The sequence below is a fragment of the Variovorax xiamenensis genome (genome assembly GCF_050916385.1).
Lineage (GTDB): Bacteria > Pseudomonadota > Gammaproteobacteria > Burkholderiales > Burkholderiaceae_C > Variovorax.
In genome coordinates, this window is the sequence record NZ_CP139038.1 from 1985319 (window position 1) to 2042989 (window position 57671).

Annotated in this window: 50 protein-coding genes (2 of these 50 cut by a window edge); 22 read left to right on the top strand and 28 right to left on the bottom strand. The window is 66.3% G+C overall.

Annotated features, from left to right (window positions below; genetic code table 11):
- From rpoE to SFB74_RS08750, 14 genes are all read left to right on the top strand, one after another.
- A protein-coding gene (rpoE, locus tag SFB74_RS08685; RefSeq protein WP_432730389.1) for an RNA polymerase sigma factor RpoE crosses the window boundary here: on the top strand, positions 1-581 show its 3' portion. 91 nt of this gene lie to the left of the window's left edge; 581 of the gene's 672 nt are visible here — the last part of the coding sequence; its start codon lies off the left edge, out of view; it ends in the stop codon at positions 579-581.
- 16 nt (positions 582-597) lie between these two features.
- On the top strand, positions 598-1269 hold the full coding sequence (locus SFB74_RS08690; protein WP_432730391.1) for a sigma-E factor negative regulatory protein: 672 nt from the start codon (positions 598-600) through the stop codon (positions 1267-1269).
- A gap of 28 nt (positions 1270-1297) precedes the next feature.
- Positions 1298-2380: a MucB/RseB C-terminal domain-containing protein gene (locus tag SFB74_RS08695; protein WP_432730392.1), complete on the top strand. Its 1083-nt coding sequence runs from the start codon at positions 1298-1300 to the stop codon at positions 2378-2380.
- A gap of 93 nt (positions 2381-2473) precedes the next feature.
- A complete protein-coding gene (locus SFB74_RS08700) occupies positions 2474-3955 on the top strand; it encodes a DegQ family serine endoprotease (protein ID WP_432730393.1) in 1482 nt (493 codons plus the stop codon).
- 522 nt (positions 3956-4477) lie between these two features.
- A complete protein-coding gene (lepA, locus tag SFB74_RS08705; protein WP_432730394.1) occupies positions 4478-6289 on the top strand; it encodes a translation elongation factor 4 in 1812 nt (603 codons plus the stop codon).
- A gap of 7 nt (positions 6290-6296) precedes the next feature.
- Positions 6297-7262, top strand: coding sequence for a signal peptidase I (gene lepB, locus SFB74_RS08710; protein WP_432730395.1), 966 nt, complete (start codon positions 6297-6299; stop codon positions 7260-7262).
- Between the two features lie 41 nt (positions 7263-7303).
- The gene (locus tag SFB74_RS08715; protein WP_432730396.1) at positions 7304-7672 is read left to right on the top strand and encodes a DUF4845 domain-containing protein; all 369 of its coding nucleotides are present in this window, start codon (positions 7304-7306) and stop codon (positions 7670-7672) included.
- 17 nt (positions 7673-7689) lie between these two features.
- Positions 7690-8376, top strand: coding sequence for a ribonuclease III (gene rnc / locus SFB74_RS08720; protein ID WP_432730397.1), 687 nt, complete (start codon positions 7690-7692; stop codon positions 8374-8376).
- 7 nt (positions 8377-8383) lie between these two features.
- Positions 8384-9358, top strand: a complete 975-nt coding sequence (gene era, locus SFB74_RS08725) for a GTPase Era (protein ID WP_432730398.1) — start codon at positions 8384-8386, stop codon at positions 9356-9358.
- A gap of 133 nt (positions 9359-9491) precedes the next feature.
- Positions 9492-10262, top strand: coding sequence for a DNA repair protein RecO (gene recO / locus SFB74_RS08730; protein ID WP_432730399.1), 771 nt, complete (start codon positions 9492-9494; stop codon positions 10260-10262).
- On the top strand, positions 10259-11059 hold the full coding sequence (locus tag SFB74_RS08735; protein WP_432730400.1) for a pyridoxine 5'-phosphate synthase: 801 nt from the start codon (positions 10259-10261) through the stop codon (positions 11057-11059). Before recO ends, SFB74_RS08735 begins: the two co-directional genes overlap by 4 nt.
- A gap of 13 nt (positions 11060-11072) precedes the next feature.
- On the top strand, positions 11073-11465 hold the full coding sequence (acpS, locus tag SFB74_RS08740) for a holo-ACP synthase (RefSeq protein WP_093205005.1): 393 nt from the start codon (positions 11073-11075) through the stop codon (positions 11463-11465).
- Entirely contained in the window at positions 11462-12556 is a 1095-nt protein-coding gene (gene nagZ, locus SFB74_RS08745; protein WP_432730401.1) for a beta-N-acetylhexosaminidase, read from the top strand. Before acpS ends, nagZ begins: the two co-directional genes overlap by 4 nt.
- A gap of 52 nt (positions 12557-12608) precedes the next feature.
- Positions 12609-13916 (top strand): galactosyl transferase GMA12/MNN10 family protein, encoded by a 1308-nt coding sequence (locus SFB74_RS08750; protein WP_432730403.1) that lies wholly within the window; start codon positions 12609-12611, stop codon positions 13914-13916.
- 15 nt (positions 13917-13931) lie between these two features.
- Here the strand turns inward: SFB74_RS08750 and SFB74_RS08755 are convergent, their stop codons facing one another.
- The 6 genes from SFB74_RS08755 to SFB74_RS08780 all read right to left on the bottom strand — a co-directional run bounded on the left by SFB74_RS08755 (position 13932) and on the right by SFB74_RS08780 (position 20735).
- A complete protein-coding gene (locus SFB74_RS08755) occupies positions 13932-15881 on the bottom strand; it encodes a glycosyltransferase (protein ID WP_432730404.1) in 1950 nt (649 codons plus the stop codon).
- Between the two features lie 25 nt (positions 15882-15906).
- Entirely contained in the window at positions 15907-16533 is a 627-nt protein-coding gene (locus SFB74_RS08760) for a hypothetical protein (protein ID WP_432730405.1), read from the bottom strand.
- A gap of 72 nt (positions 16534-16605) precedes the next feature.
- Positions 16606-17142, bottom strand: a complete 537-nt coding sequence (locus SFB74_RS08765) for a YgjP-like metallopeptidase domain-containing protein (RefSeq protein ID WP_432730407.1) — start codon at positions 17140-17142, stop codon at positions 16606-16608.
- Positions 17139-18416, bottom strand: coding sequence for an Hsp70 family protein (locus tag SFB74_RS08770; protein WP_432730408.1), 1278 nt, complete (start codon positions 18414-18416; stop codon positions 17139-17141). The genes SFB74_RS08765 and SFB74_RS08770 overlap by 4 nt, the downstream gene beginning before the upstream one ends.
- A 2-nt stretch (positions 18417-18418) precedes the next feature.
- Positions 18419-19966: a lysine--tRNA ligase gene (gene lysS, locus SFB74_RS08775; protein ID WP_432730411.1), complete on the bottom strand. Its 1548-nt coding sequence runs from the start codon at positions 19964-19966 to the stop codon at positions 18419-18421.
- A 124-nt stretch (positions 19967-20090) separates the two neighbouring features.
- Complete coding sequence (locus tag SFB74_RS08780; RefSeq protein ID WP_432730412.1) at positions 20091-20735, bottom strand: LON peptidase substrate-binding domain-containing protein; 645 nt, start codon at positions 20733-20735, stop codon at positions 20091-20093.
- Between the two features lie 49 nt (positions 20736-20784).
- Here SFB74_RS08780 and SFB74_RS08785 point away from each other — a divergent pair, with 49 nt between their 5' ends.
- Complete coding sequence (locus tag SFB74_RS08785; protein ID WP_093204985.1) at positions 20785-21345, top strand: YggT family protein; 561 nt, start codon at positions 20785-20787, stop codon at positions 21343-21345.
- Positions 21346-21422: 77 nt separating this feature from the next.
- On the opposite strand, the gene accD is transcribed toward SFB74_RS08785, so the two are convergent.
- From accD to SFB74_RS08845, 12 genes are all read right to left on the bottom strand, one after another.
- Entirely contained in the window at positions 21423-22295 is an 873-nt protein-coding gene (gene accD, locus SFB74_RS08790; protein WP_019654097.1) for an acetyl-CoA carboxylase, carboxyltransferase subunit beta, read from the bottom strand.
- Between the two features lie 24 nt (positions 22296-22319).
- Positions 22320-23165 carry a tryptophan synthase subunit alpha gene (gene trpA / locus SFB74_RS08795; RefSeq protein ID WP_432730413.1) on the bottom strand — a complete coding sequence of 282 codons (846 nt, stop codon included), beginning with the start codon at positions 23163-23165 and terminating at the stop codon, positions 22320-22322.
- Complete coding sequence (gene trpB / locus SFB74_RS08800; RefSeq protein WP_432730414.1) at positions 23165-24451, bottom strand: tryptophan synthase subunit beta; 1287 nt, start codon at positions 24449-24451, stop codon at positions 23165-23167. The genes trpA and trpB overlap by 1 nt, the downstream gene beginning before the upstream one ends.
- Before the next feature lie 48 nt (positions 24452-24499).
- A complete protein-coding gene (locus tag SFB74_RS08805; RefSeq protein ID WP_432730415.1) occupies positions 24500-25201 on the bottom strand; it encodes a phosphoribosylanthranilate isomerase in 702 nt (233 codons plus the stop codon).
- Positions 25198-26010 carry a tRNA pseudouridine(38-40) synthase TruA gene (gene truA / locus SFB74_RS08810; protein WP_432730416.1) on the bottom strand — a complete coding sequence of 271 codons (813 nt, stop codon included), beginning with the start codon at positions 26008-26010 and terminating at the stop codon, positions 25198-25200. Before truA ends, SFB74_RS08805 begins: the two co-directional genes overlap by 4 nt.
- 40 nt (positions 26011-26050) lie before the next feature.
- Positions 26051-28927, bottom strand: a complete 2877-nt coding sequence (locus SFB74_RS08815) for a FimV/HubP family polar landmark protein (RefSeq protein WP_432730418.1) — start codon at positions 28925-28927, stop codon at positions 26051-26053.
- Between the two features lie 169 nt (positions 28928-29096).
- Positions 29097-30266, bottom strand: a complete 1170-nt coding sequence (asd, locus tag SFB74_RS08820) for an aspartate-semialdehyde dehydrogenase (protein WP_432730419.1) — start codon at positions 30264-30266, stop codon at positions 29097-29099.
- Positions 30267-30355: 89 nt separating this feature from the next.
- Positions 30356-31444 carry a 3-isopropylmalate dehydrogenase gene (leuB, locus tag SFB74_RS08825; RefSeq protein WP_432730420.1) on the bottom strand — a complete coding sequence of 363 codons (1089 nt, stop codon included), beginning with the start codon at positions 31442-31444 and terminating at the stop codon, positions 30356-30358.
- A gap of 43 nt (positions 31445-31487) precedes the next feature.
- A complete protein-coding gene (leuD, locus tag SFB74_RS08830) occupies positions 31488-32138 on the bottom strand; it encodes a 3-isopropylmalate dehydratase small subunit (protein ID WP_019654089.1) in 651 nt (216 codons plus the stop codon).
- A gap of 20 nt (positions 32139-32158) precedes the next feature.
- On the bottom strand, positions 32159-33580 hold the full coding sequence (gene leuC / locus SFB74_RS08835; protein ID WP_432730421.1) for a 3-isopropylmalate dehydratase large subunit: 1422 nt from the start codon (positions 33578-33580) through the stop codon (positions 32159-32161).
- Positions 33581-33628: 48 nt separating this feature from the next.
- Positions 33629-34573, bottom strand: coding sequence for a LysR substrate-binding domain-containing protein (locus tag SFB74_RS08840; protein ID WP_432730423.1), 945 nt, complete (start codon positions 34571-34573; stop codon positions 33629-33631).
- 119 nt (positions 34574-34692) lie between these two features.
- Positions 34693-35541 carry a helix-turn-helix transcriptional regulator gene (locus tag SFB74_RS08845; protein ID WP_432730424.1) on the bottom strand — a complete coding sequence of 283 codons (849 nt, stop codon included), beginning with the start codon at positions 35539-35541 and terminating at the stop codon, positions 34693-34695.
- A gap of 172 nt (positions 35542-35713) precedes the next feature.
- On the opposite strand from SFB74_RS08845, the gene SFB74_RS08850 reads away from it, so the two are divergent.
- Entirely contained in the window at positions 35714-39043 is a 3330-nt protein-coding gene (locus SFB74_RS08850; protein ID WP_432730425.1) for an autotransporter outer membrane beta-barrel domain-containing protein, read from the top strand.
- Between the two features lie 10 nt (positions 39044-39053).
- On the opposite strand, the gene SFB74_RS08855 is transcribed toward SFB74_RS08850, so the two are convergent.
- The 8 genes from SFB74_RS08855 to SFB74_RS08890 all read right to left on the bottom strand — a co-directional run bounded on the left by SFB74_RS08855 (position 39054) and on the right by SFB74_RS08890 (position 46311).
- The gene (locus SFB74_RS08855; protein WP_432730426.1) at positions 39054-40136 is read right to left on the bottom strand and encodes a purine-nucleoside phosphorylase; all 1083 of its coding nucleotides are present in this window, start codon (positions 40134-40136) and stop codon (positions 39054-39056) included.
- Positions 40137-40244: 108 nt separating this feature from the next.
- Positions 40245-41555: a citrate synthase gene (gene gltA, locus SFB74_RS08860; RefSeq protein ID WP_093198516.1), complete on the bottom strand. Its 1311-nt coding sequence runs from the start codon at positions 41553-41555 to the stop codon at positions 40245-40247.
- A 24-nt stretch (positions 41556-41579) separates the two neighbouring features.
- Entirely contained in the window at positions 41580-41894 is a 315-nt protein-coding gene (locus SFB74_RS08865) for a succinate dehydrogenase assembly factor 2 (protein WP_093198518.1), read from the bottom strand.
- Positions 41895-41925: 31 nt separating this feature from the next.
- Positions 41926-42627: a succinate dehydrogenase iron-sulfur subunit gene (locus SFB74_RS08870; protein ID WP_081270662.1), complete on the bottom strand. Its 702-nt coding sequence runs from the start codon at positions 42625-42627 to the stop codon at positions 41926-41928.
- Between the two features lie 49 nt (positions 42628-42676).
- The gene (sdhA, locus tag SFB74_RS08875; protein WP_432730428.1) at positions 42677-44485 is read right to left on the bottom strand and encodes a succinate dehydrogenase flavoprotein subunit; all 1809 of its coding nucleotides are present in this window, start codon (positions 44483-44485) and stop codon (positions 42677-42679) included.
- Positions 44486-44491: 6 nt separating this feature from the next.
- Positions 44492-44857 (bottom strand): succinate dehydrogenase, hydrophobic membrane anchor protein, encoded by a 366-nt coding sequence (gene sdhD, locus SFB74_RS08880; protein WP_125947845.1) that lies wholly within the window; start codon positions 44855-44857, stop codon positions 44492-44494.
- 13 nt (positions 44858-44870) lie between these two features.
- Entirely contained in the window at positions 44871-45317 is a 447-nt protein-coding gene (sdhC, locus tag SFB74_RS08885; RefSeq protein WP_432730429.1) for a succinate dehydrogenase, cytochrome b556 subunit, read from the bottom strand.
- 235 nt (positions 45318-45552) lie between these two features.
- A complete protein-coding gene (locus tag SFB74_RS08890) occupies positions 45553-46311 on the bottom strand; it encodes a GntR family transcriptional regulator (protein ID WP_301506781.1) in 759 nt (252 codons plus the stop codon).
- A gap of 184 nt (positions 46312-46495) precedes the next feature.
- On the opposite strand from SFB74_RS08890, the gene SFB74_RS08895 reads away from it, so the two are divergent.
- From SFB74_RS08895 to SFB74_RS08915, 5 genes are all read left to right on the top strand, one after another.
- Positions 46496-47482 (top strand): malate dehydrogenase, encoded by a 987-nt coding sequence (locus SFB74_RS08895; RefSeq protein WP_301506779.1) that lies wholly within the window; start codon positions 46496-46498, stop codon positions 47480-47482.
- A 12-nt stretch (positions 47483-47494) separates the two neighbouring features.
- Positions 47495-48280 (top strand): trans-aconitate 2-methyltransferase, encoded by a 786-nt coding sequence (gene tam, locus SFB74_RS08900; protein WP_432730430.1) that lies wholly within the window; start codon positions 47495-47497, stop codon positions 48278-48280.
- Positions 48277-49275: an HpcH/HpaI aldolase/citrate lyase family protein gene (locus SFB74_RS08905; protein ID WP_432730431.1), complete on the top strand. Its 999-nt coding sequence runs from the start codon at positions 48277-48279 to the stop codon at positions 49273-49275. Before tam ends, SFB74_RS08905 begins: the two co-directional genes overlap by 4 nt.
- A 38-nt stretch (positions 49276-49313) precedes the next feature.
- Positions 49314-49868, top strand: coding sequence for a hypothetical protein (locus SFB74_RS08910; RefSeq protein ID WP_432730432.1), 555 nt, complete (start codon positions 49314-49316; stop codon positions 49866-49868).
- A gap of 92 nt (positions 49869-49960) precedes the next feature.
- Positions 49961-52552, top strand: coding sequence for a bifunctional aconitate hydratase 2/2-methylisocitrate dehydratase (locus SFB74_RS08915; RefSeq protein WP_432730433.1), 2592 nt, complete (start codon positions 49961-49963; stop codon positions 52550-52552).
- Positions 52553-52630: 78 nt separating this feature from the next.
- Here the strand turns inward: SFB74_RS08915 and SFB74_RS08920 are convergent, their stop codons facing one another.
- Together SFB74_RS08920 and SFB74_RS08925 are read right to left on the bottom strand one after the other, a co-directional pair.
- Complete coding sequence (locus SFB74_RS08920) at positions 52631-53491, bottom strand: hypothetical protein (RefSeq protein ID WP_432730434.1); 861 nt, start codon at positions 53489-53491, stop codon at positions 52631-52633.
- A gap of 47 nt (positions 53492-53538) precedes the next feature.
- Positions 53539-54675, bottom strand: coding sequence for a DUF2827 domain-containing protein (locus tag SFB74_RS08925; RefSeq protein ID WP_432730436.1), 1137 nt, complete (start codon positions 54673-54675; stop codon positions 53539-53541).
- A gap of 489 nt (positions 54676-55164) precedes the next feature.
- Here SFB74_RS08925 and SFB74_RS08930 point away from each other — a divergent pair, with 489 nt between their 5' ends.
- Positions 55165-57671 carry the 5' end (the start) of an ESPR-type extended signal peptide-containing protein gene (locus SFB74_RS08930; RefSeq protein WP_432730437.1) on the top strand. The gene runs 6181 nt beyond the window's last position, so 2507 of the gene's 8688 nt are visible here — the first part of the coding sequence; the start codon lies at positions 55165-55167; its stop codon lies beyond the right edge, outside the window.

Genomic DNA, 57671 nt, shown 5'->3' on the forward strand with positions numbered 1-57671 from the left:
TCCAGCGCACCGTCGCGGGGGACCAGAAGGCCTTCGAACTGCTGGTCATCAAGTACCAGCGCCGCATCGAGCGCCTGATCGGGCGGATGGTGCGCGATGTCGACCTGATCGAGGACATCGCGCAGGAAACCTTCATTCGCGCCTACCGCGCGCTGCATCAGTTCCGCGGCGAGGCGCAGTTCTATACCTGGCTCTACCGGATCGCCGTCAACACCGCCAAGAAGGCGCTGGTGGACATGAAGCGCGACCCGACCATCTCCGAAGCGGCCCTGAGGCCGTCTTCCGAGGATGAGGATGAAACTTACCGTCCTGGAAACGAACCAACCAGCGACGAAACCCCCGAATCGGTCATGGCGGCGAACGAAATCGCCGGCGCCGTCGAGGCGGCCATGGAAGCGCTCCCTGCTGAGTTGCGCCAGGCGGTCACGCTGCGCGAGATCGAGGGCATGAGTTACGAAGAGATTGCCGAGGTCATGAATTGCCCTATCGGCACGGTGCGTTCGCGGATTTTCCGGGCGCGCGAGGCCATTTCGGCCAGGGTCAAGCCTTTGCTGGACAACCAGTCCGGCAAGCGTTGGTAGTAAGCAGGTGAATGAAATGAATCAGACGATGACGGTTCGGGAACAGGTGTCCGCACTTGCGGATGGTCATTTGCAGGGCGAGGCGTTCGCGCAGGCGATCGAGGCGATCGGCGCCGAAGGCGAGTCGCGCGCGGCATGGCAGGCCTACCACGTGGTGGGCGACGTGCTGCGCTCCGGTTCCCATTCGCCGTGCAGCGATACCTCGGCGTTCCTGGCGCGCTTCCAGCAGCGGCTGGCGGCGGAGCCGGTGATGGTGGTTCCGGCGGCTGAACCGGTCGCCGTGCCGGTGGCGATGCCCGTGCAGCGCAGGGCGGAAGCGGCCAACGAGCCGGTGTTCCGTTGGAAACTGGTAGCCGGCGCCGCATCGTTGATGGCCGTAGCTGCCATCAGCTGGACGCTGGTCGGCAATGGCTCGGCAGTGCAGCAAGGGGCACAGTTGGCCTCGGTCCAGCAGCAACAGCAGCCGGCCGTCAACTCGGTGCTGGCGGCGGCCGCTGCCAACGGCCCGCAGGCTGTCAGCAACACGCTGACCCCGACCCGCGTGATCGTGGGCAATGGCAATCCCCAGGTCATGCTGCGCGATCCGCGTCTCGACCAGCTCCTCGAAGCGCACCAGCAGGCTGGTGGTGCTTCGCAAATGCCTTCCGGCTTCCTGCGCAATGCCACTTTCGAGGGGCCGACGCGCTGATGAGCGCGTGCACCCCTAGCCGCCAGTAATGACCGTTCCGATGCCGTTCTCCGCACGCGCCTTCGTGCTTGTGTTTGCTGCTTTCTGCCTGGCGCAGGCTGCCACCGCGCAGACCCGCTCGGGCACCGCGAATGCGAAGAGTGCGGCAACCGCGCAGACGGACGAGCCGCCGGCCATGAGCGTGACCGAGTGGCTGCAGCGCATGCACACCGGCGCCCGGCAGCGCAACTACGTGGGCACCTTCGTGGTCTCGGCGCCGGGCGGCGACCTGTCGAGCGCGCGCATCTGGCATGTGCGCGACGGCGAACACCAGATCGAGCGCATCGAGGCCCTGACGGGGCCGCCGCGCTCCACCTTCCGGCGCAATCGCAACGTCATGACCTTCCTGCCGGAGGCGAAGGTGGTGAAGGTCGAGAAGCGCGAGAACCTCGATCTCTTCCCGAACCTGCCGGACAAGCCCGATTCCTCTATCAGCGATTTCTACGACGTGCGCGCGATCGGCAAGGACCGCGTCGCCGGCTTCGACGCCGACGTAGTGCAACTGGTGCCGCACGACGGGCTGCGCTTCGGCTATCGCATCTGGAGCGAGCGCCGCTCGGGCCTCGTGGTGAAACTGCAGACCGTCGACAGCGACTCCCGCGTGGTGGAGCAGTCGGCTTTCTCCGAACTGCAGCTCGACGCGCCGGTCAAGGCGCAGGCGCTTTCGCAGATGATGTCCAACACCGCGGGCTACCGCATCGAGAAGCTCGAACTCGAGCGCAGCAACGCGCAGGACGAAGGCTGGACCCTGCGCACGCCCGTGGCCGGATTCAAGCCCCGAAGCTTCTTCCGCCGTCCCGTCGCGGGCGATGACAGCGGCGGCAAGGCCAAGCAGCAGGATGCGACCACGGTGCAGTGGACCTTCTCCGATGGCCTGGCCTCCGTGTCGCTCTTCATCGAACGCTACGACCCGGCGCGCTCGCCGCGCGACGGCGTGCTGACCATCGGTGCGACCAACGCGATCCGCCGCCGCCTGCCCGAACCGGCCAGCGATTGGTGGCTGACCGCGGTCGGCGAAGTGCCCCAGCAGACGCTCAACGCATTCGCACAAAGCCTCGCGCGCACGCGCTGACGGGCCTGAGAAGCGCCAATTGCGCTGAACCAAGCTCACGGCGCAGACTCATAGACCTGTTTTTCGCCGCTCTGTTCTTTTGAAAGAAAGCCGATGATCTTCAAAGTCGAGGGACACAAGTTTCGTTCCGGCCTGCTGGCCTGCGCACTCGCACTGACCGCCAGCGCCATATTCCTCCCGGTCGAGCCAGTCCACGCGCAGACGCGCACGCTGCCTGATTTCACCGACCTGGTCGACCAGGTCGGCCCCTCCGTCGTCAACATCCGCACTGTCGAGAAGGTCGTGCAGCGCGGTGGCAACGGCGAGATGGACGAGGAAATGCAGGAGTTCTTCCGCCGCTTCTTCGGCCAGCCGCTGCCGGGCCAGCCGCGCCAGGGTCCGCGCCAGAATCGTCCGCAGCAGCCGCAGGAAGAGGAGCGCCCGCGCGGCGTGGGCTCCGGCTTCATCCTGACCCCCGACGGCTATGTGATGACCAACGCGCACGTGGTCGAAGACGCCTCCGAGGTGCTGGTCACGCTGCCCGACAAGCGCGAGTTCAAGGCCAAGATCGTCGGTGCCGACAAGCGCACCGACGTCGCAGTCGTGAAGATCGAGGCGACCGGCCTGCCGGCAGTGAAGGTCGGCGACATCTCCAAGCTGCGCGTGGGCGAGTGGGTGATGGCCATCGGCTCTCCCTTCGGCCTCGAGAATACCGTCACCGCCGGCATCGTGAGCGCCAAGCAGCGCGACACCGGCGAATACCTGCCGTTCATCCAGACCGACGTGGCCATCAATCCCGGCAACTCGGGCGGCCCGCTGATCAACATGCGTGGCGAGGTGGTGGGCATCAACAGCCAGATCTACTCGCGCTCGGGCGGCTTCATGGGCATTTCGTTCTCGATCCCGATCGACGAGGCGATCCGCGTGAGCGACCAGCTGCGCACATCGGGCCGCGTGTCGCGTGGCCGGATCGGCGTGCAGATCGACCAGGTCACGAAGGACGTGGCGGAAGCCATCGGCCTGGGCAAGCCGCAAGGGGCGCTGGTGCGCGGTGTCGAGGCGGGCTCGCCGGGCGAGAAGGCTGGCGTGGAGCCGGGTGACGTCATCACCAAGTTCGACGGCAAGCCGATCGAGAAGCCTAGCGACCTGCCGCGCCTGGTGGGCAACACCAAGCCGGGCACGAAGAGCACGCTCACCGTGTTCCGCCGCGGTGCCTCGCGCGATCTCAGCGTGACCATTGCCGAGATCGAGCCCGACAAGCCCGGCAAGCGCGCGAGCGATCGCGACGAGCCGGCGCAGAAGCCGCCGGCATCCGCCGCAGCCAAGTCGCTGGGCCTGGCGGTGAGCGATCTCTCCGACGCGCAGAAGAAGGAGCTGAAGCTCAAGGGCGGCGTGAAGGTCGATGCCGCCAGCGACGCCGCGGCCCGTGCGGGCCTGCGCGAGGGCGACATCATCATGGCCGTCGGCAATGTCGAAGTGTCGAATGCGCGCGAATTCGAGTCCGCAGTTGCCAAGTCCGACAAGAGCAAGGCGCTCAGCGTGCTGTTCCGCCGTGGCGACTGGGCGCAGTACGCGCTGATCCGGCAGACACGCTGATCCGTGTCTGGCGTCAAGTGGCCCCACCCGGCAGTCGGGTTTGGGGCCGTTTTTTTGAGGTGTTTACGACGTTCCGGCGCCGGCCTCCAAAAAAATCGAGAGACCAGAAAATCACGATTTTGGTTTGCGCTCACTAACTTGTCGAAGGGCTAAGGACGGATTTCGGTAGAATAGGGCCCTCGCGGCGGCCGGTCGGCGCATAAGGAATGCCCCGACCTTCACCATGCGAGATGTCAGATGGCAGTCCACCGGTGCTCCACAGATCGCCCACAAGTTGTTCAGTAACTGCTCCACCGATCCTGTGGATAACCTGTTTGTATCTTTGATGTTGTGGACCTGCAACGACCCTTTTGGACCCCGTTCCCGGATGTACGCGCTTCCCTTTTTGCCTACAATGAAGCTCCAACTACTGCAGTTGCCATTGCTTGTTGGTTCAGGGCGCGTCTCCAGAAGACGCGCCCTTTTTTCTTGCCTGTAGCACTCTGCGTACGAGCCAATTCAAGTACTTAAGCGTTCCCGTTGATGAATCACATCAGAAATTTTTCGATCATTGCGCACATCGACCATGGCAAGTCGACGCTCGCAGACCGTTTGATCCAGCGTTGCGGCGGCCTCGCGGAGCGCGAGATGGAAGCGCAGGTTCTCGACTCGATGGACATCGAAAAAGAGCGTGGGATAACCATCAAGGCGCAGACGGCTGCGCTGCACTACAAGGCACTCGACGGGAAGGTCTACAACCTCAATCTGATCGACACGCCGGGTCACGTCGACTTCTCGTATGAAGTGAGCCGCTCGCTGTCCGCATGCGAAGGCGCGCTGCTCGTCGTCGATGCATCGCAAGGTGTCGAAGCACAGACGGTGGCCAACTGCTACACGGCACTCGACCTCGGCGTCGAGGTCGTGCCGGTGCTCAACAAGATGGACCTGCCGCAGGCCGACCCCGACAACGCGAAGGCGGAGATCGAGGACGTGATCGGCATCGATGCGTCCGATGCGATTCCCTGTTCCGCGAAGACCGGCATGGGCATCGACGAGATCCTCGAGGCGATCGTCGCCAAGGTGCCGCCACCGCGCGGCAATCCCGACGCAGCGCTGCGCGCGATGATCATCGACAGCTGGTTCGACCCCTATGTCGGCGTCGTCATGCTGGTGCGTGTCGTCGACGGCCGCCTCGCCAAGGGCGAGCGCATCAAGATGATGGCTTCGGGCGCAACGTACAACGCCGACAACCTCGGCGTGTTCACGCCCCACACGGAGCCGCGCCAGTCGCTCGAAGCGGGCGAGGTGGGCTTCATCATCGCCGGCATCAAGGAGCTGCAGGCGGCGAAGGTCGGCGACACCGTCACGCTGATCCGCACGGGCACCGGCGGCGCGGCAGCCACCGCCAGCGAACCGCTGCCGGGCTTCAAGGAAATCCAGCCGCAGGTGTTCGCGGGTCTCTACCCGACCGAAGCCAGCGAGTACGACTCGCTGCGCGATGCGCTGGAAAAGCTCAAGCTCAACGACTCCTCGCTGCACTACGAGCCCGAGGTGAGCCAGGCGCTCGGCTTCGGCTTCCGCTGCGGCTTCCTCGGCCTGCTGCACATGGAGATCGTGCAGGAGCGCCTGGAGCGCGAGTTCGACCAGGACCTGATCACGACCGCGCCGAGCGTGGTCTACCAGGTGGTCAAGAACGACGGCGAAGTGATCATGGTCGAGAACCCGTCCAAGATGCCCGATGTGGGCAAGATGGCGGAAATCCGCGAGCCGATCGTCACCGTGCACCTGTACATGCCGCAGGAATACGTCGGCTCCGTCATGACGCTGGCCAACCAGAAGCGCGGCGTGCAGATGAACATGGCCTACCACGGCCGCCAGGTCATGCTGACCTACGAGATGCCGCTCGGCGAGATCGTGCTCGACTTCTTCGACAAGCTCAAATCGGTGAGCCGCGGCTACGCCTCGATGGACTACGAGTTCAAGGAGTACCGCGCTTCCGACGTGGTGAAGGTCGACATCCTGCTCAACGGCGACAAGGTCGACGCCCTCTCGATCATCGTGCACCGCTCCCAGTCGCAATACCGCGGCCGGGCGGTGGCCTCGAAGATGCGCGAGATCATTTCGCGCCAGATGTTCGACGTGGCGATCCAGGCCGCCATCGGGGTCAACATCATTGCGCGTGAGACAATCAAGGCCCTTCGCAAGAACGTTCTGGCGAAGTGCTACGGCGGCGACATCACCCGCAAGAAGAAGCTGCTCGAGAAGCAGAAGGCGGGCAAGAAAAGAATGAAGCAGATCGGCTCCGTCGAGGTCCCGCAAGAGGCCTTCCTCGCCATCCTGCAAGTCGAAGACTGAACGAAAAATGGCATTCATCACCTCCCTGGTCCTCGCGGCCTTCGCCGCCTATGTCGGCGCCTGGTACTTCAACGTGATCGAAGGCAACTTCGCCCTGCTGCTGTTCCTGGCCACGGTGGTCACCGGCCTTTATTGGCTGGCCGAGCGCTTCTACTTCCTGCCCCGGCGCGAGCAGGCGGCCGCGAAGCTCGAGGCCTCGCTGGCCGAGCGCAATGCGCGCCTGGCGGGGCAGGGCATCAATCAGGTCGACACGGTCGATGCCAAGGCGAGCGAGCGGCTGCTGATGCAGCCCTGGTGGCTCGACTGGACCGCTGGCCTGTTCCCGGTGATCCTGGTGGTGTTCCTGCTGCGCTCGTTCCTGTACGAGCCTTTCAAGATCCCGTCGGGCTCGATGATGCCGACGCTGCTGACCGGCGACCTGATCCTGGTCAACAAGTTCACCTATGGCCTGCGCCTGCCGGTCATCAACACCAAGATCACCGAAGGCACGCCGCTGGCGCGCGGCGACGTGGTGGTGTTCCGCTACCCGCCCAAGCCGAGCATGGACTACATCAAGCGCGTGGTCGGCATTCCCGGCGACGAGGTGGCCTACCTGAACAAGAAGCTCACGATCAACGGCCAGCCGGTTTCCAAGGTGGCTGCCGCCGACTACCTCGACGGCGAATCGATGCGCCTGCTCAAGCAGTTCGACGAGGACCTGGCCGGCAAGCAGCACAAGATCCTCAACGACGACGCTTCGCCGGCGTTCGTTCCCGGCGCCAGCGATTTCCCGTTCCGCGAGAACTGCCGTTACTCGGTCGAAGGCGTGGTCTGCAAGGTGCCGCCGGGCAACTATTTCATGATGGGCGACAACCGCGATAATTCGGCCGACTCGCGTTTCTGGGGTTTCGTGCCGGACAAGAACATCGTGGGCAGGGCCTTCTTCGTCTGGATGAATTTCGGTGACCTGGGACGCATCGGTCCGTTTCAATAAACAACATTCATCGACAAGCATAGTTCGAGGGGTATGAGGGCATGAGAGCACATCGGTCCGTTCGCAGCAGCGCTGCGCAGCAACGTGGCATTTCGTTCGTCGGCTTGGTGTTCGTCGCGGCCGTGCTCGGATGCCTGGGCGTGGTCATCGCGCAGGTCATCCCGACGCTGATCGAGTGGCAGGCCATCGACAAGGCCGCCAACAAGGCCAAGGAGGGTACGACCGTGCCCGAGGTGCGCGCCATCTTCGATCGCGCCCAGGCCATCGACGACTTCAAGTCGGTCAGCGGCAAGGACCTCGACATCAAGAAGGTCGGCGACAAGGTGGTCGTGTCGTATTCGTACGAGCGCGAGATTCCGCTCTTCGGCCCGGCCTACCTCACGCTCAAGTACAAGGGCGAATCCCGCTGAACACGGCGCCCAAAAAGGTGGACGGCAGCCTGGCCGCGTTGCAGGCGCGCCTGCAGCACACCTTCTCCGATCCGCGGCTGCTGCAGCTCGCGCTCACGCACCGCAGCTTCTCGGCCGACCATAACGAGCGCCTCGAGTTTCTCGGCGACTCGGTGCTGAATCTGGCCGTCTCGCACCTGCTCTACCAGCGCCTGTCGGCGCTGCCCGAGGGCGACTTGTCGCGCGTGCGGGCCAACCTCGTCAAGCAGGACACCCTGCACCGCCTCGCCGTGGGGCTGGCGCTGTCGCCGCTGCTGCGGCTCGGCGAAGGCGAGGCCCGCTCGGGCGGGCCGAACCGGCCGTCGATCCTGGCCGACGCGCTCGAAGCGCTGATCGGCGCCGTGTATCTCGACGCCGGCTTTGCCGCCGCCCAGGCGCTGGTGCACCGGCTCTACGAATCGGTCGAGATCAATCCGCGCATGGAGGCTGCGGCGAAGGACCCCAAGACCGAATTGCAGGAATGGCTGCAGGGTCACAAAATGAAGCTGCCGGTGTACCGCGTGGCCGCCACTTTGGGCGCGGCGCACAAGCAGACTTTCGATGTCGAGTGCGAAGTGCCCGAGCTGGGCTTTCGCGAACGCGGCATCGGCGGCTCGCGCCGCGCCGGCGAGCAGGCGGCGGCCGCTGCCATGTTGATCCGGCTCAAGGCACGCGGCGCCGCGTGAAACCAGAATGAACGATGCTATCAATCCCGTAGCGGAACCCGAAGACGCCGCAAGCGGCGAGGGCGCCGCTGGTCCCCAAAGCCCGCAGCACTGCGGCCTCATCGCCATCGTTGGCAAGCCCAACGTGGGCAAGTCGACGCTGCTCAATGCGCTGGTCGGCCAGAAGATCAGCATCACCTCGCGCAAGGCACAGACCACGCGCCATCGCATCACCGGCATGCGCACGCTGGGTGCCACGCAGTTCGTGTTCGTCGACACGCCGGGCTTCCAGACCCTGCATGCCAACGCGCTGAACAAGTCGCTCAACAAGACCGTGCAGGGTGCAGTCGGCGACGTGGACCTGATCCTGTTCGTGGTCGAGGCCGGCAGCTTCACCCAGGCCGACGAGCGCGTGCTCAAGCTGCTCGGCAAGGGCATTCCGACAGTGCTGCTGGCCAACAAGCTCGACAACGTGCACCGCCGCGGCGACATCGCCCCCTGGCTGAAAAGCATGCAGGAGAAGCACGAGTTCGCCGAGTACGTGCCGATGTCCGCCAAGAATCCGAAGGACGTCGAGCGCCTGTTCGGCATCTGCGAGAAATACCTGCCCGAGCAGCCCTGGTTCTACGACGAGGACGAACTGACCGACCGCAGCGAGAAGTTCCTGGCCGGCGAGCTGGTGCGCGAGAAGCTGTTCCGCCTCACCGGCGACGAACTGCCCTACACGTCAACCGTCGTCATCGACAAGTTCGACGAGGAGCCGCCCCAGAAGAAGGGCCAGAAGCGCCTGCTGCGCATCGCCGCCACCATCGTGGTCGAGCGCGACGGCCACAAGGCCATGGTGATCGGCGACAAGGGCGAGCGCATCAAGCGCATCGGCATGGAAACCCGCGTCGAGCTCGAGAAGCTGGCCGATGCCAAGGTGTTCCTCGAGCTGTGGGTGAAGGTGCGTTCGGGTTGGGCCGACGACGAAGCCCGCGTCCGCTCGTTCGGCTATGAATAGGCAAACCCCCAGGCTTGCTCGCTTCGCGTAGCCGCCAACCCCCTTCCTTGCAGGGGGCAACGCCAGCGGCCCGGCAAAGCCGGTTCCGCGGCGTTTGCCGGTCTCAAGCCTCGATGCTCGATTGCTCACTGACATGGCCACCCATCGCGTTTCGCACGAGCCGGCTTACGTCCTCCACCGCTACGACTGGAGCGAGTCGAGCCTGATCCTCGAAGTCTTCACCCGCCACCATGGGCGCATCGCGCTCGTGGCCAAGGGGGCGAAGCGCCCGAGCTCCAACTTCCGCCCCGTGCTGCTGCCGCTGCAGCCCCTGCAGCTCAACTACGGCGGCGACGCCGAGATCCGCACGCTCAAGGGCGCCGAATGGATGGGCGGCCACGTGATGCCGACCGGCGAGGCGCTGCTGTCGGGCTACTACGTCAACGAGCTGCTGCTGCGCCTGCTGGCGCGGGACGACGCTCATCAGGCGCTGTTCGATGCCTATGCCGGCGTCGTGCAGGTGCTGGCGGGCGACCATGCGGGCGCGCAGGCCACGGCCCAGGCGGCCGCGCTGCGCGCCTTCGAGCTGCTGCTGCTGCGCGAGGTCGGCCTGCTGCCGTCGCTCGATGTCCAGACCCTCACGCTGGAGCCGCTCGCCGGCGGCCTGCGCTACAGCCTCGTTCCCGAAGCCGGCCTGCGCGAGGCCGGCGACGACGAGGCCGCGCTGACCGGTGCCGACTGGCAGGCCCTGCAAGCCGTCCTGGACGATCGCGCGCCATTTACCGCCACCTTGCGTGAAATTGCCACCATGAACGCCGGCAGCAACAGTGCCCTGCGAAACCAGTTGCGCGCCTTGCTCAACTACCATTGCGGCGTGTCCACGCTGCGTACGCGGCAAATGATGAGAGACCTGCAAGCACTATGAGCACTCCGGGCCAAGCCGGCGCCAGCGCCGCCACCTCGCTGTCCGTCAACCTCAACAAGGTCGCCCTGGTGCGCAACACGCGCCACCTGGGTATTCCGAGCGTGGTGAAGGCCGCCCAGGCCTGCCTGGCCGCCGGTGCGCATGGCATCACGGTGCACCCGAGGCCGGACGCCCGCCACATCCGCGCGCACGACGTGAGCGACCTTTCCGCGCTGCTCGCGAAAGACTGGCCCAGCATCGAGTTCAACATCGAGGGCAACCCCTTCCAGAACCTGATGGACTTCGTGCGCAAGCTCAAGCCGCACCAGGCGACCTTCGTGCCCGACAGCGAGACCCAGTCGACGAGCGACCACGGCTGGACCTTCCCCGACGACGCGGAGCGCCTGCGCCCGCTGATCGCCGAAGCCAAGGCGCTGGGCGTGCGCGTCAGCCTCTTCATGGACCCGATTCCCGAGATGATGGCCGCCGTCAAGGCCGCGGGCGCCGACCGCGTCGAGCTCTACACCGAAGGCTACGCGGCCTCGCGCGGCACCCCGAACGAGCAGGCCGTGCTCGCGCGCTATGCCGAGTCGGCGCGCGCGGCCATCGCGGCCGGCCTCGGCGTCAACGCCGGGCACGACCTGAGTCGCGACAACCTCACGGCCTTCCTGCGTGCCGTGCCGGGCGTACAGGAGGTTTCCATCGGCCACGCCTTCGTGGCGGACGCGCTCGAGCTCGGTTACACGGCCGCCACGCGCGACTACCTTCGCTGCATCGCCGAGGCGCAGCTGCAGCAACAGCAGCAGCAACAACAATGAACGCCCGCGCCGCATGATCTACGGCATCGGCACCGACATCTGCGACCTGCGTCGCATTGCCGCGACCTTCGAGCGCCAGGGCGAGCGCTTTGCCCGCAAGGTGCTGAGCGACGCCGAATTCAAGGTCTGGCAGGCCCGCAGTGCACGCTGGCCGAAGCGCGGCCTGAGCTACCTGGCGACCCGCTTCTCCGCCAAGGAGGCCTTCAGCAAGGCCATCGGACTGGGCATGCGCATGCCCATGAGCTGGCGCCTGTGCGAGATCGCCAATCTGCGCAGCGGCAAGCCCGTCATCGTGCTGCATGGCGGCCTGAAGGACTGGTTCGAGGCGCAGGGCCTCACCGCCCACGTGACCGTGACCGACGAAACCGAATACGCCGCGAGCTTCGTGGTGGTGGAGAAGATATGACCGCCGGGCTTGCCGACCGCCCCCATGCGCCGCTGATCGTCGATGTCGCGGGCACCGAACTCACCGACGCCGACCGCCGGCGCCTCGCCAACCCGCTCGTCGGCGGCGTGATCCACTTTGCTCGCAACTGGCAAAACCGCGCGCAGATGACCGCGCTCAACGCCGAGATCAAGTCGATCCGGCCCGACATGCTGATCTGCGTCGACCACGAAGGCGGCCGCGTGCAGCGCTTTCGCACCGACGGCTTCACCCACCTGCCGTCGATGCGCGCGCTCGGCGAACTCTGGATGCGCGACGCCATGCGCGCCACCCAGGCCGCGACAGCGGTCGGGCAGGTGCTGGCCGGCGAGTTGCGCGCCTGCGGCGTCGATTTCAGCTTCGCGCCCGTGCTCGACCTCGACTACGGCGGCAGCAGCGTCATCGGCACCCGCAGCTTCCACCGCGACCCGCGCGTGGTCGCGCTGCTGGCCAAGAGCGTGATGCACGGCATGCTGCAGATGGGCATGCGCAACTGCGGCAAGCACTTTCCGGGACACGGTTTCGTGCATGCCGATTCGCATGTCGAGATCCCGGTGGACAAGCGCGGCCTCAAGGCGATCCTGGCAGACGACGCGAAGCCGTACGACTGGCTGTCGGGCTCGCTCGCGGCCGTGATGCCGGCGCATGTGATCTATCCGAAGGTGGACAAGCGGCCGGCGGGGTTTTCGTCGAAATGGCTCAAGGAAACCTTGCGGCAGCAGCTTGGCTTCGATGGGGCGATCTTCAGCGACGACCTGAGCATGGAGGCTGGCCGCTACATCGACGGAGAGTTGCTCAGCTTCGCCGATGCGGCGCTGGCGGCGCTTGACGCCGGGTGCGACATGGCGCTGCTGTGCAACCAGAGCATCGGTGAGGGCACGTCGCTCGATGAATTGCTCCAGGGCTTCGGCGCGGCCAGGGATGCAGGACGCTGGACGAGCAACCCGGAGAGCGAAACGCGCCGTCGGGCTTTGCTGCCCGAGGGGAAGGCTCCGTCGTGGGGCGCGCTCGCAAGTTCGACTAGTTACCGCAGCGCAAGGCGCACCCTGTCGCGCGATGGCCTGACCGCGTAGAAAGAAGCGCATGCCGCTGTGCCTCAGTTTCTTCCCGCGAAAGGACGAGGCCGTGTTGCGCAACCACGCGCACTATTGCCGCCTGTTCGGCTATGCGCACCAGTGGATCGAGGCCGATCGCATTCGCCATCCGGCATTGCGCGACAGCGCGAGATACGGACAGATCCTGCGTCACCTGCGTGCGCTGCCCGAGAACGACTGGCTTTTGTTCCTCGATGGAGACGCGGTGGTGTTCCACCCGGTTGCCGTCGAAGCACTGATGCAGGGCCGCGACTTGCTGGTCGTCGAAGGGCCTCCCAGCGGCGACCGGCCCGGGCCCGCAATGACCAACATGATGGTGCTGCGCAATACGCCCGCCAACCGCGCCATGCTGCTCGGTCTGATGGACGATGCAGGCAACGTCATCGCGCTGGTGAAGCGCGCCGTCGACGAAGCGCAGCGGTTGCGTCCGGCCGGTCTGCTCGGGTGCAACGCGATGGTCGGCGACATCTATGTCAATGTCTCGTGGCGCATTCCCCAGTGGTTCCTGGCGCGCATCTTCGTCGTCAACCTCGGGCCGCAGCCCATCGTGGCGCCCGAGGACGGATGGCGCGAGGCGCTGCTTCATGACCAGAACCTGCAGGATCTGCTCGTGGCACAGGTCAACAACGCGCTGATCCATGGCCAGCCCGTACTGCAACCGGCAGCCTATCCGGCGCTGTCGGAAGGGCCGGTGTCGAGCTACAACGCCGGTGCCGACATCGCCTTCGTCACGCTCTACACGCATCACGTCGGCAGCTATGCGCGGGTGTCCGAGCACAACGTGAAGCGCTATTGCGACAGGCATGGCTACGCGTATCACGTGTACCGTGCGATCCCTGAAGCCATCGACACCGGCATGGGCGGTTCATGGGTGCGCAGCTGGCTGCTGCAGCAACACATCGCGCATCACAAGTGGGTGATCTGGATCGATGCCGATGTGCTCTTTCTCAACCAGAGCCGACGGATCGATGCCTTGCTCGAGGGGCGCGAACTGCTGCTTGCGAAGGATGTGGGTGGCTGGGCCTTCAATTCAGGCGTGATGGGTTTCCTGAACACCGAGGGCAACGCCGAACTGCTGGCTCGCATCTGGCAGCGAATCGGCGAGGTCGACGACAAGTCGGCGGTGTACAGCAGCCAGGGCGATCAGTACTACACGAACGAAGTGCTGTCCGGAGCAGGACTGGTGGACGAACGCACCATCGTCGACAACCTGAGCATCAATACGCCGCCGCACCTGGCCTGCGACGAGACCCTGCTGGTGCACTTCATCAATCTGGACGAGCCGTACCGCTCGGCCTACATGGCCTCGATGGATGCGCGCTCGCAGCGCTTGCGCTAGCTGCTGCCGAGGCGGTTAACCGTTGCCCGCAGCCTGCTGCTCCGAGGTCGCCGGCGCCGGCTCCAGCCTGAAAACCCGCACCGGCAACTGGCTGGACGCAGGGGCGAGGAACTGGGCGATCTCGGGCACCGCGAACTGGTGCTCCAGCCATTCCTTGTCCGCCAGGCCCGCATTGAAAAAGATCTGAAGCAGCCGCAAGGCCTCGTGCCGGAGTGCGCGTGTCAGCGTTTCATGCTCGACCAGTTGAAGCTCCGGTACAGCGGCTGGCTTGAAGCTCGCACGCGCGAGGATCAGCAGCAGCTTTTCCGCGAAGTCGAGCACGGGTGGCCAATGCAGGTCATACAGCTTGGCAATCTCGTGCACATGTTCGCCGCTCGATTTGGGCAGCAGGTAGGCCAGTACCAGTGCGCGTGCCCGCGATGCCAGCGTTGCTGCGCGGGCCGCGTCGACGGAGGTGGTCGGCGTGGCCGGCTTGTGAAGAAGCTCGGGGATCACGGCAAAGCGCGCACCCGCAGCTGCGCTTTTGCACAGCATGTGGAAATCGTCGTGCACCGTGAATTCGGGGTCGTGGCGCACGCCGCTGCGCTCCATGAAGCTGCGGCGGACCATGCAGGCCGACAGCAGCAGCGGGCGCGGGCCGAAGAACTCGACGAGGATGTCCTGGTGCCGCTCGGAGAACTCGAACGGGCCTTCGTGCGTCTCGCACCAGCAGCCGACGATGTCGACATCGGCGCAAGCCTGGAGCAGGGCAGCCTGGCGTTGCAGGCGCTCAGGCGCCGGAACGTCGCCGTCATCGGCGAAGACGATGTAGTCGCCCTGCGCGTGCGCGAATGCAAGGTTGCGAGCGGTGGCGCGGTCGAATGCGAAAGGCAGAGAAACCAGTTGCGAACTCGCGATGCCTGCTCCCGCGAGCATGGCCTCGAGACCGGCGGTGCCTGCCTGGGCAACCAGTACCAGGTGAAGTTCCACCGCACTCTGGGCTGCCCAAGCCTGAAGACTCTGCTCCAGACGATCGAGCGAAGCCCCGGCGGTCAGGCAGAGGGTGACGCGCGGCAGCGTTGGTGGTGCGATGAAGCGGTCGGCTTGCTGGGCGCGCCAACTCAGGAAGCGCTCGATCGCCGGCCCCACCAGAGGGGCCGCGAATGCGCTGGTGAAGATATCCAGGCCTTCGCGCTCGAGCCTCGCGCGCCGGGGCGCATCGGCAAGCAACTGCTCGATCGTCTCGATGAGCTTTTCGTAGGGCGCGCCAACCACTGCCTTGCGGATCGAGGCCTCGATCTCGCTGTCGGGGTAGAGCTCGCAGACCACCGCCTTGCGGTGCCTCAGCAGGATCGACAGTCGCGGCACCTCGACGATGCGCGACTCTTCCCAGTTGTGGAGATTGAGCACGATTTTCGCGCGGCGCATGAAGCCGTTGCGTTCCTCCAGCGTCCAGGCTCGTCCCCGGTTGACTTCGACCCGCAGGCCGCGCGCCATCAGGCCTTCGAGAATGTCGATGCGCCGGCGCGTCAGCGAGCCGAAGAAGACGACGTCGATGTCCTGCTGCGCGTCCGGGAGGATGTCAGCCAGCGGCAGTATGTCCGCGGCGCCAGCTTCCCAGCCGAGCGCAACATAGTCCGCGTTGCAGTATCCGAGTTGGCGGTGCCGCTGGAAATTCGTCTTGCTGTACTCCCAGAGATAGCAGCGCTTGAGAACTTCGAGATAACGGTCGTTCCACGCATGGGTGCCGTGCACCATCGGCTCGAAGTTGACGATGATGCAATCAGGGTGGTGCTGCTCGATATGTTCCCACGGCACATCCCAGAAGAAGAACAGGATGTTGATCTCCCCCGGCTCGATGTAGCAGTGGGTGAAGCGGGTGGGATAGCCGAGGCGCTCAGCCGCCAGCCTGAAGGCCTCGACGATGTCGCCGCAGGTCTCGTGCGAGGACAGCGACGTGAAGTTGAGCCTGGGCAGTGTCGTCATGGGGCGATGTACGGGCGATGCCCGTTCAGTAGTGGCCCAGTACGTTGACCTTGTGGTAGTGGTCCTTCAACGCGGCGTGCAATTGCAGTGCCTGCGTGCGGGCTTCTTCACTGGCCTCCTTGCCCACGCCGAAGAAGTACAGGTCGTGGCTGCTGCGGTCCTCGAAGAATCCCCATACCGAGAACCATGCATCGTGCTGGAGCAGATCCGTGAAATCGCAGGCTGCGAGATTCCGGTAGTAGTTCTGGCTCTTGCCGATGGTCAACGGTGAATCGGAGGGGTTGAACTCCACGGTGCCGTGCTGGCGCCGGCCCGGGGTCGCGCAGGTCATGACGACGAGGCCGTCTTCCTTCACCAGCCGCAGTGTGTTGAGCCAGGTCTTCTTCCACTGCGGGTTGTGCTCCATGGCTTCGCACGAAATGACGACGTCGGTGCTGTTCGCGGCACCGCCATAGTTTTCGCCGTGGCAGACGAGGTCGACGTCGGGGCCTTCCCCGACATCGAGGCCCAGGTAGTTGCAATCCTGGAAGAACTCACGGACCGAGCCGTTGAGATTGAGGCTGCCGATCTCGATTACCGACCGTCCGCTGAAGTAGGACGGCAGGAACTGCTTCACGCCGGCGACGAAGAATCGTTGTTGGGGGTGTGACATGAAACGTGGCTGCGTTGGGTTGGCGTTGAGGCTGAAACAAAGGGAGCATGCCGGGGCACCCGCTGCGCAAAGTCACTCCCCGCCGGGCGCGGAGGCAGTTGCTGCATTCGCCCACAGGCGCTTTCCGCCCGTGCCCAGGTGCTCCAGATAGAGTCGCAAATCAAACTCGAGGCGATGATAGTCCGGCTCCATATGCATGCACAGTGCATAAAACGCCTTGTCGTGCTCACGTTCCTTCATATGTGCCAACTCGTGCACAACAATCATCCGCAGCCACGCCAGCGGCACTTCCTTGAACAGGCTCGCCACCCGGATTTCCCGCTTGGCCTTGAGCTTGCCGCCCTGCACGCGCGACACGGTGGTATGCGTGCCCAGCGCGTTGCGGATCACGTGCAGCTTGTTGTCGAACATCACTTTCGACAGCGGCTCGGCCTTGCGCATGAACTCGCTCTTGAGTTCGTTCACGTACCCGTAAAGCGCCCGGTCGTTCTGGATGTCGTGCACGCCGTCCGGATAGCGCTGGCCGAGGAGGGCGCCGAGCCTGTCCTCGGCGATCAGCTGGCGGACCTGCTCCAGCAGGGGCGCCGGATAGCCCGCCAGGTATTTCATCGTCTGGCCCCGAGTTGCGCGCTGGCCGCGCAGGCCAGCCCCGTGGCGACGCCGCCGAAGAGGTCGCCCTCGACCAGGTTCACGCCCGCGAAGCTCCTGCGCAGGGCATGCTGGAACGGGCGCAGCGCGGAAGAGCCGCCGGTGAGGTAGATCGCGTCGAGGTCATTGCTGCGCAGGCCCGCGCGCTTGACGCAGGCGTGCGCACAGGCGATCACGCTTTTCAGCGGCGTGGCCAGCTGCTGCGCCATGTCGTCCGGCGTGAGCGAGGCCGCCAGGCCGCGCTCGGCGCAATCCAGGTCGATGGCGGTGGAGGCATCTGTCAGCGAGACGTTGATCTTGGCCGCTTCCACCGCGCTCGCGATGCGGTGGCCATGCCGCTCTTCGAGCACGGTCATCAGCCGGTCGTGCAGGCGCGTATCGCCGTAACTGGTGCGCAGCTCCTTTGCCTGTCGCAGCGCCTTGGCGGCGTAGAGCCAGTTGATCAGGTGCCAGGACGACAGCTCGAAGAACACCTTGCTCGGCACCTCGCGTCCCTGCGGGCCGTGGTGACGGAAGCCGAACTGCGGCATCACGCGCTCCAGGTTCAGGCGCTGGTCGAAATCGGTACCGCCGATGTGCACGCCGCTGGTGGCCAGCACGTCGTCGCTGCGGTCATCGCGCGCCGCGCGCTCGGGGCCGACGCGCACGACGGTGAAGTCGGAGGTGCCGCCACCGATGTCGACGATGAGCACGATCGACTCCTTGCTGATCCGCTGCTCGTAGTCGAAGGCTGCCGCGATGGGTTCGAGCTGGAACGCGATTTCCTTGAAGCCCGCCGCGCGGGCCGCGAGGCGCAGGCTTTCTTCCGCTCGCTCGTCGCGCTTCGGATCGTCATCGACGAAATGCACCGGGCGTCCGATCACCACGCGTTCGGGCATCTGGCCGAGCTCGCTTCCTGCGCGCGCCGCCAGCTCGCGCAGGAAGCGCGCGATGATGTCCTCGAAACTCACGAGGCCGTCGTGGATGGCCGTTTTCTCCTGCATCAGCGCGCTGCCGAGCAGGCTCTTGAGCGAGCGCATCAGGCGGCCTTCGGTGCCCGCCAGGTACTGGCCGATGGCGTCGCGGCCGAAATGCGTCGTGCGGTCTTCGGCGTTGAAGAAGATCGCCGTGGGCAGGGTGGTGGCCGTGCCCTCGATGGGCAGCAGGCGGGCTTCGCCGTCGACCCGGCAGGCCACGGCGGAGTTGGAGGTGCCGAAGTCGATGCCGATCGTCGGCAACGACGACGGTGCCTTCACGATCAAGATTCCCTGCGCAGCGCCGGGAACAGGATCACGTCGCGAATGCTCGGCGAGTCGGTCAGCAGCATCATCAGCCGGTCGATGCCGATGCCGCAGCCGCCGGTGGGCGGCATGCCGTATTCGAGTGCGCGCACGAAGTCGTGGTCGTAGTACATGGCTTCGTCGTCGCCGCTGTCCTTGGCGGCCACCTGCGCGTTGAAGCGCGCGGCCTGGTCCTCGGCGTCGTTCAGCTCGCTGAAGCCGTTGCCGAACTCGCGGCCGGTGATGTACAGCTCGAAGCGCTCGGTGACCTCGGGGCGCTCGTCGTTGGCGCGCGCCAGCGGCGAGATCTCGGTCGGGTGCTCCATGATGAAGGTCGGCTGCCAGAGCTTCTCTTCGACGGTCTCTTCGAAGTACAGCACCTGCAGGCTCGCGAGGCTGCGCTGCGAGAGCTTGTCCTTTTCCTCGTTCATGCCGAGCTTGCGCAGCGCGGCGATGAGCCATGCGCTGTCGTCGACACCTTGCGCCACGCCGTCGGCTTCGGTGTACTTCAGGATCGCCTCGCGGATCGTCAGTCGCTCGAAGGGCTGGGTCAGGTCGACCGGCTTGCCCTGGTAGGTGAGCTGCTGCGAGCCCACGGCCTTGTCGGCGATGGTGCGGATCAGCGTCTCGGTGAAGTCCATCAGGTCGCGGTAGTTCCAGTAGGCCGCGTAGAACTCCATCATCGTGAACTCGGGGTTGTGCCGCACCGAGATGCCCTCGTTGCGGTAGCTCCGGTTGATTTCGAACACGCGCTCGAAGCCGCCGACGATCAGGCGCTTGAGATACAGCTCGGGCGCGATGCGCAGGAACATCTCCTGGTCGAGCGCGTTGTGGTGCGTCTTGAAGGGCTTGGCGTTGGCGCCGCCCGGAATCGGATGGAGCATGGGCGTCTCGACTTCGAGGAAGTCGTTGGCCACCATGAATTCGCGCAGCGCGCTCACGGCCTTGCTGCGCGCGGTGAAGCGCTTGCGAGCGGATTCGTCGGTGATCAGGTCGACGTAGCGTTGGCGGTACTTCTGCTCCTGGTCGGCCATGCCATGGAACTTGTCGGGCAGCGGACGCAGGCTCTTGGTGAGCAGGCGCAGCTTCGTGACCTTGACCGAAAGCTCGCCCGTCTTGGTCTTCATCAGCGTGCCTTCGGCGCCGAGGATGTCGCCCAGGTCCCAGCGCTTGAAGTCCGCGTACACGTCTTCGCCGACGGCGTCGCGCGTCACGTAGAGCTGGATGCGGTCGGTGGCGTCCTGCAGCGTGGCGAAGCTGGCCTTGCCCATCACGCGCTTGAGCATCATCCGGCCGGCCACGCTGACGGAAACAGCTTGCGCGTCGAGGGCTTCGCCTTCGGTGGCGGCATGTGCCTCGACGAGCGCCGCGGCGCGATGGCCAGGCTTGAAGTCGTTCGGGAACGCAACGCCCTTGCCCTCGGCCTGCGCCGAGCGCAGCTGCGTGAGCTTTTCGCGGCGTTCTGCGATGAGCTGGTTTTCGTCGGTCGGGGGCGGAGGAGGCGAAGGGGTCTTTTGATCGGACATGGGAGACGGATGGCGCGCAACCGGGAGCGTGCGCGGGCCCGGCATTTTAGCCCATCGGGTTTGAATAAAACCTGCCCAGAGCGCCCGTCAATCCTGCGCCATGCGCTATGAAAAGAAGAGCGCGCTATTCAGTGATGCCGGTGCGTGCGAGCAGATCGCTGACCAACTCCAGCCGCATCAGCGGGCTGTCGAGCTCCATCAGCCGCTGCCGCAACTCGAGTTGCATCGGCACCAGCTCGCACCAGCGGTTGGCCACCCAGCCGCAATCGTCGAAGCGATAAGGCTCGGCGATGGGAAGGCGCACAGCCGCACCCTGTGCGCGGCGCCGCTCCTCGAGAGTGCCGACAAGGCGTTGCAGTGCGGTGGACGTGTGCCGCAGGTCGTCGGGAATCTCGAGCGCGACATCGTCGTTCACGGCCTCGACCTCGGCGACCCAGAGGCCGTGCTTCTGCAGTTCGTTGCTGCGGACGCGAAAGCGCTGCGTGCCGATGCATTCGATCTGCAGCAGGCCGCTTTGCGGGGACTCGAACTCACGGATCATGGCCAGCGTGCCGATCGCGGCGAAGCTCTCGGCATCGGCACCGGCCTTGCGCACTTCGCTGCCGCTGGTGAGGCTCACCACGCCGAAGGGCGCGCCGGCCTTGCGGCACTTCGCGATCATGTCGAGGTAGCGGACCTCGAAGATGCGCAGCGGCAGCAGGCCGTCCGGAAAGAGGACCGTGCCGAGCGGAAACAATGGCAGTGAATGCAAAAGGGGTTGTGTCGTCATCGAAAAGCCTTGCGTGGCTATCATCGCATTCCCCTCACGGCCGCGCCTCATGCTCTACCAGATTCCCTCGTTCCTTCTCGACGTGATCGTCGGTCTGCTCGGCGGCGCCTGCCTGCTGCGCCTGTACATGCAGTACCACCGCGTGCCCTTCGGCAACCCGCTCGGGCGATTCGTGTTCGCCATCACCGACTGGATCGTGCTGCCGCTGCGGCGCATCGTGCCCGCGGTGAAGCGCTGGGACCTGGCGAGCCTGATCGCGGCCTGGCTGCTGGTGATGCTGAAGTTCCTGCTGCTGTGGCTGCTGGTCGGCAACCTGGGGCGCATCGCGACCCTGCCGCTGGTGTCGCTGGTGGGGCTGATGCAGCTGGCCATTTCGGGGCTGACCGCGCTGCTGGTGGTCTACGCGGTGCTGTCGTGGATTCCGGGGGCGTCGCCGATGCTGCTCGACCTGATCTCCCGCTTGGCCGAACCGCTGGTGCGGCCATTTCGCCGGTTCATTCCGCTGATCGGCGGGGTCGATCTTTCGCCGCTGGCGGCCATCGTCGTGCTGCAGGTGATTGCGATCGTGCTGGGCAACCTGCTGGTGTTCGCGTACCAGCTGACGTTCTGAGCTCCTGCTGAATAGTCAAGAAAAAGGGCCCGGATGCATCGCACCCGGGCCCTTTTGCTTTGATTGCAGTTCGTTCTTCAGCTCACCGCATCGGCCGGCTGGCGCAGCAGCATCGCCAGCGTGTTCGCGATCGTCTTGCGCAGTTCGCGGCGGTCGCTGATGAAGTCGATGGCGCCCTTGGTCTGCAGGAACTCGGCGCGCTGGAAGCCTTCGGGCAGCGTCACGCGCACGGTCGATTCGATCACGCGCGGGCCGGCGAAGCCGATCAGCGCCTTGGGTTCGGCGATCACCACGTCGCCCACGAAGGCGAAGCCGGCGGACACGCCGCCCATGGTCGGGTCGGTCAGCACGCTGATGTAGGGCAGGCCCTTCTTCGCCAGGCGCGTGAGCGCGGCATTGGTCTTGGCCATCTGCATCAGCGAGAGCAGGCCTTCCTGCATGCGCGCGCCGCCGGTGGCGGTGAAGCAGATGAACGGCACCTTCTGCTCGATGGCGGTCTCGACGCCGCGCACGAAGCGCTCGCCGACCACGCTGCCCATCGAGCCGCCCATGAACTCGAACTCGAAGCAGGCCACGACCACGCTGATGCTGTGCACCGAGCCGCCCATGACGACCAGCGCGTCGGTCTCGCCGGTGTTTTCCAGGGCTTCCTTCAGGCGCTCGGGGTACTTGCGGCTGTCCTTGAACTTCAGGGCGTCGACCGGCAGCACTTCCTGGCCGACTTCGTAGCGGCCCTCGGCGTCGAGGAACGCATCGAGCCGCGCGCGGGCGCCGATGCGGTGGTGATGGCTGCAGCTGGGGCAGACGTTCTGGTTGTGCTCGAGGTCGGTCTTGTACAGAACGGTCTCGCAGGCGGGGCACTTGATCCACAGGCCCTCGGGCACCTGGCGGCGCTCGGATGGGTCGGTTTGGGCGATCTTGGCGGGTAGCAGTTTTTCAAGCCAGCTCATGGGGGCTCCTTGTGTTGGCGGTGATTATCGACCAGCCGCGTTCTTGGCCGTGGCGGCGGGCAGGGCGTCGAGCGCCTCGCGGATGCCCGCGAGGAATTCGCGCACCGCCGGCACGACTTTCTCGCGCGGTTGGTCTTCGATGAGTTGAATGATCTTGGTGCCGATGATGACCGCGTCGGCAGCCGATCCGACCGCCTGCGCGGTGCGTGCATCGCGGATGCCGAAACCCACGCCGACCGGAATGCCCACATGCTGGCGGATGCGCGGAATCATCTGGCCGACCGCTTCGGCGTCGAGATGGCCGGCGCCCGTCACGCCTTTGAGCGACACGTAGTAGACGTAGCCGCTGGCGATGCGCGCGACCTGCGCCATGCGCTCGTCGGTGCTGGTGGGGGCCAGCAGGAAGATCAGGTCGATGCCGGCGGCCTTGAGGTCGGCGGCGAAGGCTTCGCATTCCTCGGGCGGGTAGTCGACGACCAGCAGGCCGTCGACGCCGGCGGCGGCCGCATCGCGGATGAAGGCATTCTTGCCATGCACGAGGTCGTAGCGTTCGACCGGATTGGCATAGCCCATCAGCACCACGGGCGTCGTCGTGTCCTTCTGGCGGAAGGTGGCGACGATGGCCAGCACCTGCTTCATGCCGATGCCCAAGGCCAGCGCGGCCTCGCCGGCCTTCTGGATCACGGGGCCATCGGCCATCGGGTCGGAGAAAGGCACGCCGAGTTCGATCACGTCTGCCCCGGCCTCGACCATGCCGTGCATCAGCTCGGGCGTGATGTCGGCGAAGGGAAATCCCGCGGTGACGTACGGGACGAGGGCGCGGCGGCCGTCTTTTTGCAGCGCTGCGAAGGTGTTTGCAATGCGGCTCATCACTTGCCTCCCTTCACGCTCAGACCGCGCATCGAGGGGCGGTCGTAGAAATCGACGCCCGACAGGTCGGCGACGGTGCCGATGTCCTTGTCGCCGCGGCCCGAGAGGTTCACCAGGATCGACTGGTCGGGGCGCATGGTCTTCGCGAGCTTCAGCGCGTGGGCCACGGCGTGGCTGGATTCGAGCGCGGGAATGATGCCCTCGGTACGGCACAGGTAGTGGAAGGCGTCCAGCGCTTCCTTGTCGGTGATGCCGACGTATTCGGCACGGCCGATGTCGGCCAGGTAGGCATGCTCGGGGCCCACGCCGGGGTAGTCGAGGCCCGCGCTGATGCTGTGGGTCTCGGTGATCTGGCCGTCCTCGTTCTGCAGCAGGTAGGTGCGGTTGCCGTGCAGCACGCCGGGGCTGCCGCGCAGGATCGACGCCGCGTGCTTGCCGCTGTCGAGGCCTTCGCCCGCAGCCTCCACGCCGATCAGCCGCGTGCCGGCGAACGGGATGTAGGGATGGAAGATGCCGATGGCGTTGCTGCCGCCGCCCACGCAGGCGATCACCACGTCGGGCTGCTTGCCTTCGGCTTCGCCGGTGATGCCGTCGGCCGCGAGCATGGCCGGCATCTGCTCGATGCACTCGGTGCCGATCACGCTCTGGAAGTCGCGCACCATGGTCGGGTAGGGGTGCGGGCCGGCGACGGTGCCGATGATGTAGAACGTGTTCTCCACGTTCGTGACCCAGTCGCGCATCGCCTCGTTGAGCGCGTCCTTCAGCGTCTTGCTGCCCGACTCGACCGGCACCACGGTGGCGCCGAGCAGGTTCATGCGGTAGACATTCGGGCTCTGGCGCTTCACGTCCTGGCTGCCCATGTAGACCACGCATTCGAGGCCGTAGCGCGCACAGATCGTGGCGGTGGCCACGCCGTGCTGGCCGGCGCCGGTCTCGGCGATGACGCGGGGCTTGCCCATGCGCCGCGCGAGCATCGCCTGGCCGATCACATTGTTGATCTTGTGCGCGCCGGTGTGGTTCAGGTCTTCGCGCTTCAGGTAGATCTGCGCGCCGCCCATTTCGCGGCTGGTGCGTGCTGCGTGGTAGATCGGCGAGGGACGGCCGACGAAGTGCTTGAGCTCGTAGTGGAATTCAGCGAGGAATGCCGGATCGTTCTTGAACTTCGCGTACGCATCGCGCAGTTCGTTGATGGCGTGGGTGAGCGTTTCGCTCGCGAAGGTGCCGCCGTAGTTGCCGAAGTGGCCGGTGGCATCGGGTTGCTGGTAGTCCTGGAATTGGCTTTGCATGGTTCTCGATCGGTGGGCCGCAGCCCGACGAACGATCGGCTGCGGCGGCTAACTGGAGAAGGACGCGTCGGCTGCCCTGACGGCTGCGACGAATTGCCGGATCTTTCCGGCGTCCTTGAGGCCCTTGTTCCCGGGACCGTCGATTTCGACGCCCGAGCTCACATCAACGGACAGCGACTTGCAGCGCGTCCGCAGGATGCGAATGCCATCGCTCACGTTTGCAGGTGTGAGCCCACCACTCAAGACGAGGTGAGCGTCGACGGCGGGTGGAAGAAGTGACCAATCGAATGCCTTGCCGCCACCGCCATAACCTTCGACATGGGCGTCGAGCAGGATGGCCTGGGCGTGGGAGTAATCGGAAGCGTATTTTACGAGGTCGAAGCCGGCTCCGGCATCTCCCAGCGGAATGCGGGCCGCGCGCATGTAGCGGAATCGGCCCGGGCCGGTGGCTTCCTCGCACTGCTGCGGCGTCTCTTCGCCGTGGAACTGCGCGATGGAGCCCTCCACCCGGGCCAGGGATGCTATGACTTTGGGAGCATCCTCGTTCACGAACAGCAAGACTGGCGTGATGAAGGGCGGCAGGCGCGAGGCCAGTGCGGCAGCCCGGTCGACCGTCACCGCGCGAGGGCTCTTCGGATAAAGGACGAAGCCGATGGCGTCGGCGCCGGCTTCGACCGCCGCGTCGACATCGGCTTCACGGGTCAGGCCGCAGATCTTGATGCGGGTGCGGGGCAGGAGAGGCGCGCTCATGGCGGGCCATCATACGGAGCCCCGCCGGCCTGCAGCGTGGCTTCGTCCGGCAGACCCCACTTGGCGTCGTACAACGGGCCCATGAAATAGAGACCGTCCGCGGAGAAGGTGGGCGCCGCCGCATCGCGGCTGCGTGCCTCGAGCACCTGCGAGATCCACTCCGGCCGCTCGTCGCCGCGGCCGACGCGAAGGAGGCTACCCATCAGGTTGCGGATCATGTGGTGCAGGAAGGCGTCGGCCTCGAACTCGAAATGCCAGCGGCAGCGCTCGCCGCTGCCGACGCGCGTGATCTCGATGCGCCGCAGATCCTTGATCGGCGAACGCGCCTGGCAGGCCGAGGCGCGGAACGAGCTGAAGTCGTGCTGGCCGATCAGCAGCGCCGCGGCGGCGCGCATGGCGTCGCCATCGAGCGGATGCATCGACCAGCCGACCCGGCCCGAATCGAGGCTGGGCCGCACGGGGGACTGCGAGAGCACGTAGACATACCGGCGCGCAAGGGCGCTGGCGCGGCAGTGGAACTCGTCGGGCACAGGATGCGCCCACTGCACCGCGATGTCGTCGGGCAGGAAGCGGTTGGTGCCGCGCATCCAGGAGAAGGGTTCGCGATGCACGGTGGTGTCGAAGTGCACCACCTGCATCAGGGCGTGGACGCCCGCGTCGGTGCGCCCGGCGCACAGCGTCCTGACGGGCTGTGCGGTGAACTTCGTGAGGGCGGCTTCGAGCTTGTCCTGCACCGTGCGGCCCGAGGGCTGGCTCTGCCAGCCGTCGTACGCTTGGCCGTTGTACCGGATGCCGAGCGCCAGCCTCACGAATTCAGGGGACCGAGGAAGAGCGAGCGGCGAAGCTCGTTCAGCGCAGTTCCGCGAGCAGTTGACGGGCTTGCGACTTGAGGTCGCCGGCGCTTTCGGCTTCGACTTCCTCGACCAGCGAACGCGCGCCTTCGACGTCGCCGATGGCTTGCAGCTCACGGGCCAGCGACAGCTTGACGGCGTGCGGGCTGTCGTCGCCTTCGTCGTTGTGCGCAGCAGCAGGAGCAGCCGCGGGCTTGGCGGTCTCGACCGGGCGGGAAGCCGGCAGGCCGGCCAGCGCGCTCATGTCGAACTCGATGAAGCCCGAGTCGGCCGGCAGCGCATTGCGCAGCATGGCGGGGCGGGTGTTGTCGGCGTCGCTCAGGTTCAGCGAACCGGGGAGCGTGTCGGCCGACAGCGCGCCGGGGGCGGTGTCGAAGTCGTTCTCGAGGTCGACCGGCGTCGTCGGCGCGTGGCCGTTCGACAGCGGTGCCGCGGGGCGTGCAGTCGTCGGAGCGGGCGCATAGGCCGACTTCGGCAGGCTCGCACCGACCGGAGCGTGTTGTTGGGCAGCCGGTGCCGGTGCAGGGGCGGGCGCTGGCGGGGTGGTCAGGTCGAGGTCGAAATCCAGCGGAGCGACCGAAGGCACGAAGGCCGGCGGCGCGACTGCCACCGGGGGCGACACCACCGGTGCCGGCGCTGCCGGCTTGGCCGCGGCTGCCAGGGCGCCCGCGAAAGCTGCCGTTTCGGCGGCGCTGGCGCCACCACTGCCACCGGTGCGCGGGGCACCCGAGTCGTACAGCGGGTTGCCCGGATCGAGGTCCTTGCCCATGTCGACCACGCGGTTCCAGTCGGAACCCAGGCCGCCCGTCAGCTTGTGCACTTCGGTGGCGAGGCTTTCGTAGGCGCGCACGTCGCGGCGCTTGGCGTGGATCTCGAGCAGCTTGAGATGGATGGCGGTGCGGTCCGGATTCAGGCGCAGAGCCTCGCGCAGAATTTCCTCGGCCTGCAGGTCGCGGCCGTAGGCCAGGTACACGTCGGCTTCGGCAACCGGGTCGACGTCGCCCGCGTCGAGCTGGCTCGGCGAGTACGACAGCGACGAGACGGTGGAGTCGCCGCGGTGCTTGGTGTCCACCGATTCGCCACCGCTGGCGCCGAAGAACGAATCCTTCGGAATGCGGCTTTCGAGGAACACGCTTTCGCTCATTTCCTCGCGGCGACGGCCCAGCACGCGGTACAGAAGGAAGCCGACCAGCAGCGCGATCAGCGCGGCGCCCGCCAGCATCAGCGGGTTGTCCATCAGCTCTTCGAGGAAGGTGGGTTCCGGCGGCGGGGGTGGCGGAGCCGGCTTCTTCACGGCAGGCTTCGGTGCTGCGGCGGCCACAGGGGCGCTCGCGGCTGCCGCTGCGGGGGCGGCGGTAGCGTCGGCGGCCACTGGAGGCGTTGCGGCCGGTGCGCCCGCGGCGGGGGCTTCGGTCGAAGCGGCGGCCGGAGCAGCGGGAGCTGCTTGCGCCGTCGCCTCCGGCGTGGGTGCGGGGCTCGGGGCTGCTGCTGCCGGAGCGGCGGCAGGAGCAGCAGCGGCAACGGGTGCGGCTGCCGGAGGTGCGACCGGCGCGGCAGCCGGAGCAGGCGCCGGGCTTGCGACCGGCGGCGCGACCGTGGCGCTGGTGTTGGGTGCCGGAACCGGAATGCCCGGCGTTGCCGGTGCAGCGGCGGGTGCCGCCGCGGACGAACCGGTGCCCGTCGCTGCCTTCAGCTTGTTCAGCTCGTTGATGTTCTTCGACAGTTCCGCGACGCGGTTGCTGCTGTCCTGCGCCTGGCGGTTCTGCGCGACCTTCTCGTCGGCGGCGCGGCTGGTGGCGTTGCCTTGCGAGATGGTGAGCTTGTCGGGTGAACTGGCCGCTGCATTGCGGTCCTCGACATTGGCCTGCACCTTGCCTGCGGCCTTGCGGCTCGCGGCGGCCACGTTGGTGGTCGGCGCGTTGTCGGCCAGACGTTGGCGGTAGGCGCCGAAGTCGCGGCTCTGTGCCGTGACCGTGCGGCGGGCTTCGGCCGGCGGAACGGCGGATGCCTCGGCGGAGCTCGGCAGATCGAGCACCGCGCCTGCGCGCATGCGGTTGACATTGCCGCCGACGAAGGCATCGGGGTTGGCCATCAGCAGCGCGACCAGCATCTGGTCGAGCGAGACGTCGGCAGGTTTGTAGGTTGCGGCGATCTTGCCGGCGGTGTCGCCGCGCTGCACCGTGACCTGTTCGCCGCCACCGCTGCCGCTACGGGCCGGCGCGGCTGCGGCGGCAGGCGCGGGTGCTGGCGCGACGGGCGCTGCCGCTGCAGGCGCGGGAGCGGCGGAGGGTGCAGCAGCCACCACGGGCGGACGCTCGCGGCGCGCGCGAGCCGAAGGGGCTGCGCGCTCGGCGGGAGCGCTGATCTGGGGGGAAATGGGCGTGGCCTGCGTGCTGGCAGCGGCCTGTCGCGTGGCCGGCGGATCGAGCAGCACGGTGTAGTCGCGCACGATACGGCCGGATGCGCCGTTGGCCTCGAGCAGCAGGTCGATGAACGGGTCGTTCAGCGGGCGGTTGCCGCTCAGGCGCACCACATACTGGCCGCCGGCGCGGCGCTGCAGCGTCGCCTTGACGTCGCTGAGCGCCGAGTTGTACGGCACGCCGGCGTTCTTGAATGCCTCGGCGGTGGCGATGTTGATCTTCAGGCCGTCCGCCTCGTTGGCCGCGATTTCGGTGACGTCGATCTCGGCACGCAAGGGCTCGCCGAGCGCCGACTGCACCTTCAGCTGACCCAGCGTGAACGCGCTGGCGTCGACGCTGGAGATGCCCAGGGCCACGGCTGCCGCCGCGCCAAGAATGGAAAGGCGCCAACCGTTCGACGGCAGAGGCGGGCGAGCGGCCGATGGGCTGGCCGCAGGCAACAGATGTCTTGTCATGCTGATAGGGGGCGGCTCAGGCCCGGAATTTGTAAGAGGACGTTAGCATCATCACTGGGCACTGACAAGGCAATGCGCTTGTTCTACCCAGTGCGCGCATACTTACGCACACATCTTCTGTTGCCGGATGGCAACAATTCGTGTTTCAAAAGGGCCTGAGCACCCCGCATCAGGCTTCGAGCAGGATGCGCAGCATGCGGCGCAGCGGTTCCGCGGCACCCCACAGCAGCTGGTCGCCGATGGTGAAGGCGCCGACGTACTCCGGTCCCATCGCCAGCTTGCGGATGCGGCCGACCGGGATGTCCATGGTGCCCGTCACGGCCACCGGGGTCAGGTCCTTCACCGTGGCTTCGCGCGTGTTCGGCACGACCTTCGCCCAGGGGTTGTCGGCGGCGATCATTGCCTCGATGTCGGCGACCGGCACGTCCTTCTTGAGCTTGAAGGTCAGGGCCTGGCTGTGGCAGCGCATCGCGCCGATGCGCACGCAGAAGCCGTCGACCGGCGTGGCGGCAGTGCCGAAGCCCGCGCCCTGGCCGAGGATCTTGTTGGTCTCGGCGCCGCCCTTCCACTCTTCCTTGGACATGCCCCACTCGGCATCGTCCGAGTTCTTGCCGATGCCCAGGTCCTTGTCGATCCAGGGGATCAGCGAGCCGCCCAGCGGTGCGCCGAAATTGGCCGTCTCGGCGGCGCTGAGGGTCTGCTGCTTGTGCAGCACCTTGCGGTCGATCTCGAGGATGGCCGACTTCGGGTCGTCCAGCAGGGCGCGCACTTCGGCGTTGAGGGTGCCGAACTGGGTCAGCAGCTCGCGCATGTGCTGCGCGCCGCCGCCCGAGGCTGCCTGGTAGGTCATGCTGGTCATCCACTCGACCAGGCCCGCCTTGTACAGGGCGCCCACGCCCATGAGCATGCAGCTCACGGTGCAGTTGCCGCCGATCCAGTTCTTGCCGCCCTTGGCGAGCGCGTTCTCGATTACCGGCAGGTTGACGGGGTCGAGCACGATGATCGCGTCGTCCTTCATGCGCAGGGTGGAGGCGGCGTCGATCCAGTGGCCGTTCCAGCCAGCGGCACGCAGCTTGGGGAACACCTCGCTGGTGTAGTCGCCGCCCTGGCAGGTGATGACGATGTCGCACTTCTTCAGTGCCTCGATGTCGTTCGCATCCTTCAGCGCGGTTTCGTTCTTGGCCATGGCCGGGGCCTTGCCGCCGGCGTTGGAGGTCGAGAAGAAGACCGGCTCGATGAGACCGAAGTCGCCTTCGGCCTGCATGCGGTCCATCAGGACCGAGCCGACCATGCCGCGCCAGCCCACGAGGCCGACCAGAGGTTGAGATGCGTTCGCCATTTCAGTTTGCCCTTATGAAAAAAAGAAAAATTGTCTTTTTTGCGCCCGACTCGTCGAGCCGGGGAGGGGCGTGACGAAGCGGGCTGCGGTTAGCCGGTAATCGTCTTTTTGGTGATTGCTGCAACGACCGCGTCGCCCATCTCGCGGGTGCCGACGCGCTTGGTGCCTTCAGACCAGATGTCGCCCGTGCGCAGCCCGGAGGCGAGCACGTTCTTGACCGCCGACTCGATACGGTCGGCAGCTTCGGGCTGGTTGAGGGAGAAACGGAGCATCATGGCAGCGGACAGGATTGTAGCCAAAGGATTGGCAACCCCTTTGCCAGCAATGTCGGGTGCGCTGCCGTGGCTGGGCTCGTACAGGCCCTGGTTGCTCGAATTGAGCGACGCCGAGGGCAGCATGCCGATGGAGCCGGTGAGCATCGCGGCCTCGTCCGAGAGGATGTCGCCGAACATGTTGCCGGTGACCACCACGTCGAATTTCTTGGGCGCCTTCACGAGCTGCATGGCCGCGTTGTCGACCAGCATGTGGTCGAGTTCGACGTCCGGATATTCCCTCGCGATGTCGAGCATCACGTCTTTCCACAGCTGCGAGGTTTCCAGCACGTTGTTCTTGTCCACGCTGGTCACGCGCTTGCTGCGCTTGCGGGCGGCCTCGAAGGCGACGCGCGCGATGCGCTCGATCTCGGGGCGCGAGTAGCGCATCGTGTCGAACGCTTCCTCGGCGCCCGGGAAGTGGCCGTCGACCGCGGTGCGGCGGCCGCGCGGCTGGCCGAAATAGATGTCGCCGGTCAGCTCGCGGATGATGAGGATGTCCAGGCCCGCGATCAGCTCGGGCTTGAGGCTCGAGGCACCCACCAGTTCCTCGTAGCAGATGGCGGGGCGGAAGTTGGCGAACAGGCCCAGGTTCTTGCGCAGCCCCAGGATGGCTTGCTCGGGGCGCAGCGGCCGGTCGAGCTTGTCGTACTTCCAGTCGCCGACGGCGCCGAAGAGCACCGCGTCGGCTTCCTTGGCGAGCTTGAGCGTCGATTCCGGCAGCGGATGGCCGTGCGCCTCGTAGGCCGCGCCGCCGACCAGCGCCGATTCCGTCTCGAACTTCAGGTCGAGCACGTCGAGCACCTTGACGGCTTCCGCCACGATTTCGGTGCCGATGCCGTCACCCGGGAGAACTGCGATTTTCATAAGTTGGTCTGAGGTTTCTTGAAAACGATATGCGCGCGATCGATCAGGAGATCATCGTATGCGCGAGCCACGGCTTCTGAGCCAGGCGCTCGGCCTCGAAGGCCTTGATCTTGTCCTTGTGGCGCAGCGTGAGGCCGATGTCGTCCAGGCCGTTGAGCAGGCAGTACTTGCGGAAGGCCTGCACGTCGAACGCGAATTCCTGGCCGTCGGGCTTCACGACCACCTGGCGCTCCAGGTCGATGGTCAGCGTGTAGCCCGGGAAGGCGAAGGTCTCGTCGAACAGCTGGGCCACCTGCGCCGCGGGCAGCACGATCGGCAGCAGGCCGTTCTTGAAGCTGTTGTTGAAGAAGATGTCGGCGTAGCTCGGCGCGATGATCGCGCGGAAGCCGTACTGGTCGAGCGCCCACGGCGCATGCTCGCGCGACGAGCCGCAGCCGAAGTTCTGGCGCGCCAGCAGGATCGAGGCGCCCGCGTAGCGCGGCTGGTTCAGCACGAAGTCGGGGTTCGGCTTGCGGCTGGCCGGATCCTGGCCGGGCAGGCCCGGGTCGAGGTAGCGCCACTCGTCGAACAGGTTCACGCCGAAGCCGGTCTTCTTGATCGACTTGAGGAACTGCTTCGGGATGATCGCGTCGGTGTCGACGTTCTCGCGGTCCATCGGGGCCACGAGGCCCTTGTGCACGGTGAATTGCTTCATGGGAATCTCTTTTCTTCTGTTCAGGCGAAGGTGCGCACGTCGACGAAATGGCCGTGCACCGCGGCGGCCGCGGCCATGGCCGGGCTCACGAGGTGGGTGCGGCCACCGGCGCCCTGGCGGCCTTCGAAGTTGCGGTTGCTGGTGGATGCGCAGCGCTCGCCGGGTTCCAGGCGGTCGGCGTTCATCGCCAGGCACATCGAGCAGCCGGGCTCGCGCCATTCGAAGCCGGCGGCCTTGAAGATCTGGTCGAGCCCTTCGCGTTCGGCCTGTTCCTTCACCACGCCCGAACCGGGCACCACCATCGCGAGCTTCACGTTCTTCGCGACCTTCTGCCCGAGCTTCTTCACCACGGCGGCTGCTTCGCGCATGTCCTCGATGCGGCTGTTGGTGCACGAACCGATGAACACCTTGTCGATGAAGATGTCGTTCATGGCCTTGTTGGGCTCCAGGCCCATGTAGACCAGCGCGCGCTCGATGGCGCCGCGCTTGTTGGCGTCCTTTTCCTTGTCGGGATCGGGCACGCGGCCGTTGATCTCTACCACCATCTCGGGCGAGGTGCCCCAGGTCACCTGCGGCTGGATCTGCGTCGCGTCGAGCTCGACCACGGCATCGAACTTCGCGCCCGGGTCGGACTGCAGCGTGCGCCAGTACGTCACGGCCTGGTCCCATTCCACGCCGGTGGGCGCGAGCGGGCGGCCCTTGACGTAGCTGATGGTCTTCTCGTCGACAGCCACCAGCCCGGCGCGCGCGCCGGCCTCGATGGCCATGTTGCAGACCGTCATGCGGCCTTCCATGCTCAGGTCGCGAATGGCCGAGCCCGCGAATTCGATGGTGTAGCCCGTGCCGCCGGCCGTGCCGATCTTGCCGATGATGGCCAGCACGATGTCCTTGGCCGTGCAGCCCAGCGGCAGCTTGCCCTCGACCTTCACGAGCATGTTCTTGGCCTTCTTGCCCAGCAGCGTTTGCGTGGCCATCACGTGCTCGACCTCGCTGGTGCCGATGCCGTGCGCGAGCGCGCCGAACGCGCCGTGCGTGGAGGTGTGCGAGTCGCCGCAGACCACCGTCATGCCCGGCAGCGTCGCGCCCGACTCGGGGCCGATCACGTGCACGATGCCCTGGCGCTTGCTCAGGAAGGGGAAGAACGCGGCCGCGCCGAACTCGGCGATGTTGTGGTCGAGCGTGGTGACCTGTTCCTTGCTGGTCGGGTCGGCGATGCCTTCGTAGCCGCGCTCCCAGCCGGTGGTCGGCGTGTTGTGGTCGGCGGTGGCCACGACCGAGCTGATGCGCCACAGCTTGCGGCCGGCCTCGCGCAGGCCTTCGAACGCTTGCGGGCTGGTCACTTCGTGCACCAGGTGGCGGTCGATGTAGAGGATCGCGGTGCCGTCTTCCTCGGTGTGGACGACGTGTTCGTCCCAGATCTTGTCGTAGAGCGTGCGTGCCATGTCGGTCTCTGTCTTTCGTGGGGAAATGGAATTGTCTGTCGTTGCGGCCTAGGCCGCGAGTTGCTTGCCGGCATCCGCGGCCGCGTGCAGGTGATTCACCAGCGAGCGCGCCGCCACGGGCAGGGTGGAAAAGTCGCGCGCCACCAGCCGGATCTCTCGCGCGGCCCATGCGTCGTTGAGCGCCACGCTCACGAGGCCATGTCCGATGCCGTTGCGCATGAGTTCGAAGGCGCGCTGCGGCATCACGCCGATGCCCAGGCCGTTCTCGATCATGCGGCACATGGCGTCCAGGCCCGTCACGTGGATGCGCAGCTTGATGCTGCGGCCGGCGTCGAGCGCGGCCTCGTGCATCGCGACGTAGATCGAGCTGTTGGTGTGCAGGCCGACGTGGTCGAAGTCGAGCGAATCGATGAAGTCGATGCTGCCCTGCGACGCCAGCGCGTGCCCCGTGGGCACGATCAGCGCGAGCCGGTCGTGCCGGTACGAGAGGCTCTGCAGCTCGCCCGCGCCGCCGGCCACATGGCACACGCCGAGGTCGGCCGCGCCTTCCTGCACCGCGCGGATCACTTCGCTGCTCAGGTGTTCTTCAAGGTCGATCTTGATGGCCTCGTGGGCGCGCGTGAACACGCCCAGGTCTTCCGGCAGGAACTGCACGATCGCAGAGATGTTGGCATGCACCCGCACGTGGCCGCGCACCCCGTCGGCGTACTCGCTGAGCTCGCCCTGCATCTTCTCCAGGCTGTAGAGCACCGAGCGCGCATGGTGCAGCAGGCTTTCGCCGGCGGGCGTGAGGTCGACGCCGCGCGCGTGGCGGTAGAGCAGGGTGGTGCCGAGCGTGGCCTCGAGGTCCGACAGCCGCTTGCTGATGGCCGAGGCCGCGATGAATTCGCGCTCCGCCGCGCGCCCGATGCTGCCCAGTTCGCAGACGGCCACGAACAACTGCAGCGACGTGAGGTCGATGCGGCGGGCGAAGTTGCGTTCTGACGTGCTCATGGGGCTGCGGGGAGTCATCGCGTTTTGCGATGAGATCGCTATTTTCCCCTTGTTTTTGCGCCCTATCCATCGCGATGCGCGATGGCCTCATTGCCGGGTGGCGACGGGAGCCCTCTGGCTTATCGCGCGGCGGCCATCGCTTCGCCGGTGCCGGCAACGGTCTGCGTCTTCCAGGTTTCCAGCGGCAGCTTCCAAAGCGGCGGCATCTGCGAGAACGGCGGCACGGTGTGGACTAGCTTGGCCAGGGCGAGCCGGCTGTCGGTGCCGATCTTGCTGAAGATCGCCTTGAGGTGCGCCTTGACGGTGTCCAGGCTGACGCTCATAGCGCCGGCGATGGCCTCGTTCGAGTTGCCCTCGGCGATCCACACGGCGACCTCGACCTGGCGTTGCGTCAGCTCAGGAAAGGCGTAGCGCAGGCGGTCGGCCGCAGGCAATTTGTCGACAGTGCGCTGCTGGGCCTGGCGGTATGCGCGCAACACGTGCCCACGGTAGATCTGGAGCCGGTCGCGCTGCACGTCGCTGTAGGCCGGCCGCCCGACGACGCGGTGAGCGCTCAGATCCAGCGAGTACTCGCCGTGCAGCATCAGCACGCCCATGATGCGATGGGCGTTCGATGGCAGGAACACCTCGCGGGCCATGGGCAGCGCCATGAATTCCTCGTCGGTGAAGACGTCCGATTCGCGCACCGCGCGCTCACCGAAGAAGGCCGGGTCCTTCTGCCAGAAAGGGTGGCTGCCCGCGTGGCGCGCATAGGCCTGGAACGCCGTCGCGCGGCGGGCCGGGTCGTCTTCCACCGACAGCAGCGCGCGCAGCTCGCCGCTGCGGTGATGCACCTCCGTCCAGCCGACCACGTTGGAGTCCGTCAGGCGGATCACGCTTTCGAACAGGAGGGGAGGCAGCGTCAGCAGATCGGGCTCGGCCTCGTAGAGGCGAACGATCTCCTGCAGCAGGAGCGGGTCGGTGTCCATGACTACTCTTTCGGGTAATTGAATCGTCCTGTTTCAAATCTTACAGTGCCTCCTCCATGTCTCCGGAAAGCAGGTATTGCCATCGCGGGCAGTACCTCCACCGAGCGGTATTCCGCGAGACGCGGCTGCGGCCATGCAGCCGAATGCAGCAAAACAATACGGGATCAACAGGATGAATCGCACTTTCAGGGTCGTGTGGAACCGGCGGCTGGGCGTCTGGCAGGCTGTCTCGGAACTGGCGGTGTCCGCCGTCAAGGGCGCGGCCGTGGATGGGGGGCGTGCTACGGCGAGTGCGGTGCTGGCGCTGTCGTTGGGCTTGGCCGCGCCGTTTGCGCACGGGGCCGACGTGCTCCTCGTCGGTACCGGCGGTGTGGGCGGCGGTGACGGCGGCAACGGAAGCATCAGCGGCGGCAATGGCGGGCAGGACTTCTACCTGGGGGGCTATGGCGGCGCCGGCTTCGTTCCAGCTCCGACGCAGACCCTCGCGAGCCCGGCCAGTGGCAGCAGCCTCCTGCCAACCTATGAGTACGTCGGTATCGGGGGAGGTGCCGGTGGCGGGGATGGGGCCAACCTGGGCGGTATCCGCGGAGGGGACGGGGGCGCGGGTGTGCTCGATCTCAACGCGGCGACCCTGAACGTCACCAACACGCTGCTGATCGGCGGCGCCGGCGGCGGCGGGGGGTCCGGGGGCGCCGGCTTCACGCGCGGCGGCAATGGCGGCACAGGCGGCAGCGGAACTCTCACGGTCACCGGTGGCGCGACCATCACGGTCGGCACGCAGCTCTACATCGGCGGTCTGGGCGGGACGGGCGGCAATTGCGGTTGCGCCGGCGATGGCGGCGCGGGTGGTGCGGGCGTGCTCAATCTCGGTGGCGGCAGCACGCTGAACCTGACAGGCGCCGCCTTCACCATCAACGGAGGCGGCACGCTCAGCATCGGCAACGCGACGGCCAACGGCACGACCTCCGGCGTCGTCACCGGGCTGGCCGGCAGCATCAACAACGCGGGCAGGATCAACTTCAACCAGTCCGACGCCAGCTACACCTTCGGCACGGCCATCGCCGGCACCGGCACGGTGGCGCAGAACGGCAGCGGCATCACCGTCCTGTCCGGCGCGAACACCTATTCGGGCGGCACGCTCGTCAACGCCGGCCTGATCAACTTCAGCAACGGCGCCAACCTCGGCACCGGCAACATCACCCTTAACGGCGGTGGCCTGCAATGGGCCGCGGCGAACACCACGGACATCTCCGGCCGGTTGAACGCACTGGGCGCAAACGGCGGCACCTTCGACACCAACGGCAACAACGTGACGCTGGCGAGCGGCATCAGCGGTACGGGCGGCCTGACGAAGGCCGGTGCCGGCACCCTGACGCTGACGAACGCGAACACCTACACGGGCGAGACCATCGTCGGCAACGGCACGCTGCAGCTGGCCGGCGCAGGCACGCTGGCCGGGGCGACGGGTGTCTCGCTGACAGGCGCCAGCGCGGTGTTCGATCTGTCGACCGGCATCAGCCAGTCGGTGGCGCATCTGTCGGGCGTGGCGGGCAGCGTGGTGGCGCTCGGCGCCAACTCCCTCACCCTGACCGACAACACGTCGCAGACCTTCGGCGGCAGCCTGACCGGCACCGGCGGCTCGCTGGTCAAGCAAGGCACCGGCACGCTGACGCTCTCGGGCGCCAGCACCTACAGCGGCGGCACCGCGCTGCGCCAGGGGCGCCTGAACCTCGGCAACAGCCAGGCGCTGGGCACCGGCACGCTGTCGATGGACGACGACACCACCCTGGGCTTCAGCGCAGACGGGCTGACGATCGCCAACGCGATCCGGCTCACGGGCAGCACCGATCCGGTCATCGACACCGGCGCGTTCAACGCGACCCTGAGCGGGGCCATCAGCGGTGGCGGCTTCATCACGAAGGAAGGCACGGGCACGCTGACGCTGTCCGGCGCAAACGACTACACCGGCGCCACCAACGTCGCGCAGGGCACACTCAAGGCGGGCGCCGCCAACACCTTCAGCGCGGCTTCCGCACACAGCGTGGCCTCGGGCGCCACGCTGGACCTCGCGGGGTTCAGCCAGACGGTGGCCTCGCTGGCCAACAGCGGCACCGTCTCGCTCGTGGGCGCGAGCGCCGGCACCACGCTCACGGTGACGGGCGCCTACGTCGGCAACAACGGCGTGCTCAGGCTAGGCGCCGTGCTCAACGGCACTGGCCCGTCGGACCGCCTGGTGCTCGACGGCGCCACCGCCTCCGCCAGCGGCAGGACCACGGTGCAGATCACCAACCTCGGCGGCCTGGGCGCGCTCACCAGCGGCAACGGCATCGAGGTGGTCACCGCGAAGAACGGCGCCACCACGACGGCCCAGACCACCAAGGACGCGTTCAGCCTGGCCAACGGCCACGTGGATGCCGGCGCCTACGAGTACCGCCTGTACGCCGCCGATGCCAGCGGTGCGGGCGAGAACTGGTACCTGCGCTCGAGCACCACCGTGTCGCCCGCGGCTCCCACGCCCTCCACGCCCGTGATCACCTACCGCGCCGAAGCCTCGCTCTATTCCGCGCTCCCCGGCCAACTGCGCCAGGGCAACCTCGCGATGCTGGGTGACCTGCGCAAGCGTGTGGGCGACGACGACGTGAAGGGCGCGGCGACCACCCCGGCCGGCTCCGATCGCCGCGCCTGGGCCCGCGTGCTCTCCACAGACATCGACATCCAGCAGGGCGGCGCGGTATCGCCGTCGAGCAAGGGCCGCCTCACCGGCTTCCAGGCCGGCACCGACCTGCTGGCTGTGCCGAACTGGCGCGCGGGCGTCTACGTCGGCCAGCTCGATGGCGATGCCAGCGTGCGGGGCTTTGCCAGCGGCATCCAGAACCTGGGCGTCGGCCGCAACGACCTGCGCAGCCAGTACCTGGGCGTGTACGGCACCTACACCAGCGACAGTGGCTTCTACGCCGACGCTGTGGTGCAGTCGGGCCGCCATCGCTACACGGTCGAGCCCCTGGCGAGCCCGGGCACGAGCGGCAAGGGCAACAGCCTGCTGGGCTCCATCGAAGTGGGGCAGTCCTTCGCGCTGGGCGGCAGCGGCTGGAGCATCGAGCCGCAGCTGCAGCTGATCCATCAGCACATGGACCTGAACAACTCCGCCATCGTCGGCGCCGTCGTCCAGCCGCAGGCCGACAGCGGCTGGATCGCCCGTGCGGGCGTGCGGGTCAAGGGCGAGATCGCCACGGGCGTCGGCACGCTGCAGCCGTACGGCCGCTTCAACGTCTACAGGACGTCCAGCGGCGCGGACATTGCGCGCTTCGTGAACGGTGCGACCACCACCGACATCTCCGCGCCGACCGGCGGCACGAGCACCGAGCTCGCGGGCGGCTTCACGCTCGCGCTGGGCCAGTCGACCAGCCTCTACGGCGAAGTCGGCAAGCTCTGGGCGAGCGGCGGCAACGCCAGGGTGAAGAGCTCGATCAACGGATCGGTCGGTGTGCGCATGAAGTGGTGACGGCCTGCGCTCAGTCCGCCGGGACTCCCGCGCTCCAGGCGGGCCAGTTACCGACGATCGCATCCACCAGGGGCCGCCCCGCAATCAGGAGGTTGGCGGTGGAGATCGGGAACCCGCCCGACTCGGCCGAAAGCGAGGCATAGGCGGTCTGCCCCGGATGGGGCCGGTCGAAGTTCGACGCGGTGCGCAGCACGGCCAACCGCTGCAGGTCGAGCAGCCCGGCGCTTGCGCCCCGCTTCAACGCCTCGTAGGTGGCGTTGTCCTCCTGCTGCGTGGTGCAGTACTTGCCCTGCCCATCGGTCACGAGCGAAACCCAGCGCGTGGCCGTCTCGCCAAGGTACTTGCCGTGCCAGTAGGTGTCTCCGGCCGCGGTATCGCATTGCAGGACGGAAGGGCGGGCCTTGGCCGTCGGCTGCGGATACCTTGCGCGATAGGCGCGAGCCTTGTCGTTGTCGGCCAGCGGAGCGTTGGCCGACAGCTTCAGGGCCTTCTGCAGCAGCTTCTCGTCGAGGCGGAAGACCTCGGTGCGGTATTCGAACTTGGGCTTGGAGTCCGGGTCCTTGGCGCCGATGCCGAAGTAGCCGGTGCGCCAGGTCGACGGCATTTCGCGCGCGTCGATCTCGTGGGCGATGCCGAAATCGATCAGGTAACGGGCCCAGGTGGCCGAGCCGATCGTCGAAACGTTCGGGTCGACGCCCGCGATGCCGGCCACCAGGAAGTAGGTCTTCGAGAGATCGAACTTGCCGCTGAACACCAGCGCCGTGATGGATGCCGCCGCGTTGGTGTGGCCCATGCCGGTGGTCACCTGGCAGACCGAATCGGCGTTGCACCGCACCGCCGGATCGTCGGCGGACAGGCCCGGCACCTTGATCTCCCGGTTCAGCTTCAGCGGCTCGAGCCACACCTGTGCCTCGGGCTTGAACATGCTGATGATGAGGACCTTCACGGCCACTTGTTGCTGCTGCGCACCTTGCGTTGCCGAAGGCGGCACAGACCGGTTCGCATCGCTCGCGCAGCCGAGCAGCGCCGACGCAGCGAGGGCAATGTATGCCGCCCTTGAAGACAAACTGATTACTCGTCTGGAAGCTGCCATCTGCTTTCTCCTTTTTCGTCGAACAACAAGAAGGAGACCGCAATTTACAGGCCAAAAAAAAGCTGCCCGAAGGCAGCTTCTTTTTCATGGCTGAGCCGCAGGCGCAGATCAGCGAGCCGAGATCGGCTTCACGTCGCGCTTGGGCGAGCCTTCGAACAGCTGGCGCGGGCGGCCGATCTTGTACTCGGGGTCGCCGATCATTTCGTTCAGCTGGGCGATCCAGCCGACCGTGCGGGCCAGCGCGAAGATCGCGGTGAACAGCGGCACGGGGATACCGATGGCGCGCTGCACGATGCCCGAGTAGAAGTCGACGTTCGGGTACAGCTTGCGCGACACGAAGTACTCGTCTTCCAGGGCGATCTTTTCCAGTTCCTTGGCCAGCTTGAACAGCGGGTCGTTTTCCAGGCCCAGCTCGGTCAGCACTTCGTTGCAGGTTTCCTGCATCAGCTTGGCGCGCGGGTCGTAGTTCTTGTACACGCGGTGGCCGAAGCCCATCAGCTTGACGTTCGAGTTCTTGTCCTTGACCTTCTTGATGAACTCGCCGATCTTCTCGACGCCGCCTTCCTTCTGGATGTCGTACAGCATGTTGAGTGCTGCTTCGTTGGCACCGCCGTGAGCGGGGCCCCAGAGGCATGCAACGCCGGCCGCGATGGCCGCGAAGGGGTTCGTGCCCGACGAGCCGCACAGGCGCACGGTCGAGGTCGATGCGTTCTGCTCGTGGTCTGCGTGCAGGATGAAGATGCGGTCGAGCGCGCGCTCGAGCACCGGGTTCACCTTGTACTCCTCGCACGGCGTGGCGAACATCATGTGCAGGAAGTTGCCGGCGTAGCTCAGGTCGTTCTTCGGGTACATGTACGGCTGGCCGATCGTGTACTTGTAGGCCATGGCCACGAGCGTGGGCATCTTCGCGATCAGGCGGATCGCGGCGATCTCGCGGTGCTCGGGATTGTTGATGTCCGTGCTGTCGTGATAGAAGGCCGACAGGGCGCCCACCAGGCCGGTCATGATGGCCATCGGGTGAGCGTCGCGACGGAAGCCGCGCAGGAAGAACTGCATCTGCTCGTTCACCATCGTGTGGTTCGTCACGAGCTTGGTGAAGTTGGCCTTCTTGGCTGCGTCCGGCAGTTCACCGTACAGCAGCAGGTGGCAGGTCTCGAGGAAGTCGCAGTTGGTCGCGAGCTGCTCGATGGGGTAGCCGCGGTACAGCAGCTCGCCCTTGTCGCCATCGATGTACGTGATGGCCGACTGGCAGGCGGCGGTCGACATGAAGCCCGGGTCGTACGTGAACATGCCGGTCTGTGCGTACAGCTTGCGGATATCGATCACGTCGGGGCCGACGGTGCCCTTGTAGATCGGCAGTTCGACGCTGTCGCCGCCGTTGCTGAACGACAGCGTGGCCTTGGTATCGGATGCTTTCATTTCGGTTTACTTTCAGAGGTGGATTCAGGACGAAGGAGAAATTGCAGGGCGCTGCGCGCCGTCGGTGCGCATGAGCTGCAGCAATGCGACCACCTCGGCCCCGGCCCATTCGGGCTCGGGCTCCTTCCTGCGCAAAAGGAGGTCGAGGAGATCGTTGTCCGACAGGTCCATCAATGTCTCCATCGCTCCCGCCTGACCCACGGTCATGCGGGATTCGTGCCGCTCGAAGAAGCGGGCGATGAACAGGTCGTTCTCGAGCAGTCCGCGCCGGCAGCGCCATTTGAGCTTGCTCAGCGCACGTTCGCTGAGCAGCTCGGCGGAGTCGGTGGCGGGTTGCATGGTGGCGTCTCGGGAAGGCAGCTCAGGAGTCTCAGATGGCGCGGCGCACCATCAATTCCTTGATCTTGCCGATGGCCTTGGTCGGGTTCAGGCTCTTGGGGCACACGTCCACGCAGTTCATGATCGTGTGGCAGCGGAAGAGGCGGTACGGGTCTTCCAGGTTGTCCAGGCGCTCGGCGGTGGCTTCGTCGCGGCTGTCGGCGATGAAGCGGTAGGCCTGCAGCAGGCCGGCGGGGCCCACGAACTTGTCGGGGTTCCACCAGAAGCTCGGGCAGCTCGTGGAGCAGCTCGCGCAAAGAATGCACTCGTACAGGCCGTTGAGCTCTTCGCGCTCTTCGGGCGACTGCAGGCGCTCCTTCTCGGGCGGCACGCTGTCGTTCTGCAGGTACGGCTTGATCGAGTTGTACTGCTTGAAGAACTGCGTCATGTCCACGATCAGGTCGCGGATCACGGGCAGGCCCGGCAGCGGCTTGAGCACCACGGTGCCCTTGAGCGTGTTCATGTTGGTCAGGCAGGCCAGACCGTTCTTGCCGTTGATGTTCATCGCGTCGGAGCCGCAGACGCCTTCGCGGCACGAGCGGCGGAACGACAGGGTCGGGTCTTGCGCCTTGAGCTTCATGAGGGCGTCGAGCAGCATGCGCTCGTGGCCGTCGAGTTCGATCTCGACCGTCTGCATGTAGGGCTTGGCGTCCTTGTCCGGGTCGTAGCGGTAAATCTGGAATGTGCGCTTCATCGTAGTGACCTTGTGAATGCTTTGTGTGAGCTGACTGTGAGCCGTTCTCTTAGAACGTGCGGACCTTCGGCGGAACCGAGGCCACGGTGAGCGGCTGCAGCTTGACCGGCTTGTACGAGAGGCGGTTGTCGGCGCTGTACCAGAGCGTGTGCTTCATCCAGTTGGCGTCGTCGCGGCCGAGCGGGGCGACCGGATCGTCCGCCGGGCGTTCGTAGTCTTCCACCGTGTGGGCGCCGCGGCATTCCTTGCGGGCGGCCGCCGAGACCATGGTGGCCTGCGCCACTTCGATCAGGTTGTCGACTTCCAGCGCTTCGATGCGGGCGGTGTTGAACACCTTCGACTTGTCCTTCAGGCCGATGGCCTTGACGCGCTCGCGCACGGCGGCGATCTTGACCACGCCTTCGTCCATCGAGGCCTGCTTGCGGAACACTGCCGCATGCTGCTGCATGACGGCGCGGATCTCGCCGGCCACGTCCTGCGCGTACTCGCCGCCGGTGGTGGCTTCGAGGCGGTTCAGGCGCTCCAGCGTGCGGTCGGCCGCATCGTTGGGCAGGGGCTTGTGTTCCTTGAGCTTGTCGGCGAACTCGACGATGTGGTTGCCGGCAGCGCGGCCGAACACCAACAGGTCGAGCAGCGAGTTCGTGCCCAGGCGGTTGGCGCCGTGCACGCTCACGCAGGAGCATTCGCCCACCGCGTAGAGGCCGTTCACGACGGCGCTGTTGTCCTCGCCCTTCTGCACCACGACCTGGCCGTGGATATTGGTCGGGATGCCACCCATCTGGTAGTGGATGGTCGGCACGACGGGAATCGGTTCCTTCGTGATGTCGACGTTGGCGAAGTTGACGCCGATCTCGTACACCGATGGCAGGCGCTTGTGGATGGTGTCCGCGCCAAGGTGGTCGAGCTTGAGCAGCACGTAGTCCTTGTTGGGACCGCAGCCGCGGCCTTCCTTGATTTCCTGGTCCATCGAGCGCGAGACGAAGTCGCGCGGTGCCAGGTCCTTCAGCGTGGGCGCATAGCGCTCCATGAAGCGTTCGCCATTGCTGTTCAGCAAGATGGCGCCTTCGCCGCGGCAGCCTTCGGTCAGCAGCACGCCCGCGCCGGCCACGCCGGTCGGGTGGAACTGCCAGAACTCCATGTCCTGCAACGGAATGCCCGAGCGCGCAGCCATGCCGAGGCCGTCGCCGGTGTTGATGAAGGCGTTTGTCGAAGCCTGGAAGATGCGGCCGGCACCACCGGTGGCCAGCAGCACGGTCTTGGCCTGCAGGATGTGCAGGTCGCCGGTTTCCATTTCGAGGGCGGTCACGCCGACCACGTCGCCTTCTTCGTCACGGATGAGGTCGAGCGCCATCCATTCGACGAAGAACTGGGTGCGTGCCTCGACGTTCTTCTGGTAGAGCGTGTGCAGCATCGCGTGGCCGGTGCGGTCGGCCGCGGCGCAGGCGCGCTGCACGGGCTTCTCGCCGTAGTTGGCCGTGTGGCCGCCGAACGGACGCTGGTAGATCGTGCCGTCGGGGTTGCGGTCGAAGGGCATGCCGAAGTGCTCGAGCTCGTACACGACCTTCGGTGCTTCGCGGCACATGAACTCGATCGCGTCCTGGTCACCGAGCCAGTCGGAGCCCTTGATCGTGTCGTAGAAGTGGTAGTGCCAGTTGTCCTCGCTCATGTTGCCGAGCGATGCGCCCACGCCGCCTTGCGCGGCGACGGTGTGCGAACGGGTCGGGAACACCTTGGAGAGCACGGCCACGTTGAGGCCGGCACGTGCGAGTTGCAGCGAGGCGCGCATGCCGGAGCCGCCGGCACCGACGATCACGACGTCGAACTTGCGCTTGGTGATTTTTTCTTTTGTGTAGGTCATGGTGGGTCAGATCTTCCAAAGCACTTGAATGGCCCAACCCGCACAACCGACAAGCCAGACGATGGTGAAAACTTGCAGCACGAGACGGATGGCGACGGGCTGGACGTAGTCCATCCACACGTCGCGCATGCCGACCCACACGTGGTAGAGCAGGGCAACGATCACGGAGAAGGTCAGCACCTTCATCCATTGCGCGGCGAAGATGCCGGCCCACAGGTCGTAGCCGATGGGGCCGCGGGTGAAGATCAGCTGCGCGAGCAGGATGATCGTGAAGAGCGCCATCAGGCAGCCGGTGATGCGCTGGCTGAGCCAGTCGCGCAGACCGTAGTGGGCGCCGACGACGACGCGCTTGGAGCCGTAATTCACAGACATGGTTGGCTCCTTCTCAGTACAGGCCGAACAGCTTGGCGCCGAGCACGACGGTGAGCAGGACGCTCAGTGCCAGCGTGAAGATGGCCGAGGTGTTGCCGAACTCCTTGTTCACCGCGGAGTGGCTCACGTCCATCCAGAGATGGCGCAGGCCGGCGATGAAGTGGTGCAGGTAGGCCCAGATGAGCGCGAGCGCGACGAGCTTGAAGAACCACCCCGGAACAAAGCCAAGGCCGCTGTTGAAGGCGGCCTTGAAGCGGGCGAACGAATAGTCGGAAGACAGCGAGGTGTCGAACATCCAGATGATGAACGGCAGCAACAGGAACATCAGCACGCCGCTGACGCGGTGCAGGATCGACACGATGCCCGCCGGCGGCAGCCGGTAGGTCGTGAGATCGGTGAATGCATTGATGTTGCGGAATTCGCGACGCGGTGGCCGGGGGGGAGTAGCAAGCTCTGTCATTGGGGGATGGCTTTCGTGGCTTTGTGACTTGTTGGCTTGTTCTGAGAGCGAACGCTTTTGTTTCTTCTGCGGAAGTGCAAACAACGCAAAATTCTATTGCAATGCACCATCGCGCTGCGGACACGCACGAGTCAGCGCACCGTTGCAGTCGGATGCTATTGACTTCGTAGCGCAACACGCACGTTGCATGCGCGCGCTGGCGCCGCGGTGTTCGGCCTTCTTGGTGTGCATCGGATCAGCCCAGCTGGTTCCTGTAGTGGTGCGTGTCGGTGCGATAGAGCCCGCGGCGCAGTTCCATCGGCGTGTCATGGTAGGTGTGCGCCACGCGTTCCACGCTCAGCAGGGGCATCTGCGGCGGCACGTCGAGCAGCGCGGCCTGTTCGGCATCGGGCAGCACGGCGCGGATCTTTTCCTCGGCGCGCACCATGCGCACGCCGAACTCGGTTTCGAAGAGCGCGTACATCGGGCCGGGCCATGCGCGCAGCCGCTCGGCGGTGAGACCCTTGAAGGGCGCGCCGGGCAGCCACAGGTCTTCGAGGATGGTGGGTACTCCGCCATAGGCGAGCACGCGGCGCACCTGCAGCACGGCGTCGGCGGTGCGCAGGCCGAGCGCGCGTGCCACGTCGGCCGATGCGCGCTGGCGCTTGCAGTCGACGATGGTGCGCACGGCGGGGCCCTCGGTGCTCGGGTCGCCCTCGTCGGGCACGAGCTTCAGGAAGCGGTACTGCACATGCTGCTCGGCATGCGTGGCGACGAAGGTGCCCTTGCCCTGGCGGCGCACCACCAGATTCTCGGCCGAGAGTTCGTCGATGGCCTTGCGCACCGTGCCCTGGCTCACGCGGTAGCGCACCGCCAGGTCCATCTCGCTCGGGATGGGCTCGCCCGGCTTCCACTCGCCCGCCTGCAGGCTCTGCAGGATCAGGGTCTTGATCTGCTGGTAGAGCGGACTGAAGGACGGCGTCGCGGGCTCGTCGAATGGGGTGGGCGTGTTCATGGCAGCGGTGGGGTGCGCCTTGGCGGACCCCGAGAGGATATCTTATATAAGACATAAGACGAGGCTCATTGAATCGGCTTAAAATGCGGCCGGTCTCGCGCTGCGGGAAGGTGTTTCATCCCGCAGAACCCCTGGCGCCCCACGAGAGCGCCGACACCGTTTCATTACCTTCTGGAGTCTTCCCATGAGCAAAAAACCCGTCCGCGTTGCCGTTACCGGTGCCGCTGGTCAAATCGGCTACGCCCTGCTGTTCCGTATCGCCTCCGGTGAAATGCTCGGCAAAGACCAGCCGGTCATCCTGCAACTGCTCGAGATCCCCGACGAGAAGGCCCAGAAGGCGCTCAAGGGCGTGATGATGGAACTCGACGACTGCGCGTTCCCGCTGCTGGCCGGCATGGAAGCCCACGGCGACCCGATGACCGCCTTCAAGGATGCCGACTACGCGCTGCTGGTCGGCTCGCGTCCCCGCGGCCCCGGCATGGAGCGTGCCGAGCTGCTGGCCGTCAACGGCGCCATCTTCACGGCGCAAGGCAAGGCCCTGAATGCCGTTGCCAGCCGCAACGTCAAGGTGCTGGTGGTCGGCAACCCCGCCAACACCAACGCCTACATCGCGATGAAGAGCGCACCGGACCTGCCGCGCAAGAACTTCACCGCCATGCTGCGCCTGGACCACAACCGCGCCGCCAGCCAGATCGCCGCCAAGACGGGCAAGGCCGTGGCCGACATCGAGAAGCTCACCGTGTGGGGCAATCACTCGCCCACGATGTACGCCGACTACCGCTTCGCCACCATCAACGGCGAAAGCGTCGCCAAGATGATCAACGACCAGGAATGGAACGCCAACGTGTTCCTGCCCACCGTCGGCAAGCGCGGCGCCGCCATCATCGAGGCACGCGGCCTGTCGTCGGCTGCCTCGGCTGCCAACGCCGCCATCGACCACATGCGCGACTGGGCCCTGGGCACCAACGGCAAGTGGGTCACCATGGGCATCCCGTCGGACGGCCAGTACGGCATTCCGAAGGACGTGATGTTCGGCTTCCCCGTCACCTGCGAAAACGGCGAGTACAAGCTGGTCGAAGGCCTGGAGATCGACGCATTCAGCCAGGAACGCATCAACAAGACGCTGGAAGAGCTCGAAGGCGAACGCGCCGGCGTTGCCCACCTGCTGTAAAGCAACCCCGGCATGCTCGACTGGAACCCCGCGCTCTACCGTCGCTACGAGGACGAGCGCACCCGTCCCGCGCAGGAACTCCTTGCGCGGGTGCCGCTGACCGAAGCGGCCCGTGTGGTCGACCTCGGCTGCGGCCCGGGCAACTCCACCGAGCTGCTGGTCAACCGGTTCCCGAAGGCGCAAGTCCTCGGGACCGACAACTCAGAAGCCATGCTGGTCAGCGCGCGCGAGCGCCTGCCGCAGGCGCGCTTCGAGCTGAGCGACATCGCGACCTGGGCGCCGCGATCTCCCGAGGAAGCGCCCGATCTCATCTATGCCAACGCGTCCCTGCAGTGGGTGCCCGATCACGAGAAGCTGATCCCGCGCCTGTTCGACGCGCTGGCCCCGGGTGGCGTGCTCGCCATCCAGATGCCCGACAACCGCCAGGAGCCCACGCACCGCCTGATGCGCGCGCTGGCCGCCGAGGCGCCCTGGGCCGAGCCCATCGGCGATGCCGACAGGCTGCGCACGCTGCTGCTCGACCTGCGCGGCTACTACGACCTGCTGGCGCCGCTCGCCCCGCATGTCGATGTCTGGCACACCATCTACCAGCACCGCATGGCCGATGCGGCTTCCATCGTCGAATGGGTGCGCGGCACCGGCCTGAAGCCCTTCGTCGACCGCCTGCCTCCCGACCTGCAGGCGAGCTACCTCGCCGAATACCAGCGCCGCGTGGACGAGGCGTATCCCGTGCGCACCGACGGCAAGCGGCTACTGGCGTTTCCGCGCATGTTCATCGTCGCGCAGAAAAAAGCATGACGAACACGGCACACCCCGCTGAAGTGCTGCTCGGTGCACAGGCCGGCGCGGTGACGCTGCCCGTGTGCGACCACTACAGCGGCGTGGAAGCGCGCATGAAGAAGAGCCTCGCGCTCCAGGCCGAGATGGCCGAGGAGTTCGGCGCCTGCGTGTTCGACGTCACCCTCGACTGCGAGGACGGCGCCCCCGTGGGCGGCGAGGCCGAGCATGCCGCGCTCGTCACCGAGCTCGCGCTGGCCGCGAAGCCCGGCATGCGCGTCGGCGTGCGGGTGCATCCCGTCGATCACCCGGCCTTTGCGGGCGACGTGGTCACCATTGCCGGCCGTGCCGGTTCGCGCCTGAGCCACCTGATGGTGCCCAAGGTCGAATCGGCGGCCGATGTGTTGCAGGCTGTTGCCGCGCTCGATGCGGCCGATGCCGGCGCATTGCCGCTGCACGTGCTGATCGAATCGCCTCTGGCGGTGCACAACGCCTTCGAGATCGCCGCCCATCCGCGCGTGCAGTCGCTGAGCTTCGGCCTCATGGATTTCGTCTCCGCGCATGCCGGTGCCATCCCGGCCGACGGTATGGGCGCCGCAGGGCAGTTCAGCCATCCGCTGGTGGTACGCGCCAAGCTGGCCATCGCGTCGGCCGCGCATGCCTACGGCAAGGTGCCATCGCATTGCGTGGTCACCGAGTTCAACGACACCGGCGCCATGCGCACGGCGGCCCGCAAGGCTGCGGCCGAATTCGGCTACACGCGCATGTGGAGCATCCATCCGAACCAGATCCGTCCGATCCTGGAAGCCTTCGCGCCGGACGAGTCGCAGATTCAAATTGCCACAAAAATCCTTGTAAAGGCGGCAGCTGCGGATTGGGCTCCGACACAAATTGATGGCACATTGCACGACCGCGCGAGCTACCGCCATTTCTGGCAGGTTCTGACGCGTGCCCACGCAACAGGGCGCGCGTTGCCCTCCGAGGCGAAAGCCTGGTTTGCATTCGCGGCCTCCTGAAACGAAACCTTCGAACCCAGCCTCAAGGAAACCCACACATGAAGAAAATTGCCCTGATCGCCGCTGTCGCCCTGGCCCTGCCGCTCGCGGCCGTGGCGCAGAGCGCAACGCCGGCCAAGCCCGCGGCCAAGGCCGAGGCGAAGAAGGCTCCGCCGAAGCGCCAGGTCACCCGCAAGGCTGCCAAGGCCGTGGAAGAAGTCACGCCGATCAGCGATGACACCAACATCGTCCTCACCGATGCCGACCTCGAAGTCGCCAAGCGCGTGTCGCTCGGCAAGGCCCAGTGCGAACTCGGCGCCGACGTGACCGTCACGGCCGACGAGAAGAAGCCCGGCTTCTTCAACGTCAGCACCAAGGGCCAGAAGTACCGCATGCACCCGGTCGAAAGCCGCACCGGCGCCATCCGCCTCGAAGACCCGCGTGCCGGCGCCATGTGGCTCCAGCTGGGCAACAAGTCGATGCTGATGAACCAGAAGGCCGGCCTGCGCATCGCCGACGAATGCCAGACCGAAGCCCAGATCGCGTTTGCCGCAGAAATGAAGAAGAACCCGCCCAAGGCCCTGTTCGACGGCGCCGACGGCGAGAAGAAGTAAGCGTACCCACCACGACGGGGTGCGGCGCGGCTCTTGCTTGACCGCCGGAGCCGCCTCGCACGCCCGCCAGCCCAGTTTCCGGAGAAAAGAAGATGTTGCAAGCCTACGTTGACCATGTTGCCGAACGCGCCGCGCTCGGTATCCCGCCGCTGCCCCTGAGCGCGAAGCAGACCTCTGAAGCGATCGAGCTCCTCAAGAGCGCGAACGCCAAAGACGGCGCCTTCCTGCTCGACCTGCTCACCCACCGCGTGCCTGCCGGCGTCGACGACGCCGCCAAGGTCAAGGCCAGCTATCTCGCGGCCGTGGCCCACGGCACCGAGAAGAGCGAGTTCATTTCGCGCGCCCGCGCCACTGAACTGCTCGGCACCATGCTCGGCGGCTACAACATCAGCCCCCTGATCGACCTGCTCGACGATGCCGAAGTCGGCGCCGTGGCTGCAGAAGGCCTGAAGAAGACCCTGCTGATGTTCGACCAGTTCCACGACGTCAAGGAAAAGGCCGACAAGGGCAACGCCAACGCCAAGGGCGTGCTGCAGAGCTGGGCCGATGCCGAATGGTTCACCAGCCGTCCCGAAGTGCCGCAGAGCCTGACCATCACGGTCTTCAAGGTTCCCGGCGAAACCAACACCGACGACCTCTCGCCCGCGCCCGACGCCACCACGCGCCCCGACATCCCGATGCACGCGCTGGCCATGCTGAAGAACAAGCGTGAAGGCACCGCGTTCGAGCCCGAGGAAGACGGCAAGCGCGGCCCGGTCAAGTTCATCGAGTCGCTGAAGGAAAAGGGCAACCAGGTCGCCTACGTGGGCGACGTGGTCGGCACGGGTTCCAGCCGCAAGTCGGCCACCAACTCGGTGCTGTGGTTCACCGGCGAAGACATCCCCTTCATCCCCAACAAGCGCTTCGGCGGCGTGTGCCTGGGCTCGAAGATCGCCCCGATCTTCTACAACACCATGGAAGACGCGGGCGCGCTGCCCATCGAGCTCGACGTGAGCCAGATGGACACCGGCGACGTCGTCGAGCTGCGCCCCTACGAAGGCAAGGCGCTGAAGGACGGCAAGGTCATCGCCGAATTCACCGTCAAGAGCGACGTGCTGTTCGACGAAGTGCGCGCCGGCGGCCGCATTCCGCTGATCATCGGCCGCGGCCTCACCACCAAGGCGCGCGAGGCCCTGGGCCTGCCCGCCTCGACGCTGTTCCGCCTGCCGCAAAGCCCTGTCGACACCAAGAAGGGCTTCTCGCTGGCGCAGAAGATGGTCGGCCGCGCCTGCGGCCTGCCCGAAGGCCAGGGCGTGCGCCCGGGCACGTACTGCGAACCCAAGATGACCTCGGTCGGCTCGCAGGACACCACCGGCCCGATGACGCGCGACGAGCTGAAGGACCTGGCCTGCCTGGGCTTCTCGGCCGACCTCGTGATGCAGTCGTTCTGCCACACCGCGGCCTACCCCAAGAAGGTGGACGTGAAGATGCACCACGAGCTGCCCGACTTCATCAGCACCCGCGGCGGCGTCTCGCTGCGCCCGGGCGACGGCGTGATCCACTCGTGGCTCAACCGCCTGCTGACGCCCGACACCGTGGGCACCGGCGGCGACAGCCACACCCGCTTCCCCATCGGCATCAGCTTCCCGGCTGGCTCGGGCCTCGTGGCCTTCGCCGCCGCCACCGGCGTGATGCCGCTGGACATGCCCGAATCGGTGCTCGTGCGCTTCAAGGGCAAGATGCAGCCCGGCGTCACGCTGCGTGACCTGGTCAACGCGATTCCGCTGTACGCCATCAAGTCCGGCCTGCTGACGGTCGAGAAGAAGGGCAAGAAGAACATCTTCTCCGGCCGCATCCTCGAAATCGAGGGCCTGCCCGACCTGAAGGTGGAACAGGCCTTCGAACTGAGCGACGCCTCGGCAGAGCGCTCGGCCGCCGGCTGCACGGTGCATCTGAACAAGGAACCGATCATCGAGTACATCAACAGCAACATCACGCTGATGAAGTGGATGATTGCCGAAGGCTACGCCGACGCACGCACGCTGCAGCGCCGCATCGCCGCGCAGGAAGCCTGGCTCGCGAACCCGCAGCTGCTCAAGGGCGACGACGACGCCGACTACGCGGCCGTGATCGAGATCGACCTGGCAGACATCCATGAGCCCATCGTGGCCTGCCCGAACGACCCCGACGACGTGAAGACGCTGTCGGACGTGGCCGGCGCCAAGATCGACGAAGTGTTCATCGGCTCGTGCATGACCAACATCGGCCATTTCCGCGCAGCCTCGAAGCTGCTCGAAGGCAAGCGTGACATCCCGGTCAAGCTGTGGATCGCTCCGCCGACCAAGATGGACGCCCAGCAGCTCACCGAGGAAGGCCACTACGGCGTGTTCGGCAATGCCGGTGCCCGCACCGAGATGCCGGGCTGCTCGCTGTGCATGGGCAACCAGGCACAGGTGCGCGAAGGCGCCACCGTCATGTCGACCAGCACCCGCAACTTCCCGAACCGCCTGGGCAAGAACACCAACGTGTACCTGGGCTCGGCGGAGCTGGCATCGATCTGCTCGAAGCTCGGCCGCATCCCGACGCGCGAGGAGTACATGGCCGACATCGGCGTGATCAACAGCAACGGCGACAAGATCTACCAGTACCTGAACTTCGACAAGATCGAGGACTACAAGGGCGTGGCGGATACGGTCGCGGCCTGATCGCTTTCGCTGCTCCAATGAAAAAGCCCCGCTCAGCGGGGCTTTTTTCTTGCGCGGAGCAGGGGGTGTGAGCCGCGCTCAGATCGGCGGCTGGTTGGGCTGCAGGTGTTCCTGGCCCGCGAGCACCATCACCGCGCCGGCCGGACCGCCGACCGCATGCGGCAGCGCAGTCTGCAGCGAGTTCGCGAAGTCGCCTCGATAGAGCTTGGCGCCCTGGTGCGTCAGGTTCGAGTTGGCATCGATGTAGATCGACTCTCCCAGCCCCGTCCACAGGCGGCAGAAGCCGTAGTCTTCCGACAGGTAGCGGCGCGTCTGCGGATCGACCATAACGTCGAAGAAGCGGTAGTGCAGGCCGAGGTCAGCCTCGCCGATGCTGTCGGGCACATAGCTGAGATCGGGGTAGCTCGCCATGAGCCGTTCGAACACGGCGCGCTTGATCACCATGAAACCGGTCGGCGCCTCGGTCATCTTCATGAAGCCGTCGGGCTGCACCTCGAGCTCGACCCGCGAGGTGGTCTCGGAAGCCTTGGCGTTGACCGTGTAGCGGGTGAAGGTGGACTCGAACTGCTGCTGCGTCGTGCCTTCGGCCACGCCGCCGTCGGGCCAGTTCTCGCGCTTGAGCGGATACACGCCCGCCGCCACGTCGTAGCCCGACAGCAGCAGACGGAAAGCCGCCTGCGCCGAGAAGCCGATGTCGGCGTCGATCCAGAACAGGTGCGTCCACTGCGGGTTGCCGAGGAACTGGGCCACGCAGTTGTTCCGCGCGCGCGTCACCAGGCTCTCGCCCTGGTGCGTGAGCACCTGCAGCCGCATGCCGGCACGCTCGGCCTGGACGGTGAAGTTCAGCATCGAGGTGAGGTAGTTCAGGAAGACCTTGCCGTCGTGGCTCGGCGTGACGATCACGGGAAAGATCTGCCGGAGTTCGGATGGGTCGAGCATGTCGGGTTCCGTTCGCTTGTCGTTGTCGCTGTCTGTGACCGTCGGGCTTACCGGGCAGGGCGCCGCATCAGCCCGAGCAGCAGGTTGTCGTAGACCTCCGTGGCCGCGGCGTTGCCGGGGAGGTAGCGGTCGATCAGGCTGCGCTGGCGTTCGCGGTACGCGGCGGCCTGCGCGTCGTGCGTGTCGATGGCTTCGATCACGCGGGTGCTGGCCCCGGCCACGTCGTTGCCCTGATAGTAGTAGCCGAGGTCCGCGCACAGGTGCGCGTTGTGCACCAGCGGATAGCCCTGCCAGCAGGTTTCCAGGTAGAAGTAGTTGAGCGGGTTCTCCCACTGGTGCGAGACCACGATGTCGGTGTTCTGCGCGAGGAACACCGGTGTCTCGTGGCGGCCCAGGAAGACTGCCTTGTGCTGGCGGACCAGGTCGAGCTGGTTCATCAGCGTGATGAACTCCATGTTCTCCTTTGCCAGCCGCTCGGCATTGGTGACCTGCAGCAGTGCGATGGCTTCGGGCCGCGAGCGGTAGGCCAGCTCAGCGATCAGCACCGGATAGAGGCAGAACTTCACCACGTTGATGTTCGGCTCCATCACGCTGAGCCGCCGTGCACCGGCCTTCGGCTGGTAGACGCCGGCATCCGGCAGGCCGCGCGTGCGCTCGTCCAGGAACACCGGGCTCCAGACGAAAGGCACCGGGCGCGCATCGGCCCGGCGCAGCACTTCGAAGTACGGCTGGCTGATGTTGGCCACCTGCGGAACCATCCAGATGTCGTCGTAGCGCTGATTGATGAACAGGTTCTGGCCCCACAGCGGCTTGCTGAACAGCATCGACTCCATGGCGTGCACGTACTCGAAGCCGCAGCAGTACGACACCAGCCGCGCGCCGCGCCGCTTCAGGTAGTCGGTCTGCGCCGCGTCGATCTGGCCCCCGAGTTCGATCAGCACGTCCACGCTGTCCTTGGCCGTCTCGAAGGTCACGGTGGGCCAGCGCGCCTGGTCCCAGGGCAGGGCCGGCGTGATCGGGATGGCCGTGGTGTTAACAAGCACCACCGAGGCCACCGCCGGGCAGTGCTTCAGCGCCTCCGCCAGGAACACGGCGTTCTGCTTGATGCCGTTGTTCCAGAGCGTTTCGGCCTCGTGATGGAGGCCAATGGTGATTCCAATGCGGAGCCTGGGTGCTTGGGACATCGAATTGTTTCTTGAATGTTAATTACCGGGTGGGGCAATTGGCGTGAAAAAAATCACAAGGCCCGAATTGTGGGGGTGTGATTAATTTCACGATTCTAAATAGCCCCGTGACATTTTTGGCAAAACCATGAGGTTGTGCGGCATCTGGAAGAAGGCCGCTAGAAGGCGTCCTGATGGTGGAAGTTGCTCGCAGATGAGGCGCGTGAGTGCTCTGGGAATTTTAATTGGAACCCCGTTTCGCGGTATCGATGACGTCTTCAGGCGTCAAAAGGTAGGACGCTTTTTGAAATTTTTGTGAACTAAATCATCAGAGGTGATTTTGAAGATTGCTGCGGTGCATCCGAAATGTAAACAACTCCGTACATTCCAGCATTCCTGTAATTGAGCGCGGCCGAGACCGGCGCTCCAGCGATGGACCCAGACATGGGACGCATCGCATTTCAGCCGATACGAGTCCTGTCCATCCAATCACCGCGAGCCGAATAGCAAATGAATAAGTCCTACAGAAGCATCTGGAACGAAGCCCTCGGAGCATGGGTGGCAGCGTCCGAACTCACTTCGGCGAGGGGCAAGCGCAGCGGCTCGAGCGTGACTGCGGTGGCGGCGGCGATCGGCCTGGTGATTGCCTCCTTCGGTTTCGCTCCGCAGGCGGGAGCCACCGTGATCGGGCCGACGACGGGGTGCACGACCGGCAGTGGCACCGGGCCCGACGGCACGACCAGCTACGGGGCAACCGCCAATCCCATCGACGGTTCGGGTGTCTGGTCGAACGTTGCCGGCTGTTCCGCGAATGGCGGCAACTTCCTGGGCGTGACGCTGTTCGGCTCCTTCACCACCGCCCAGGGCGCAGGCGCCACGGCGATCGGCATGGGGTCGGTGGCCAACAAGCTGGCCACCGCGCTGGGCCACCAGGCACAGGCCACCGGCATCACGAGCGTGGCGGTCGGCTTCAACGCCCGTGGTGTCGGTGACAACAGCGTGGCCATGGGCAATGCGGCCAGCGCGCAGGGCGTCAACGGGATCGCCATCGGCCTGAACGCCAACGCCGCCAGCCTCGGTTCCAGCAACCTGGCGATCGGCTGGGGCGCCAACGCGAGCGGCACTGCCGCCGGCCTGGGCGATTCGACCGCGATCGGTACCGGCGCCAAGGCCACCGGCCAGGATTCGACCGCCGTCGGCGGCCAGACCACCGCCAGCGGCAAGAACACGCTGGCCATCGGCAACAACGGCACGGCGGCCACTGCGGACGGTGCGACGGCCTTCGGCGTGAGCGCAGCCGCGTCCGGCAAGAACTCCCTGGCGGCCGGCAACGGCACCGTGGCATCGAACACGGGCTCGATCGCCATCGGCAGCAACCTGAGCGGCGTCGCCAATTCGGCGGCCGTCGACGGCATCGCGATCGGCGGGCAATCGTCGGTGGTGGCCGCCGCCACCTCGGGCATCGCCCTTGGGCGCGGCGCGGTGGTCAACGGCGCCTTCGGCATCGCCCAGGGCGATGGCGTGACCAGCGGCGCCACGGGCCAGAACGTGGCGATCGGCTCCGGCGGCACTACCGCCAACAGCAGCACCGCCGCCGGCGGCGCGGTGGCCATCGGCCGCGGCCAGAAGGCCACCGGCAACGGCGCCGTGGCCATCGGCGATCCGAACACCTCCACCGGCACCGGCGCGGTCACCGTAGGTGCCGACAACACGGCCAACGGCACCGGCGCGATCGCGCTCGGCAACCTGAACAACGCGACCGGCAACGCGGCCGTCGCGCTCGGCAACGCTTCCAACGCGACCGCCGGCGGCGCGGTGGCGATCGGCAGCGCGGCGAACGCCTATGCCTCCGATGCAGTCGCCATCGGCACGGGCGCGCGCGCCAACACTTTCGGCACCGCCGTCGGCATCAGCTCCAATGCTTATGGCCTCAGCTCCTCCGCTTACGGCCAGGCGGCGAGCGCGCAGGGCCTGAACTCGACCGCCGTGGGCTTCAAGAGCACGGCATCGGGCGCATCGAGCACCTCGTTCGGCGAGAGCTCCAACGCGTCCGGCGACTTCTCGCTGGCCATGGGCAACAGCGCGAACGCCATCGGCACAAACAGCGTGGCTGCCGGCGCAGCGGCGCAGGCGAACCAGAGCTCGGGCACGGCCGTGGGTACCTTCGCGCAGGCGACCGGCGCTTCGTCGACGGCCCTGGGCGCGGCCGCCAATGCGGTCGGCGACAGGAGCGTCGCGGTCGGCCGCTCCGCCGTGGCCAACAACACCGGCGGCGTCGCCGTCGGCAATCTTGCCAATGCCGTGGCTGCCAATGCCGTGGCCGTCGGCGTCACTTCCATCGCCACCGGCGCCGACTCGCTCGCGCTGGGCACCAACGCACGCGCGGCTGCCGACAGCTCCATCGCCATCGGCAAGAACTCGGCCATCGGCTCCAGCTCGGACGTCAACACGATCGCCATCGGCACGAACGCGAACAGCTGGGGCGGAAGCATCGCGCTGGGCACCGGCGCGTCGGCCGACCAGATCGGCGTCGCGGCCCAGAATGCCGGCATCGCCATCGGCGGCAACGCCACGACCGATGACCGGACGACCCGCAGCATCGCTATCGGCAATGGCGCAACGGTCAAGCCGCCAGGCGCGACGGTGGTCGATGCCGCGATCGCATTGGGCGCCAATGCGACCGGCGCCGCATCGAACACGGTGGCCATCGGTACGCTTGCCAACGCAACGTATGCCAACAGCGTCGCGATCGGCGCGGGCAGCGTGACCGGCGCGGCCGCGCCGACGGGCACCGGCTTCCTCACCGGCACCGCCGCTCCTGCCTCCGAGGTTTCGGTGGGCTCGGCTTCCGCCCTGCGGCGGATCACGAACGTGGCCGACGGCTCCGCTTCCCAGGACGCCGTGACGGTGGCCCAGCTGAGCACCGGGATGAGCACCACGGCGAGCAGCATCGCCAGCCTCTCCACCTCGACCTCGACGGGCATCACCAGCCTCTCGACCGGCCTGAGCACGACCAA

Coding starts and splice junctions, on each gene's coding strand:
- SFB74_RS08690 (WP_432730391.1), top strand. CDS start 598: ATGAATCAGACGATGACGGTTCGGGAACAGGTGTCCGCACTTGCGGAT.
- SFB74_RS08695 (WP_432730392.1), top strand. CDS start 1,298: ATGACCGTTCCGATGCCGTTCTCCGCACGCGCCTTCGTGCTTGTGTTT.
- SFB74_RS08700 (WP_432730393.1), top strand. CDS start 2,474: ATGATCTTCAAAGTCGAGGGACACAAGTTTCGTTCCGGCCTGCTGGCC.
- lepA (WP_432730394.1), top strand. CDS start 4,478: ATGAATCACATCAGAAATTTTTCGATCATTGCGCACATCGACCATGGC.
- lepB (WP_432730395.1), top strand. CDS start 6,297: ATGGCATTCATCACCTCCCTGGTCCTCGCGGCCTTCGCCGCCTATGTC.
- SFB74_RS08715 (WP_432730396.1), top strand. CDS start 7,304: ATGAGAGCACATCGGTCCGTTCGCAGCAGCGCTGCGCAGCAACGTGGC.
- era (WP_432730398.1), top strand. CDS start 8,384: ATGAACGATGCTATCAATCCCGTAGCGGAACCCGAAGACGCCGCAAGC.
- recO (WP_432730399.1), top strand. CDS start 9,492: ATGGCCACCCATCGCGTTTCGCACGAGCCGGCTTACGTCCTCCACCGC.
- SFB74_RS08735 (WP_432730400.1), top strand. CDS start 10,259: ATGAGCACTCCGGGCCAAGCCGGCGCCAGCGCCGCCACCTCGCTGTCC.
- acpS (WP_093205005.1), top strand. CDS start 11,073: ATGATCTACGGCATCGGCACCGACATCTGCGACCTGCGTCGCATTGCC.
- nagZ (WP_432730401.1), top strand. CDS start 11,462: ATGACCGCCGGGCTTGCCGACCGCCCCCATGCGCCGCTGATCGTCGAT.
- SFB74_RS08755 (WP_432730404.1), bottom strand. CDS start 15,881: ATGACGACACTGCCCAGGCTCAACTTCACGTCGCTGTCCTCGCACGAG.
- SFB74_RS08760 (WP_432730405.1), bottom strand. CDS start 16,533: ATGTCACACCCCCAACAACGATTCTTCGTCGCCGGCGTGAAGCAGTTC.
- SFB74_RS08765 (WP_432730407.1), bottom strand. CDS start 17,142: ATGAAATACCTGGCGGGCTATCCGGCGCCCCTGCTGGAGCAGGTCCGC.
- lysS (WP_432730411.1), bottom strand. CDS start 19,966: ATGTCCGATCAAAAGACCCCTTCGCCTCCTCCGCCCCCGACCGACGAA.
- SFB74_RS08780 (WP_432730412.1), bottom strand. CDS start 20,735: ATGACGACACAACCCCTTTTGCATTCACTGCCATTGTTTCCGCTCGGC.
- SFB74_RS08785 (WP_093204985.1), top strand. CDS start 20,785: ATGCTCTACCAGATTCCCTCGTTCCTTCTCGACGTGATCGTCGGTCTG.
- accD (WP_019654097.1), bottom strand. CDS start 22,295: ATGAGCTGGCTTGAAAAACTGCTACCCGCCAAGATCGCCCAAACCGAC.
- trpA (WP_432730413.1), bottom strand. CDS start 23,165: ATGAGCCGCATTGCAAACACCTTCGCAGCGCTGCAAAAAGACGGCCGC.
- trpB (WP_432730414.1), bottom strand. CDS start 24,451: ATGCAAAGCCAATTCCAGGACTACCAGCAACCCGATGCCACCGGCCAC.
- SFB74_RS08805 (WP_432730415.1), bottom strand. CDS start 25,201: ATGAGCGCGCCTCTCCTGCCCCGCACCCGCATCAAGATCTGCGGCCTG.
- SFB74_RS08815 (WP_432730418.1), bottom strand. CDS start 28,927: ATGACAAGACATCTGTTGCCTGCGGCCAGCCCATCGGCCGCTCGCCCG.
- asd (WP_432730419.1), bottom strand. CDS start 30,266: ATGGCGAACGCATCTCAACCTCTGGTCGGCCTCGTGGGCTGGCGCGGC.
- leuB (WP_432730420.1), bottom strand. CDS start 31,444: ATGAAAATCGCAGTTCTCCCGGGTGACGGCATCGGCACCGAAATCGTG.
- leuD (WP_019654089.1), bottom strand. CDS start 32,138: ATGAAGCAATTCACCGTGCACAAGGGCCTCGTGGCCCCGATGGACCGC.
- leuC (WP_432730421.1), bottom strand. CDS start 33,580: ATGGCACGCACGCTCTACGACAAGATCTGGGACGAACACGTCGTCCAC.
- SFB74_RS08840 (WP_432730423.1), bottom strand. CDS start 34,573: ATGAGCACGTCAGAACGCAACTTCGCCCGCCGCATCGACCTCACGTCG.
- SFB74_RS08845 (WP_432730424.1), bottom strand. CDS start 35,541: ATGGACACCGACCCGCTCCTGCTGCAGGAGATCGTTCGCCTCTACGAG.
- SFB74_RS08850 (WP_432730425.1), top strand. CDS start 35,714: ATGAATCGCACTTTCAGGGTCGTGTGGAACCGGCGGCTGGGCGTCTGG.
- SFB74_RS08855 (WP_432730426.1), bottom strand. CDS start 40,136: ATGGCAGCTTCCAGACGAGTAATCAGTTTGTCTTCAAGGGCGGCATAC.
- gltA (WP_093198516.1), bottom strand. CDS start 41,555: ATGAAAGCATCCGATACCAAGGCCACGCTGTCGTTCAGCAACGGCGGC.
- SFB74_RS08865 (WP_093198518.1), bottom strand. CDS start 41,894: ATGCAACCCGCCACCGACTCCGCCGAGCTGCTCAGCGAACGTGCGCTG.
- SFB74_RS08870 (WP_081270662.1), bottom strand. CDS start 42,627: ATGAAGCGCACATTCCAGATTTACCGCTACGACCCGGACAAGGACGCC.
- sdhA (WP_432730428.1), bottom strand. CDS start 44,485: ATGACCTACACAAAAGAAAAAATCACCAAGCGCAAGTTCGACGTCGTG.
- sdhD (WP_125947845.1), bottom strand. CDS start 44,857: ATGTCTGTGAATTACGGCTCCAAGCGCGTCGTCGTCGGCGCCCACTAC.
- sdhC (WP_432730429.1), bottom strand. CDS start 45,317: ATGACAGAGCTTGCTACTCCCCCCCGGCCACCGCGTCGCGAATTCCGC.
- SFB74_RS08890 (WP_301506781.1), bottom strand. CDS start 46,311: ATGAACACGCCCACCCCATTCGACGAGCCCGCGACGCCGTCCTTCAGT.
- SFB74_RS08895 (WP_301506779.1), top strand. CDS start 46,496: ATGAGCAAAAAACCCGTCCGCGTTGCCGTTACCGGTGCCGCTGGTCAA.
- tam (WP_432730430.1), top strand. CDS start 47,495: ATGCTCGACTGGAACCCCGCGCTCTACCGTCGCTACGAGGACGAGCGC.
- SFB74_RS08905 (WP_432730431.1), top strand. CDS start 48,277: ATGACGAACACGGCACACCCCGCTGAAGTGCTGCTCGGTGCACAGGCC.
- SFB74_RS08910 (WP_432730432.1), top strand. CDS start 49,314: ATGAAGAAAATTGCCCTGATCGCCGCTGTCGCCCTGGCCCTGCCGCTC.
- SFB74_RS08915 (WP_432730433.1), top strand. CDS start 49,961: ATGTTGCAAGCCTACGTTGACCATGTTGCCGAACGCGCCGCGCTCGGT.
- SFB74_RS08920 (WP_432730434.1), bottom strand. CDS start 53,491: ATGCTCGACCCATCCGAACTCCGGCAGATCTTTCCCGTGATCGTCACG.
- SFB74_RS08925 (WP_432730436.1), bottom strand. CDS start 54,675: ATGTCCCAAGCACCCAGGCTCCGCATTGGAATCACCATTGGCCTCCAT.